Source organism: Rhodospirillaceae bacterium (assembly GCA_018662005.1).
Taxonomy (GTDB): domain Bacteria; phylum Pseudomonadota; class Alphaproteobacteria; order Rhodospirillales; family JABHCV01; genus JACNJU01.
In genome coordinates, this window is record JABJHA010000028.1 from 1 (window position 1) to 57,553 (window position 57,553).

Genomic DNA, 57,553 nt, shown 5'->3' on the forward strand with positions numbered 1-57,553 from the left:
CGACGAGGACAGTTCTTCGGCTGCCGAGGCTACCGTCTGAACGTTGGTCGAGGCTTCTTCGGAAGCCGCGGCCACCGCCGTCGCCTGGGTCGAGGTTTCTTCGGAAATTGCCGTCATCGACTGGGCCGAGGACTGCAATTCGGTTGAAGCCGACGACACCGTTTCGACAACGCCGCCAACACTGGCCTGGAAGTCGTCGGCCATTTGGTTCATCAGACGGGTTTTTTCCGCAGCAGCGCGTTTTTCCTGCTCCGCCGCCTCGGCTTCCATCTCCTTGACGCGGATGGCGTTTTCCTTAAAGACCTGAACGGCAGCCGCCATTTCGCCGATCTCGTCGGTACGGTCCTGAGCCGGGATTTCGGCGTCCAGATCGCCGCCAGCCAGAACACCCATGGAGTCCGTCATGCCGGCGATGGGGTTGGTAATGGAGCGCGAAAACAGGAAACCGATAATGCCGATGACGACAGCCACAATCAGCACCGCAATCAGCATCGCGTTGCGCATATCGATTACCGGGATATCGACTTCCTCCATATCGATATTGGCGATTACCGCCCAGGTGACACCGACAAATTCCAGTGGCGCAGCCGCCATCAGGGTCTCGTCACCGTGACGGTCTATCGTCACCAACATGCCGTCCTTTCCCGCCAGAGCGTTTTTGACGCCTTCGCTGTCGGCCTTGGTTTTAAGAATATCTGTCTCGCCTTCCTTGGTGAAGCGCGAGGTTGTACGCATAAATCCATCTTTTCCGACGAGATAGGTCTCGCCGGTTTCGCCCATGCCTGTCGACTGCTGCATTATGGTATTCAGGCGATCAACGGGCATCTGGAATATCAACGTGCCATGTTTGCCGCCTTCATGGTCGAAAATAGGCGAGGCTATGAAACTGGCCGGGGCGTCAGCGCTCGGTGCGTAGGCACGAAAATCCGTAAAGGCGACATAATCCAATTTGAAATTATCTTGAACCATACGCCAGACCGTAGCCAGATCCGTATCTTTCCACTCACCGTTTTTTAGATCCGTGGCGAAGTCCGCTTCCTTATAGACGGAATAAACGACGTTGCCGTCGTCATCGATCAGGAAAATATCGTAGTAACCTTTCGCCATTAAAAGCTCACGGAACCAGGGATGGTATTTGGCGTGAGCTTTGCTGTAGGCAGAATCATCCGGGGCCACGTCGAGCAAATGTTTGCTGCCGGCCGGGTTGGGGTTGTCATCAATGTACAGCTTTTGCAATTGACCTTTCTGATTGTTACCAAGATCAGCCCAGGCATCTTCAATCTCTTCAAGGGCATCAATCCCCATATGGTTTTCGGCAATCACCATGACATCGGCTTTGATGGCACCCAGATAATTTGTCAGTTCCGAAATACGACCATCATGGGCAGCGTCGATTTTTGCAAATGCCTCATCCTCAAGTGCGGATTCAGCCCTCGTAAAAGCGATAACGCCTGTTACAACAGCAGAGAAAATAGCCAGGACGACAACAACGATCGGCAGCTTGGCGGCAATCTTCAGGTTCAACATTTTTTTTACTCCATTTTTAATTCATTGGGGATTGCCCAAGCACGGCTTCTCTCAATTGCAGTCACTCAAACCAACACCTTTTCAACTTCTCTTCGCCCTTGATGTCACTGGACAGGCGATCCTACTTCCGACAAGACCAGTTGCGCCTTGACATGCGTCATTTAAGGAGAGGGAGGTAAAAGGACTTGAGGAGGTTAAAGGCTTGTCTTTTACAGGGCCTTAAGAAGTCTGGCTGCTTCCGGGGCCAGATAGGTCAATACGCCGTCCGCCCCGGCCCGTTTGAAGGCCATTAGGCTTTCCAGGACGATCTTGTCGTTATCAAGCCAGCCATTTTCCGTTGCCGCCTTTAGCATCGCGTATTCGCCGCTGACCTGATAGGCAAAGGTCGGCACGCCGAAGGTGTCTTTGACCCGGCTTACAATATCCAGATAGGGCATCCCCGGCTTGACCATCACCATGTCAGCACCCTCGCTGATATCGAGGGCGGTTTCCCGCAAGGCTTCGTCGGTATTTGCCGGGTCCATCTGATAGGTTTTTTTATCCCCCTTAAGGGCGCCACCAGAACCGACCGCGTCGCGGAACGGTCCATAAAAAGCCGATGCGTACTTGGCCGCGTAAGACATGATGCGAACAGACTGAAAATCATTGTCGTCAAGGGCTTTGCGGATAATACCGATGCGACCATCCATCATGTCTGACGGGGCGATGATATCGCACCCGGCTGCTGCCTGAACCAGTGACTGCTGGCACAGCACATCGACAGTTTCATCGTTAAGAATAATACCTTCCTTAACCAGGCCGTCATGACCGTCACTATTGTAGGGATCAAGGGCGACATCACAGATAACACCCATGTCAGGGTGGGCGCTCTTGATAGCCTGAACGGCGCGACAGACAAGATTATCAGGATTAACCGCTTCCCTGGCGTCCGGTGTCTTTAATGATTGATCCGTGTTGGGGAAAACGGCGACGGCGGGAATGCCAAGTGCTGCGGCCTCGCCAACGGCTTCCACCATCAAATCAACGGACAGGCGTTCGACACCGGGCATGGAAGCTACGGCCTCACGTTTGCCCGTTCCCTCAACAACAAACACCGGCCAGATCAGGTCATTGGCAGTGAGGACATTTTCAGACATCAGACGTCGTGAAAAGTCATCGCCCCGGTTCCGCCTCATGCGGGTGCCCGGAAAGGAGCCCAGTCCTATTGATCCGTGTCGTGTCACTGTTTTCTTATGCCTTTTCCAGAAGATGAAAATCCAAAGACCATAGGTTACGGCCCCGTGTCAACGTCACCGGGGCAATAAGGGCGGCTCGTCGATATTGACAAAAGTCTCGGCGATAAAGCCATTGAAGCTTGAGGTCATGGCGTTTGAATAGGCGCCGGCCTGACCGATTTCAATCCAGTCACCTTCACGGATGCAGCTGGGGAGATTGATATGACCCGGAATGAAATCCGTTGAATCGCATGTTGGTCCGAAGATGGAAAAAGGCGTCATCTCACTTGAAACCGTTTCTCCTGGGCGGATCACCCGCATCGGCAATTCAATTCCGGCGGTCAGGGTTTCTGACAAACTGTGGTAAACACCGTCATTAATATAAAGGGACTGCTCTTTTCGTAGCATGACCTGAACAACAAGGCTTGAGCCACTGGCGACAAGGCCGCGTCCGGGTTCGCACATCAGCACACAATCACCACGCAGATTGATCTCTTTTATCGTATCGGTGATGGCGGTGACGTATTCATCAAGTGGCGGTGGTTTGTCATCAACATAATGAACAGGAAAACCGCCACCGACATCAAGGTAGTGGATGTCCACATCCGATTTATCATTAACCCGGCCCATAATGCGAATAGCCTCCGCAAACGCTTCGGGACTGCGGCATTGCGAGCCAACATGAAAAGCCAAACCCGGCTGGAAGCCTTCCTCGGCAACCCGGTTTAGAAGGGCAGGGGCATCCTCGACAGTGACACCGAACTTTTGCGACAGGTTGTAGGCGACATTGGCCGCTGGCGTTATCACCCGGACCAGACAGACCTTGCCGTCACCTCCGCCAATGGCATTGACGATTTTATCGAGTTCCCTGTCATGATCGATAACGAAGTGATCGACCGAATAAACATCTTTGGCGGCAGCAATAGCGCTTGGTGATTTGACCGGATGCATGAAATAGCAGTCGCCTTGCGGGAAGTTTTCCCTGATCAGGGCGATTTCGGTTAGCGAAGCGGTATCGAAATGGCGAATGCCGGCCTCGAAAAGAGGGCCCAAAACATTAAGGTCAGGGTTACACTTGACCGCATACAGAACCCGCCCCGGAAAGGTATCAAGGAAGCGTTTGGCATTACGCTTCAACTCATCGGGGCGCAGGCAATGCACCGGGTAGCCAGGTTTAAGCTCTTCGATCATCGCATCGACAGTGGGGAAGTGTTTTAGTGGCATCTGCATCAGACTTTATATGGGGACAGGACAGTGCGATTGGTGACACTATTACAAGGCCGCTGCAAGGACGATTTTTGAACCTGATCCTTTGACCTTGGGGATGTATTATACTAAGTTGACGTTTACGTTAACGTAAACTTGATTGAGACCTCGATTTTTCAGGAGTTAAGGCCGTGCCGGATGACGCCGTCTTGCAGAAATCCCCGACAAAAAAACCGGATATGACAATCCCGCCGCGCTTTATTACCGCCGCCAGCCTGTTTGATGGCCATGACGCGGCGATTAACATCATGCGCAGGATTCTACAGGCGCAGGGTGCTGAGGTTATTCACCTGGGCCATAATCGTTCCGTCGATGAAGTTGTAACCGCCGCTGTTGAAGAAGACGCAGACGCCATTGCGGTCAGTTCTTACCAGGGCGGTCATGTTGAATACTTCAAGTATATGGTTGAACTGCTGGCCGAAAAGGGACGCCCGGACATTCATGTGTTTGGCGGTGGAGGGGGTGTCATCACGCCTGAAGAAATGGCCGAATTGAACGATTACGGGGTCAATCGGCTGTACTCTCCTGAAGATGGCCGTCGCATGGGCCTGGAAGGCATGATCGTTGATATGATCGAGCGGACCGGGCAAAAAAAGGGACCGGCCCGTTCCCCTGATCTGGATGCTTTGGCGGATGGTGATCCAGCTGCCCTGGCTTTGATTATCACCGCACTCGAAAACAGTACGCTCGATGATGCTGTGGCCCGAAAGCTTGAAAAACTGGCTGAAAACCATGCTTCTGTGCCGGTGTTGGGTATTACCGGAACCGGTGGGGCCGGGAAATCATCACTGACGGACGAAGTGATCCGCCGTTTTCGGCTTTATTCAGCAGAACCCCGCATTGCCGTTGTCGCCGTCGATCCTTCGCGCCGCAAAACCGGTGGGGCGCTTTTGGGTGACCGCATTCGTATGAACGCCATTTCCGGCGACAATATTTACATGCGCTCGCTGGCCACCCGCGGAGGCGGCAGTGAAGTACCAGAAAGTCTTCCGGCAATCGTTGGGGCCTGCAAGGCCGCCGGTTTTGACCTCGTTATCATTGAAACCCCCGGCATCGGCCAGGGTGACGCTGGCATCGTTGGCATGGCTGATTTATCACTTTATGTGATGACCCCGGAGTTCGGCGCAGCCAGCCAACTTGAAAAGATCGATATGCTCGACTTTGCCGATGTCGTCGCAGTCAATAAACTGGACCGCAAGGGTGGTCTTGACGCCATAAGGGATGTCCGCAAACAGGTGCAGCGCAATCGACAGGCCTTTAGCGAAGACGCCGATCAGATGCCGGTCTTCGGCACGATTGCTTCCCGGTTTAATGATGCCGGAATTACTGCGTTATATCAAGAGATTACCCGTCAATTCTCAAAAAATGGTTTAACGAAATTTCCCTCAACAAGCGAGCCGGTCAGTAGCCGGATATCGGAGCCCGGTGACGCCATTGTGCCGCCTGAACGTCAGCGTTATTTGGCTGAAATTGCCGAAACCGTGCGCGGTTATCACGACGATGTGGAAAAGCAGGTGATCATTGCCCGTGAGCGACAACAGTTACTGGCTTCAAAAGACATGCTGGGTGGAGACAGCGTTGATCTGGACAAATTGATCAACGCCCGTGACGACATGCTGGATCCAAGAGCCGCTAAACTTCTCGAAGAATGGCCGGCGCTCAAGCAAAATTACCGGGGCGAAGAACTGATAACGGAAGTTCGTGGCAAGGAAATCCATACCACATTAACCCGCGAAAGCCTGTCCGGCAGCCTTATCCCGCGCGTTTCCCTGCCTGATTTTGTTGATCAGGGCGAAATTTTGAAATGGCGGATGCGCGAGAATTTACCGGGTCACTTCCCCTACACAGCCGGAGTGTTCCCTTTCAAACGGGCGGGCGAAGATCCAACCCGGATGTTTGCCGGTGAAGGCGACGCCAAGCGCACCAACCAGCGCTTTAAGTATTTATCTGCTCATTCCGAAGCCAAGCGCCTATCGACAGCCTTTGATTCGGTGACTCTCTACGGTTTCAACCCGGACGAACGCCCGGATATTTATGGCAAAGTCGGCAATTCCGGCGTCTCCATCGCAACATTGGATGACATGAAGGAACTCTATGACGGGTTCGACCTTTGCCAGTCTTCGACATCCGTGTCGATGACGATTAACGGCCCGGCCCCGACCATTCTGGCGTTGTTTCTGAACACCGCCATGGACCAGCAAATTGATCGCTTCACCGCGGACAAGAGCAGGGCGCCTGATGCCTCTGAAGAAAAGGAAATCCGCGCCTGGGTCCATGAAAACGTTCGCGGTACCGTTCAGGCCGATATCCTGAAAGAGGACCAGGGTCAGAATACCTGTATTTTCTCGACTGAATTCGCCCTGAAAATGATGGCTGACATTCAAGAATACTTCGTTGAAAACCGGGTCAGGAACTTCTATTCGGTGTCCATATCCGGCTATCACATCGCCGAAGCCGGGGCCAATCCAATCTCGCAACTGGCCTTTACCCTGTCAAATGGCTTCACTTACGTGGAAACCTACCTTGCACGGGGCATGAATATTGATGATTTCGCCCCTAATTTGTCGTTTTTCTTCTCCAATGGCATGGACCCGGAATACGCCGTCATGGGCCGGGTGGCGCGCCGTATATGGGCGACGGCCATGCGTGATCGTTACGGGGCGAACGAACGCTCGCAGAAACTGAAATATCATGTTCAGACGTCCGGCCGTTCCCTGCATGCCCAGGAAATGTCCTTTAACGACATCCGCACCACCTTGCAGGCGTTGATTGGCATCTATGATAACTGCAACTCCCTGCACACAAACGCCCATGATGAAGCCTTTACGACGCCAACAGAAGACAGCGTCCGCCGGGCACTGGCAATCCAGATGATCATCAATCGGGAATGGGGTCTGGCGATGAACGAAAATCCCAATCAAGGGGCATTTGTCATCGACGAGCTCACCGACCTTGTCGAAGAGGCCGTGTTGCAGGAGTTTGAGCGCATTTCAGAGCGTGGTGGTGTTTTGGGAGCCATGGAAACCGGCTACCAGCGCGGCAAAATACAGGATGAATCCCTGTACTACGAGACCAAAAAGCACGATGGCTCGTACCCCATCGTTGGCGTCAACACCTTCACCAATCCCAACGAAGATGAAGCCGTTATCACGCCTGACCTGGCGCGCTCCACAGATGCCGAAAAGAAGAGTCAAATCAAACGCCTGCGTGGTTTCCAAAAGGCAAACGCAAAAACCTCCACTGACATGCTGGCGCGCCTGAAGTCAGCGGCCACAAACAACGAAAACGTCTTCGCGGTGCTCGTTGAGGCAGCCCGCCATTGCTCCCTTGGCGACATTACCGAGGCCCTGTTTGAAGCCGGTGGGCAATACCGTCGCAATATGTAGTTCCTCTAACGGGTGACATCTTAAATCCATTGGGTTTATATAAGCCCATGAACACTCATAAAAAACATGGCGTCGAAGTCCTGGTCGAGTTGCACTACACCGCCGGGCGTGCGGTCCGGGTCGTCGCCATCGATCCGGTTACCGGGACAGAAGTCACCATGGTCGGCGATGCAAAGCGCAGTGAAGCCGAATTAAAGCGTTTGGCGGCGAACAAGCTGATGTATGTGCTCAACAAAAAGAAAAATGCCGAAAAGCCGGAAGGCGACCTTTTCTAGCAAAACAATATGTATTTACCTGCGCTTGTGCTTGTGGTTTGTTGGCAACGGGTGCGGATATGTGGTACGTTTAAAAATCCTGGGAATAACCCATTCGTTTTTGATCTTGTCTGAGTGCAAGGGGCCTTTATGTCTTCTGAAACCATCGCCATTGCCAGCGACCATGCTGGCTTCGATTTGAAAAGTGAACTGAAACAGGTCCTGTCCGAGCTTGGTTTTGCGGCTCTTGATCTGGGAGCCGATAACAAGGACTCCGTTGATTATCCGGATTTCGGTTACGCCATGGCAGGGGCGCTGAAGCAAGGCGAGGCGACCCGCGGCATTCTGGTATGTGGAAGCGGCATCGGTATTTCCATCGCTGCAAACCGCCATCCGGTTATCCGCGCCGCCCTGATCCATGATGCACTGGGAGCAAAAATGTCCCGCCTTCACAATGATGCCAATGTCATCGTCTTCGGTGGCCGCATGATTGGCCCGGACCTGGCACAGGACTGTCTTAAAGTATTTCTGGAAACTGAATTCGAGGGCGGGCGCCATGCCCGGCGGGTCGACAAACTTTCAAATCCATAAACAATAGTTTTTTCTCAATCAGGGGGGTCGCCAATGTCTGGCGCAGACAATTCATATTCTTCTCAATATCAAGAAAACTTCTTCACTCAATCGCTGGCCGAACGTGACCTTGATCTGATGGCTTCCATCAGGGATGAACTGGGGCGTCAGCAAGACCAGATTGAGCTGATCGCTTCCGAAAACATCGTTTCGCGTGCCGTCATGGAAGCTCAGAGTTCTGTAATGACCAACAAATATGCCGAAGGTTATCCCGGCAGGCGTTACTATGGTGGCTGCGAGTATGTCGATGTCGCCGAAAACCTCGCCATCGAGCGTGCCAAGGAACTTTTCGGCTGTGACTTTGCCAACGTTCAACCGCATTCCGGCTGTCAAGCCAATGGCGCCGTGATGCTGGCCCTGTTGCAACCGGGCGACACAATATTGGGCATGTCGCTGGCGGCCGGAGGGCACTTGACCCACGGTGCGCCGCCTGCCCAGTCCGGTAAGTGGTTTAACGCCATTCAATATGGCGTCAGCCGTGATGATTCCCAGGTCGATTTCGATGAAGTTGAAAAACTGGCCAAAGAACATAATCCGAAGCTGGTTATCGTCGGCGGGTCTGCCTACCCTCGAACCCTCGACTTTGCCCGCTTCCGGGCTATTTGCGATGAAGTCGGGGCAGTGATGATGGTCGATATGGCGCATTTTGCCGGTCTGGTTGCGACGGGCCTTCACCCATCGCCCATTGGCATCGCCGACGTGGTCACCACAACCACCCATAAAACCCTGCGAGGTCCCCGCGGCGGCATGGTTCTGACGAATGATGAGGCTATTGCCAAGAAGATCAACTCGGCAGTCTTTCCGGGCCTTCAGGGTGGCCCGTTGATGCATACAATCGCCGCAAAGGCGGTTGCCTTTGGCGAAGCCCTGCAGCCGGAGTTCACAGAGTATTCGAGGGCCGTCGTCGAAAATGCCCGGGTTCTTGCCGAAACTCTGATTGAGCGGGGACTTGATATCGTCTCAGGCGGTACCGATACCCACCTGATGCTGGTTGACCTTCGACCCAAGGGATTGAACGGTCGGGACGCTGAGCACAGCCTGGACCGGGCCCGCATGACCTGTAACAAGAACGGCATTCCTTTTGATCCTGAAAAACCGATGGTGACATCCGGTATTCGTCTGGGCACACCTGCTGGCACGACCCGCGGTTTCGGTGCAGATGAATTCCGCCAGATTGGCAACCTGATCGGTGATGTCCTTGATGGCCTGGCCTCGTCCTCCAACGATAATTCATCAGTTGAAGCCGAGGCTGCCGAAAAAGTCCTGACCCTGTGCCAAAACTTCCCGATCTACCGGAATATTTAAAGGAGACCAGCGATGAGATGTCCATTTTGCGGTAGCGAAGACACCCAGGTTAAAGATTCCCGCCCGACAGAAGAAAACGCGACCATTCGTCGGCGCCGATACTGCCCGTCCTGCGGGTCGCGCTTCACGACATTTGAGCGGGTTCAATTGCGCGAACTGACTGTCGTCAAAAAGGACGGCGAAAAAGCCCCATTTGATCGTGACAAGGTCATGCGGTCCTTGAAAATCGCCCTGCGTAAGCGACCGGTCGATAACGAGAAGATTGAGCGCGTCGTCAATGGCATTCAGCGTCGCCTGGAAACTCTGGGCGAGACTGAAATTCCAACCAAGGTCGTCGGCGAGATGATCATGGATAACCTTCATGATCTCGATCAGGTGGCCTACGTGCGGTTCGCCTCTGTTTACCGGAATTTCCGCGAAACAAAAGACTTTGAAGAATTTATCGGTGAACTGGGTGACGAAAACTAGGCTGACGGGTGGTGCAGACAGGAGTCTGTGATGAACTCTCCAGATAGCGATACCCTCCACATGCAAGCGGCGCTGACCCTTGCGGCCCGGGGCCTTGGCCGGGTTGCGCCAAATCCTGCTGTTGGCTGTGTCATTGTTGGGGCTGATGGCGCTGTCGTCGGTCGCGGTTGGACCCAACCCGGCGGACGCCCCCATGCAGAAACAGAAGCGATCGGTCGTGCCGGTGATCAATGTGCTGGCGCTACAGCCTACGTCACCCTTGAGCCATGTGACCATCGTGGCAAAACTCCACCGTGCTCGGTGGCCTTGATCGATGTCGGTATCAAGCGCGTGGTTATCGCCTGTGAAGATCCCGATCCCAGGGTGGCAGGGAAGGGCGCGAAACGCCTGATAGATAACGGGGTAGAAGTTGTTCAGGGTATTTTTGAAACCGAAGCCCAGGCCCTGAATGCCGGTTTTATGACCCGCCTTTCCAAAGGGCGGCCTTTGTTTACGCTCAAATCGGCGACCACGTTGGATGGGCGTATTGCTACCCGTACCGGCCATAGCAAGTGGATAACAGGTGTGGAAGCGCGGGCTGCTGGTCACATGTTGCGCGCCCGTCATGATGCCATCATGATCGGCATCGGTACGGCTTTGGCCGATGATCCTTCCTTAAGTTGCCGTCTGCCGGGTATGGAGGCATTCTCGCCAACCCGGATCATTGCCGATAGTTCACTTCAATTGCCGACCTCAAGCACGATGGTCGAAACCGCCGCTGACATCCCGACGATCATCATCGCGGGCAAGGGGGCTGAAAAAGGCAAAATCAAAGAACTAAAGAATAAATCCGTCAAAGTGATCGAGGTTAAAGCATCCGTCTCTGGTCATCCGGCCCCGGATGCCATGGCTGAGGCATTGGCAGGGGAAGGACTGAACAGCGTTTTGATTGAGGGCGGCGGCAAGTTGGCGGGTGCATTTATGCAAGCAGGACTGGTTGACCGTCTGGCCTGGTTTCATGCTGCAAAACTAATTGGTGGTGATGGTGTTCCCTCGGTCGCCGCATTTGGTGTAGAAAACCTTCCTGACGCACCGTCTTTTACCCGCACCTCTTTGAAAACGTGCGGTGAAGATGTTTTTGAAACTTACGAACGTAGATAAAAACCATGTTTACCGGCATCATCACAGACATCGGAACTGTCCGCTCACTTGTTAAAACAGGCGACACCCGCATTGAAATCAGCACGGCCTTTAATGTCGCCTCTATTAATATCGGTGCGTCTATTTGCTGTAGCGGCGCTTGCATGACCGTCACCCAGCGCGACGAGGACTGGTTTGCTGTCGAGGCTTCGGCCGAGACTCTGTCTAAAACAGTTTTGGGTTCCTGGAAACAGGGAACCAGGATCAACCTTGAAAGGGCGCTTAAGGCCGGTGACGAAATGGGCGGCCATATCGTATCGGGTCACGTGGATGGAACAGCGACGCTTGTTGATCTCAAAAGTGAAGGCGATTCACGCCGTCTCAGTTTTCAGACAAGCGATGAATTGAAGGGCTTTATAGCCCCGAAAGGATCGGTCACCCTTGACGGTGTCTCCCTTACGGTCAATGAAGTGCAAGACGATACCTTTGGCGTCAACCTGATCGCCCATACCCAGAAAGAAACAACATTTGGCAATATTTCACCGGGCGACACCGTCAATGTGGAAATAGATATGCTGGCGCGGTATGTTGCGCGGCTTCTCGAAATCGAACAAACAAAGGACTAAGCCAAAACCGTGCCCCATTCAAAGAACCTGTCACCCGCTGAAGATTTAATTGAAGACGCCCGAAATGGCAGGATGTTCATTCTGGTTGATGACGAAGAACGCGAAAATGAAGGCGATCTTGTTATTCCGGCCCAGATGGCGACGCCAGAGGCGATCAACTTCATGGCCAAGTACGGGCGCGGTCTTATTTGCCTGACCCTGACACCTGAACGCATTGCCGAACTGAAGCTGCCGGCGATGCCCCGTCATAATGATTCACGTCATCAAACCGCCTTTACGGTTTCCATTGAGGCGCGCGAAGGAGTGACCACCGGGATTTCCGCATCCGACCGTGCCCGTACGGTTGCCGTTGCCATTGATCCGACCAAGGGTGTTAATGATATCGCCAGCCCCGGACATGTCTTCCCGCTGGAAGCCCGTGCCGGTGGTGTGCTTGTTCGCGCAGGGCATACAGAGGCCGCCGTTGATGTATCCCGGCTGGCGGGACTTAACCCGTCAGGGGTGATTTGTGAAATCATGAACGAAGACGGGACCATGGCGCGGATGCCGGACCTTGTGAAGTTCGCCCAGCATCATGAATTGAAAATCGGCACCATTGCCGATCTGATCGCCTACCGGCTTAAAAATGATCGCCTGATCGAGCGGACGCTGGAAACATCTTTCAGCAGTAATCACGGCGGCGAATTCAAAATGGCGGTCTACGTCAATAACATTGCCTATGCCGAACACATTGCCCTGATTAAAGGGGATGTTTCTGATGGTCAGCCGGTTCCGGTCCGTATGCACGCCTTGAATGTTCTTGATGATGTGCTTTCCGATACCATGTCGGGCAAGGCCGATGAATTACACCGGGCCATGGAAATGATTGCCGATGAAGGGCGGGGCGTTATCGTCCTGATCCGTGAACCACAGCCAACCAGCCTGTCTGACAGGGTTCGTCACAAGTTGGGCGAGGAAGTGAATTCAGGCAGTGAACTTCGCGATTACGGGGTCGGCGCGCAAATTTTGCTTGATCTTGGAATCAAGGATATGATTCTGCTGTCCAATACCCAACGCAACATTGTTGGCCTGGAAGGGTATGGTCTTAGCGTTATCGAGCAGCGGGCCATTCCGCACAAAGCCTAAGCGATAAGGAATTTTCTGATGTCTGAAACACCAAGCGTCCTGATCGTCGAGGGCCGCTTCTACGATGATATCGCTGATGAACTGGCCCGCGGTGCTGCCGCCGTTCTTGATGAAGCAGGCATGAACTATGAGCGACTTGCGGTGCCCGGTGCTTTTGAAGTCCCCCAGGCTATTCGCTTCGCCATCCGCTCCATGGAAATCGGATCGGCAATGAGCCGCTATGCCGGGTTTATCGGTTTCGGCTGTGTGATCAGGGGTGAGACAAGTCATTATGATTATGTCTGTCAGGAATCAACACGGGCGCTTATGGACATCGCCATGAAATACAGCGTTGCCCTGGGTTACGGTATTTTGACCGTTGAAAACCGGGATCAGGCGTGGGAGCGGGCTGACGTCAGCAAAAAGAACAAGGGTGGCGATGTCGCCAGCGCTTGCTTGAGGATGATGGACGTTAAAAAACACTTCCGTCTTGTGCCGCGATGAATGCTGCGACCGAAGAAGAAAAAACCAACCCGGAAATCGACCGTTCGTCAGCCAGACTTGTCGCCGTACAAGCCCTTTATGAAATAGATATGACGGGTATCGACGCCGACCCCGTTTTGGATGAATTCCTTCGCCAACGCTGGAAATCTGCGTTGGCTATGGCCACCGAAGGGGAAGAAGATTTGCCTGAAATGGCTGCCCCTGACGGCGTTTTGCTGGCTGAACTTGTTCGTGGGGTCACAGAAAAATGCAGTGAACTGGACGGCATCATCGGTCCATCCCTGTCAGATGATTGGAGCGTCGAGCGCCTTGAAGTGATCTTACGGGCAATCCTGCGAGCCGGAACATTCGAGTTACTTGCCATGGGCGAGGTTCCGGCGCGGGTGGTCATCAACGAATACGTCAATGTGGCGAAAGCCTTTTTTGACGATAACAAACCGGCTCTGGTAAATGGCGTACTTGATAAAATAGCCAGGGTGCTGCGGGCGATGGAATTTTAAAGTGAATGACAGGCCCGGCGAATTTGATCTGATCGGGAAGTACTTCAAACCCCTGGCAAGCGCTGAAAGCGGAGCCGGGGAATTGTCCAATGACGCCGCCGTGCTGTCGCCGAAACAAGGACATCGCCTCGTCGTTACAATGGATACGCTGGTTTCCGGTGTTCATTTTCTTGAATTCACACCACCTCATTTCATTGCCGCCAAGACCTTGCGGGTCAATCTTTCGGACCTTGCAGCAATGGGCGCAGAGCCGGCCTGGTACACATTGTCCCTGTCCTTGCCCAGTGGTGGCGATGGCATCTATGGGGACGACTGGCTCGACAGCTTCGCCCAGGCCCTGCAGGTGGAACAGGCGATCTACGGCATTACTCTGGTCGGCGGCGACACTGTAGCCACGCCGGGGCCTCTGTCCTTGAGCATCACCGCCATGGGATGGGTCAAAACCGGTCAGGACATGAAACGATCAAACGCCAAGCCGGGTGACATAATCTACGTCAGCGGCCAGATCGGCGATGCGACACTTGGACTGGCGGCTGTTCAGGGGGATTTCTCTGAATTGGAACCTTCGAGTCTTGAAATCCTCACCGAGCGTCATCACCGCCCGCAACCGAGGCTTGACCTTGGCCAGCGGTTATTCGGACTGGCCAGCGCCGCGATAGATATATCCGACGGACTGGTACAGGATTTGGGGCATATTTGCCTGTCCTCGAAAGTCACCGCCACAATTCAGGCTGCTGATATTCCCTTGTCGAGGGTCGGGCAGGGGGTAGTTGAAGATGATCCCGACTTGTTGACGGTCATGATGTCGGGTGGTGATGACTATGAATTGCTTTTTTGTGTGCCGCCAGAGCGACAAAATTCCGTCGCCAGCGTTGCCGAGGAATTGAACCTTCCCCTGACCCGGGTTGGTGTCGTCGATGAAGTCGGCGAAGGCAATACGGTCAAGGTGATGAACGCGTCAGGTCAGGAAATCAAAATGCCTGCACCTGGTTATCGGCATTTTTGATTAATTTAACGAACGCTTCCACATTTGAGGGGGACACGATAAGGTTTCACACAAGGTTTTTTGAGCGAATAATATTGTTGTTTGAGGACTGCTTGCGTTATGGACATCAAAAAAGTTGTCATTATTTTCTCCGTTTTTCTGATGCTTTCGGGCGGAACGGTCAGTGTTTTAAAATTTCTTCAAATTGGCCCGTTTGAACAGGTCAGTGAAGAAGATTTAAAAGCTGAGGAAGAGGCCATCCCCGATGTGCCGCCCGTCGTTATCGCAATGGATGATTTATATATTTCCATTTTAGCCGAAGACAGGGTCGCCGCCACGGTGATGATAAAATTGAATTTGGAAGTGATCGGTAAGGAAAACGAAGAGAAGGTCACAAAACTTCTGCCACGCCTGGGCGACTCTTTTTTCAAGGATCTTTACGTCTTTATCCCGCGCGTCATTCGTCGTCAAAATAAACTCAATACGGACATTCTGACCGAACGCCTGATGATGATTGGTGAGAAGGTGATGGGGCCCAATGTCATAAACAATGTCATTATTGAAGAAGTCAACGAACGTTGATTTTGTCAAAACACTAATATGAAGTCCCTAAAACAATCCCTAAAGTAGATGTAGCCGGCAAAATGCCCGTTAATTAAAAATATCTAATATTCAAGGCATTTCAGTCAGTTAATTGCTTTTGATTGTTTGAAATTTTAATTATTTTCCTTTCCGGGACGGCTTTACAAGTGCCCGGTTGCTTTGGAAACTCGATTCTGTCATTTTCCCCCTGAATTTTTTGTGTGTCCCCTGATTCTCTTACCCTTGAGAAGCCTGGGACTGTCCATCAAACGAGGTATGTAAAGCATGTCGAACGTCTATACTTTAATCATTGCCGGTGGCGTTATTGCGCTTCTTTACGGCGTTTATGCCATTCGTTCCGTTCTGGCCGCACCGGCTGGTACCGACCGAATGCAGGAAATTGCCAGCGCCATTCAGGAAGGCGCACGCGCCTACCTGAACCGTCAATATTCGGCCATTGCCATGGTCGGTGTCGTTATCGGCATTTTGCTGGGTCTTAAGCTGGGGCTTCTGGTCGCCGTTGGTTTCTTCATTGGCGCCATTCTTTCGGGACTGGCCGGTTATGTTGGCATGAACGTTTCGGTTCGCGCCAACGTCCGTACCGCCGAAGCCGCGCGCAGCGTTGGTCTTGCCGGTGGCTTGGACATTGCTTTCAAGTCCGGGGCCATCACCGGTATGCTGGTTGTCGGTCTGGCTCTGCTGGGCCTGGCTGGTTACTACATGGTGCTTCTAAACATGGGCCTGGGTGATACACCTGAAGGGATGCGGCATTTGCTTGAGGCCCTTGTCGCCCTTGGCTTTGGCGCTTCACTGATTTCAATCTTCGCCCGGTTGGGTGGCGGCATCTTCACCAAGGGTGCGGATGTCGGTGCTGACCTTGTCGGTAAAATTGAAGCCGGTATTCCAGAAGATGATCCGCGTAACCCGGGTGTTATTGCCGATAACGTTGGCGACAACGTTGGCGATTGCGCCGGTATGGCCGCCGACCTTTTTGAAACCTACGCTGTGACCATGGTTGGCACCATGTTGCTGGCCGCTATCTTCTTCACTGGTCAGGCTCAGCAAACGATGATGGCCTTTCCGCTGGTTATTGGTGCGGTCTGTATCCTGGGTTCGGTGATCGCCACATGGTTCGTCAAGCTTGGTGCTTCCAACAACATCATGGGGGCGCTTTACAAAGGGTTCATCGCCAGCATGGTGATTTCCGCCATCCTGATTGCCGGTATTATCAGCTGGATGTTTGGCTTTGATGCCACGTTCACTGCAGCAGGACGCTCCATCACTGGTATGGATTTGTTCCTAAGTGCTCTGACGGGCCTGGTCGTTACCGGGCTGATCGTCTGGATCACTGAATATTACACCGGCACAGAACACCGTCCGGTTAAAAGTGTTGCTGCGGCTTCTGAAACCGGGGACGCAACCAACATTATTCAGGGCCTGGCGATTTCCATGGAATCGACGGCGCTGCCGGTTATTGTTATCTGTGGCGGCATTATTTCAGCATTCCTGACAGCCGGTCTGTTTGGCCTGGCCATCGCCGCAACAACGATGCTGGCCCTGGCTGGTATGGTTGTCGCGTTGGATGCTTTCGGTCCGGTTACCGATAATGCAGGTGGCATTGCCGAAATGGCTGAACTTCCCGAGGAAGTCCGCAAGACGACTGACGCATTGGACGCCGTTGGCAATACAACCAAAGCCGTCACCAAAGGCTACGCCATTGGTTCGGCCGGTTTTGCCGCCCTGGTCCTGTTCGCCGCGTATACCGAGGACCTCAAACACTACTTCCCCGATGTCAACGTCACCTTCAACCTGCAAGACCCGTTTGTCGTTGTCGGCCTGTTCATTGGTGGCCTATTGCCATTCCTGTTCGGTTCCATGGGAATGATGGCCGTTGGTCGCGCGGGTGGCGAACTGGTGGTTGAAATCCGCCGTCAGTTCAGGGAAATTCCCGGTATTATGGAAGGCACAGGCAAGCCGGAATACGGTAAATGTGTCGACATGCTGACCAAGACCGCGATCAAGGAAATGATTGTTCCTTCATTGCTGCCGGTTCTGGCCCCGGTCGTCATCTATTTCGTCATAATGCCTATTGCTGGTCAGGGAGCCGCCTTTACGGCCCTTGGTGCGATGCTGCTGGGTTCCATCGTCACCGGGCTTTTCGTCGCTATCTCGATGACATCAGGTGGCGGTGCGTGGGATAACGCCAAGAAGTACATCGAAGATGGCAACCACGGCGGCAAGGGCTCAGACGCCCACAAGGCTGCGGTTACTGGTGATACCGTCGGTGATCCCTACAAGGATACCGCAGGTCCAGCCATTAACCCGATGATCAAGATCATCAACATTGTGGCCATTCTGATGCTGGCAATTCTGTCCTAATTCAGAAGACCATCATTACAAATTAAAGTCCCCGGAGGGTTCGCCTTCTGGGGACTTTTTATGACTTGATTTTGTGCCTTAGTTGAAGCGGCCCAGGTTTCCGAACAACTGATCTATCAGGGTGAATTCGTTGCCGGCGGTTGGCGTTTTGCGATCAATGGGCTGGATCTTTTTGCCGTTTTCCGCCGTAAGGGTTTCGATCGTCGTGACAAATCCTTCCTCGTCGAATTTCAGGATAAGGACTTTTCTCTCTTTGACCTCGGGCTCGAAGAAGGCAAGGGTTTCGGTCCGTTGGGAGATATAGAACCAGGTCTCCTGATCAAAAACGGCAATGGTGGACGGGGTTCCGAGAATTTCCTTGATTTCAGCGCGTGATTGTTCGCCCGGCACGATCTCGCTTAGGCGTTCCGGGTCAGGCAAATTGCCGCGCACGTCAATCTTCGGTGTACAGGCGCCAAGTAGCGCCATCAGGCAAAAGGAAAATAAAAGCTTTGAAGGTTTTGATATCGACATTATTACTTGGCCCCCGTTAAGGCAGAGGGTGCGTCTATACTGCATCAGATACCTATTAGTACATGATAAAACACAGCAATCGAAGTCTGTTATCAAAAGTCAGATATTAAAATGAACATCCTGAAGAATTTTTTCTCTTTTTCCCGCGAGAAAGAAACCGCCCATAAGATGTATCAAATCATCGTCGAGCAGGCGCGGTTGCCTGTCTTTTACAAAGACCTTGGCGTTGCCGACACCTTCGACGGACGTTTTGATATGATCTCCCTGCATATGATTATTGTCATCCGTCGTTTGAAATCTGACGTTGAGCAAACCCGTAAACTGTCTCAGGCCCTGTTTGATTACATGTTCGACGATATCGACCTGAACCTGCGTGAAATGGGAATAGGGGACATGGGAGTGCTCGTCAGGGTCAAGAAGATGGCCAAAGCCTTTTATGGCCGCCTTGAATCTTACGATCAGGGACTTTCACAGGACGATGATACGAATTTGGCGTCAGCCCTTGAACGCAACCTGTTTCGCGAAAATGAGACGACGCCGAAGAATCTGGCTCTTTTCGTCGCCTATATGCGCCGTGAGGCTGCCCGTCTGGATGCCTGTACAGTCGATGCCCTGATGAAAGGCGAGCTTCAATTTAGTCCGCCATCGGGATTGGAGGCATGAATAAAGCGATGGATATAAAACCGGAATTCAGCTTTTTCATCAACTGCGAGACAGTGAAGGAAGCCGAAAAAACTTATCATATCGAAGCCAGTAACGACGAACGCAAAGCGCTTGCCAAACGTCTCGATCTGTTGAGCCTGGACAGCCTGAAGGTTAACGCTGTCGTGTCCAGGCAATCATCAGATCTGGTGCACGTTTCGTGTGATTGCAGTGCAGATTATATCCAGGCTTGCGTTGTTTCTTCCAAGCCATTGAAAAATCATTATGATTTTACTTTTGAGCGCACATTTAGCGCTACAGCTAAAGCTTATTTTGGCAGTGACGTTGAACCCGATGAAGAGGAGAGGGGGCTTGATGAGGAGATTCCCGAGCCGCCGGATACAATGACCGACGGTGGTTTTGATCTTGGCGAAAGCGTCGCCGAACAGCTATTATTGGAGATTGATCCCTTTCCACGTGCCGATGATGCTGTCTTCAATGATTTATCGAGCGCCGGGGACGATGATGGTACACAGAGGGCTAATCCGTTTGCCGTCCTTGAACAGCTGAAAAAGAAATAAAATTTATCTGTGATGCAGCTTGCCCCGGGGGCATTTATTGTATAAGAAACACCGCTTCGCTCTATGTAAGCGCAACCGAGAGAACTGATTATGGCCGTCCCTAAAAAGAAAATTTCAAAATCGCGTCGCAACATGCGCCGTTCCCATGACGCGCTTAAGGGCGCGAGCTATGAGGAATGCTCTGAATGCGGCGAATTAAAGCGCCCGCATCACGTTTGCGCATCTTGTGGTCAATACAAAGGCCGTGAAGTCATGGAAGCTGGTGACGCCGCCTAATCCTGTATAGGATTAGTTCCTGGTTTTCTGGTCACTACACAAGGACTTTTCTGTGAGTACGCGTAATTTAACGCTTTCACTTGACGCCATGGGTGGTGATAACGCCCCGGGTATGGTGGTGGATGGCATCAGCCTTGCGCTTGCGCGTATGCCGCATGTTGATTTCCTGCTGTTCGGTGACGAGAAACAATTAATCCCGCTATTGGATAAAACACCATCCGTACGGGAAGTTTGTCAGGTTCGTCATACCGAAGATACCGTTTCCAACGATGAAAAGGCCGGCGTCGCCCTGCGTTCCGGTCGTAATTCAAGCATGCGTCTGGCCATTAACGCGGTCAATGATGGCGAAGCCGCAGGAATCGTATCGGCTGGCAATACCGGCGCCTTGATGGCGATGGCGAAATTTGTCCTGAAAACCCTTCCCGGTATTGATCGCCCGGCGATCGCTAAAAACTTCCCGACCATGCACGGCGACTGCATCATTTTGGACCTGGGCGCCAATGTTCAGTGCGACGCCGATAATCTTGTCCAGTTTGCCGTCATGGGTGAAGCTTACGCGCGCAAGGTGTTGGGTATAGAGCAACCGTCCATCGGTATCCTCAACATCGGTTCCGAAGATGTCAAAGGTCATGAACAACTGCAACATGCGGCGGCCATGCTTCAGGAAATCAATCTTCCCATCCGCTTCCACGGTTTTGTTGAAGGTGACGATATTACCAAGGGTACGGTTGACGTTGTCGTCACAGACGGCTTCACCGGCAATATCGCCCTGAAAACAGCGGAAGGCACTGCCCGCATGTTCAGTACCTTCCTGAAAGAAGCCATGATGGGCTCACTTTCCTCCAGGATCGGGGCCTTGCTGGCAAAAAATTCTCTATCAAAGTTCAAGGACCGGATCGATCCCCGGCGCTATAACGGCGCCATGTTTCTTGGTTTAAACGGGATTTGCATCAAGAGCCACGGCGGCACCGATGCTTTTGGATTCGCCAATGCCCTCGATGTCGCGGTCGAACTGATATCCGATGACCTCAACGATGTTATTAAGGAAGACCTCTCTCATCTGGATGAGTTACATCCTGAGGCCTTAAGCAATTCATGACGATACATTCACGGATCACTGGTACCGGTTCATACCTTCCCGAACGAATTGTCACCAATGCCGAGTTGGCGAAGAGCGTCGATACCTCCGATGAGTGGATCGTCGAACGCACCGGTATTCGCCAACGTCATATTGCCGCCGATGACGAAACAACGGCCAATATTGCTTATCAGGCAGCACTTCGCGCCCTTGATGCCGCTGCTATCAGCATTGCCGAAATCGACCTTATCGTGCTGGCTACAGCGACACCTGACAACACCTTCCCATCGACGGCGACCAAGGTTCAGTCCTTACTTGGCATGACCCATGGGGCGGCCTTTGATATTCAGGCTGTCTGTTCGGGTTTTATCTACGCCCTCGCAACCGCTGACAATTTCATCAAGGCCGGGCAGGCGGAACGGGTTTTGGTTATTGGTGCTGAAACATTTTCGCGCATTCTCGACTGGGAAGATCGTACAACCTGTGTGTTGTTTGGTGACGGCGGCGGTGCTGTCGTCCTGGAAAAATCCGAAAAAGAAGGCGTTCTTTCTACGCACCTTCATTCAGATGGCCGCTACGGCAATTTGCTTTATGTAGACGGCGGGCCCTCAACAACCCAGAGCGTTGGTCATTTACGGATGTCGGGCCGTGAGGTTTTTCGTCATGCTGTGGTCAATTTGGCCAATGTGGTCGATGAAGCCCTGGCTGCCAACGACTATCAACGTTCAGATATTGACTGGCTGGTTCCCCATCAGGCCAACCTGCGTATCCTTACGGGTACGGCTCGCAAGCTGGGCCTTGGTGAAGACAGGATTGTGATTACCGTCGACAAGCACGCCAACACTTCTGCCGCATCCATTCCGTTGGCCCTGGACGAAGCCGTCCGCGATGGCCGCGTACAGGAAGGACAACTTGTACTGATGGAAGCCATGGGTGGTGGCTTCACTTGGGGCGCCGCTCTGGTCCGCTGGTAGATAACACCAACAAAATTAGTCACTTCCCGGCATCCCTTTGATATTGACGGATTTCTTCGGGAGCGATAACCTCTCCATCTCATTTGCCAATTAGGATTGAGCAAGATGTCCGGAAAAACAATTACACGTGCACAGTTAGGTGAATCGGTCTATCAGGAAGTTGGTTTGTCTCGAAGTGAGTCAGCTGATCTTCTTGAATCAGTCCTGACCCATGTTTCTGATGCGCTGGCTCGTGGCGAGACCGTTAAAATATCGTCCTTTGGCAGTTTTTCCGTTCGTCAAAAAGGGCAACGTATCGGCCGCAATCCGAAAACCGGAGAGGAAGTTCCGATCCTGCCGCGTAAAGTTCTCGTCTTCCGTCCTTCCCAGGTTTTAAAGAACCGGATCAATAACAAAGGTCCTTAAAACTTCTTAAGTAAAGAACGCTTCCATGGCAAAATCGAGTTCCGCCTTCAGAACCATCAGTGAAGTCGCTGAGGAACTTGACCTTCCCCAGCACGTTCTTCGATTTTGGGAATCCAAATTTAACGCGATTAAGCCCATGAAGCGCGGTGGTGGCCGTCGTTATTACCGTCCCCAGGACATTGATATTCTGCGCCGTATTCGGGATCTTCTTTATGATGACGGATACACCATCAAGGGGGTGCAGAAACTGTTCAGGGAAGGTGGCAAGGACAGCGTCAAAGAGAGCAAATCAAAAAGCTCTGAAAGCGCGCCAGGCAAAGACACCAAAGTCCAGAAGGAACTAAAATCAATCCTTGGCGAGCTTGAAGACATTCGTTCTCTTGTGGGTGCGTAAACAACTCCATTTGCCCCGTTGCACCCTATCGCCAGCACCCTTATAGTGCGGCCTCTGCCGATTGGCGAGAACCAGAATTATCGGAGCGTGGCGCAGTCTGGTAGCGCACTACACTGGGGGTGTAGGGGTCGTAGGTTCAAATCCTATCGCTCCGACCAAATGACGAAAGGATCAGCCTTAATGGGCTGGTCCTTTTTTCATATTTAAAAAAGGCTGGGGATTTATCGAAGATAAATATTTACTGGGAACGGATACCGGTTATCATTATTTTACTCTCTTGAATTGAACCGTATTGGACAGGTCCCGTAACCAATGACGTCAGCCGAAGACCAGTTAAAGACCTTATTACAAGTCGCCGAAGGTAAATTTGATGGCCTGACCCAGGAAAATTTGGGCCTTCAGCTTGAATTGGATGCCCTGAGGAAAGAAAATCAGGATCTTTCCCAGTCTTTCTTTGATTTGATGGACGCACAAAAGCTTGAGTCCGAACAGATGGTTCAGTTGACCGAACAAATCTGGGCATTGGAGGAAGCGCTCGCGCTTTCCCGTGAAAAGGCCATGGAGCAAATGGATATTATGAAAACCAAGTTCAACTCCATGAACGATTACATGAAAGACACGCTGGAAGCGGCTTCTCAAAACGCTTCGCGCATTGAATTGGCGGCGCGCGTTTATGAAATGAGCCAGAAAACCCAACTCGACGATATTGACCAACAAGTTGCTGATTTTAATGATCAGCTTAAATCGGGAAAACTGTAACAACCCGAAGAGAAAATTCTCTAACGGGCAAGGAGAAGCCTCATGTCATGGCAAGGTAAAGTTTTGCGCGTCAATTTGACCGCAGGCACCTGTGAAGGTGAAGAATTGAATATGGATTGGGCCTTCGGTTTTCTTGGTCAACGCGGTCTTGGGACCAAATATATGATGGCCGAAAGTGATCCTGCGGCCGACCCGCTTTCCCCGGGAAACAACCTTATTTTCGCCACCGGACCACTGACTGGAACACCGGCCTCAACGGGTGGGCGTTATTCGGTCATTACCAAAGGGGCGCTTGGCGGGGTCATCGCGTGTTCTAATTCAGGTGGCCACTTTGGCGCCGAGTTAAAAAACGCCGGCTGGGATATGGTTATTTTCGAGGGCCGTTCTGAAAAACCCGTCTACCTTTTCATCGATGATGACGAAGCCCAGCTCCTTGATGCATCTGAAATTTGGGGGAAGTCTGTTTGGGAAACTGAACCGGCGATCAAATCCATGCATCAGGACCCGGAAATCAAAATCGCCTCCATCGGCGTCGCCGGTGAGAAGATGGTGCGTTTCGCCTGTGTCGTTAATGACCTTGACCGGGCCGCCGGGCGCTCTGGCGTGGGTGCGGTGATGGGCTCCAAGCAGCTGAAAGCTATTGCTGTGAAGGGAAACAAGGGGATCGGGGTCAAGGATATGGCAGCGTTTCTTGCCGCTGCGGCTGTCTCAAACAAACGCATCGCCGATGATGACGAGGCCAAGGGTTTGACCGAAGACGGTACCATGTCGATGATGAATGTCACCAATTCCTATGGTTCTTTACCAACCCGCAATAATCGCGAATTGCAATTTGACGGTATTGATACGGTCAACCTTCAGGCCATGAAAGCACCCAGAAAAAGCGATGGAAAAACCAATCTGAAAACCAACAAGGCCTGCTTTGCCTGCACAATCGGTTGCGGACGGGTCGCGCAAATGGACCCGGATCATTTTTCTCTTTCCGAACGCAAGAATTTCCCGACCGTGTCGGGCGGCCTTGAATACGAATCCGGCTACTCACTTGGGCCTATGGTCGGCGTCGATGATATTGAGGCTGCGACCTACGCCAATTACGTTTGTAACGAACAGGGCATGGACCCGATTTCATTTGGGGCGACCCTGTCTGCCGCTATGGAACTGTTTGAAACCGGCGCGATTACCCAAAAGGAAACCGGTGGTATCAATCTTAAATTCGGTTCAGCCGAAGCTTTGGTGAAGATGGTTGAACTAACCGGCCGCGGCGAAGGATTTGGCGAAGAACTGGGGATGGGTTCGACCCGCCTGTGTGAAAAATACGGCCATCCGGAATTCTCCATGGCCGTTAAGGGTCAGGAAATTCCCGGTTACGACGGACGCGCTATGCAGGGAATGGGCCTGGCCTACGCCACGTCCAACCGTGGTGCATGCCATCTTAGGGCAAGCACCTACGGCGATGATTTTGAGCACATTCGCCCAGAGGGAAAAGCCAAGGTCGTCGTGGATACCCAAAATGATGCCAGTACAACGGATTCCGCCGGAATTTGTCAGTTTCCAGGTTATAGCATGGAGGAAATATCGGCCTTGCTGTCGGCTGCCTGCGAGGGCGATTGGTCAGAAGAAAACCTTGCTGTCGTTGGCGAGCGCATCTGGAATCTTGAAAAACAGTTCAACCTTGCTGCCGGATTAACCATGGCCGACGACACCTTGCCGGAACGTATGCTCAAGGAACCAGCCCCAAGCGGTGCTGCAAAGGGCCGGGTTTGTGAGTTGGACAAAATGCTGCCCGAATATTACGAATTGCGTGGCTGGGATAAAAAAGGCGAACCGACAAAGAAAACCCTGACCCGGCTATCACTGGACTAAAGCAAGTCCGGAAATGAAAATTCATCTTCATTTCATCGCCCTGCGGATGCCCGAACTGCCAACTGAAGGCAAGGACGAACTTGAACTCAAGGAGGGCGCGAGCCTTTCCGATGCTCTTGATATGCTGGGGGTTAGCGATATCAATTCCTATATGACGCTGGTCAATGAGACGTCAATTCCCGCAACCGAGCGCGCAACAACCGTTCTCGTTGAAGGTGATACCCTGACCCTGTTTTCCCCGATCAAGGGCGGATAGGCAGTGAATTCCCAGAGCGACGGCGAGCGAGCCGTCCTGACCGGCATCCTGCTGATCGTGCTGTCCATGTCGATTGTCCCCCTCATGGATGGTTTGGCCAAGGTGTTGAGTGCCCGCTACCCGGTCGTTGAGATCGTCTGGGCGCGATATTTCTTTCACCTGTTATATCTTCTGCCCATTGTCGTCGTTCGCTTTGGTGCCTCGGCATTAATTCCGCGTCACCCGTTATTGCAAATATTCCGCGGCGGATTGTTGCTGATCTCGACATTTTTATTTTTTGCCGCCATCGCCCAAATGCCAATTGCCGACGCCCTTGCACTGGTTTTTATTTCCCCCCTCATCGTAACGGCCTTGTCGCCGGTGCTCCTGGGTGAACAGGTTGGGTCCAGGCGTTGGGCTGCTGTATGGACGGGTTTTATTGGCGCCCTGATCATCATTCGGCCCGGATTTATATCTATCGATACAGGCACTGTTTTGGCTCTTGCCGCAGGGATTATCTATGCCTTTTATATGATTGCGACCCGAAAACTTTCCGGAACCTCACCACCCCTTGTCACCCTTACTTATACGGCCCTTCTCGGGGCCGTGGTAACAAGTGCCATCGTCCCATTTCAATGGATTATGCCCGGGGCGTTTGATTTTTTGTTGATGGCGGCAATGGGACTTTGCGCGGCGGCTGGTCACTTCCTGCTGATTAAAGCCTTCGAGTATGCGCCGGCATCGGTGTTGGCACCCTTTGGCTATTCGGAAATTGTCATGGCGACCATCATTGGATTTGTCATCTTTGGGGACTTTCCCGATACGTGGACCTGGTTTGGTATTGCCGTCATTATCAGCAGTGGTATTTATGTTTCAATTCGTGAGCGACGCTTCAATAAGTCCACCGCATCTGTTCCCGCCCAGGGACCGTTCCCGGATATAGCAAAAAAGGCCGCCGCCGATGCTGATCAATGAATTGAGAGTTGGCCGCAGAATTCATGGAATTTATATAGGGTCAAAATTTATTCAAACAATTCATTGCACGCTTGTAAGCCACCCTGAAATAGGGAATGCTCTGAAATAACAAAGATTTAAAGATAATAAAGAGGGCTGTTTTATGTCTGAGAATGACGACTATAAAGATCTGTTAAAGCAAAAACATTTCCTTGGCGAGGTTGAGCAAGCCATTCGTTTCGCCAATACCGAGTTGATCCACAAACAGATTCCAATTCTGAACAAGGACACGATCCTTGCTTTCGCCGTTCAGGTTGGAAAATTGCGGGCTAACTATCTGGAAGCAGCCTTCAAGGTTGGCCTCAACGAAAGCGGCAGTGCGCCGGAGGCCGACGTTATCGACGACATTAAAAGAAAGCGTGAATTGTTTGAAGTCGCACGCGATGCTTTTGAAGCCTTGCGTGACGCCATCGAGAAGGGCTACGTCGATATTGATATTGTAGATTAACGCTTAAGAGCGGCTTCAAGAGTCTCTTCTATATCAAAAACCGTTTCCAACCGGGCCAGATTAAAGACCCGCATCACCGAGGGATTGATTGAGGCAATGGTGAAATCCTTGCCTTTTTTACGGGCATTCTGAAACGCTTCGAGCAGACTGGCGATACCGGAACTGTCAATCAGTTCAACCCCCGACAGATCGACGACGATGGAACGACCCTGCGGTGCGCTTTCCATCAATATGGTCCTGACATCTCCCGAAAATTCCAAATCAATATCGCCGCTAAAGGAAATGATGACAGTGTCACTTTCGGTCCAGACTTTATGTTTCATCTTGTTACCTTGATCGGTTCACTATCGAAACAGACAACTGCAAATGCAGTCGAAGCAGGCGTTAATTAACAAGGGCACGACCAGCATCGGTTAATTTACAAATCAGCCAGTCTGGCTTCAAGGGATTGGCAAACCATGGCTCAGCCCAGCCATGTTCAATACAACTTTTGACGGTACGTTCACTGACCTTGCGGCCATTGTTATCAAAAAGCGGGAGTTTTCCAGCGGGTTGATCGCAACCACGCCGAAGCCAGCGTAATTGCTGCTCGGTTGCCTTGCTGTTGGTTGCCTTTGGCTTTTTGGCCATTATTATGCCCCCTGATCATTATCAGACATTATGCTACGGCACTTCTACACAATCAGGCAAGGCAGGGGGTTTTCACGGTGGCTACCGCCTGTGCGGCAATACCTTCCTTACGGCCGGTAAATCCCAGTTGTTCTGTCGTCGTCGCCTTGATGGAAATGCGCTGTTGTTGAATGCCGAGCACAGTGGCGGTGGCTTCGCGCATGGCCTTCCGATGGGGGCCGATTTTCGGGTCTTCGCAAATAATGGTGATATCCACATTGACGATTTCGCCACCACCCATGTTGATCAAATCATGGGCATGGGCAAGAAATAAATCCGAAGATGCATCCTTCCACCGGGTATCGCCGGGTGGGAAATGACTGCCGATATCTTCTGCGCCAATGGCCCCAAGCAGGGCATCGGTCAGGGCATGAAAGGCGACATCGGCATCGGAATGCCCGTCCAGGGCGAAGCTGTGGGGGATGTTGACACCGCACAAAGTGACCTGATCACCTTTACAAAAACGGTGGACATCGAAGCCTGTGCCCGTTCGATATTCCATATCCGTCAGATTTTGCTCAGCCAATTTCAAGTCATCCATTGTTGTTATTTTAACGTTTTCTGCGTTGCCCAAAACAAGTTCGACAGCCAGGCCGGCATTTTCGGCAACCGCTGCGTCGTCGGTCATTGAATCCGGTTCGCAATTTTTGTGGGCTTCAAAAATATCGACAAAATGAAAACCTTGTGGTGTCTGGGCTCGCCAAAGACCTGCTCTGTCGAGGGTTGTTTTAACAAACCCGTCATCGCTGCTTTTTAGCGTGTCATGGACGGGCAGGGCAGCGATGGCTCCTTTTGAGTTCCCTAATGCGTCAATCACCCGATCGATAATGTCGCTGGAGACAAATGGCCTGGCCGCATCGTGAATGAGCACAAGCTCGGGGGCCATGGCTGTTAAACTTTCCAGTCCAAGACAAACCGATTGCTGGCGGCTAGGTCCGCCAAATACTGGCTCCAGCAAATCGGGTAAATCCCCGCAGGCAAGGGCGGCGTCATATAAATCCCTGTCATCCGGGTGAATGACAGCGCGCACAGCCGTAATTTGCGGATGCCCGGTAAAGGCGTTCAGGGTGCGCCAGATCACCGGATATCCGCCAACAGAGCTATATTGTTTGGGCACTTCACTGCCGAAACGATGGCCGCGACCCGCACCAACCACAAGGGCGATACAACCGCTCATATCAATCCCGCAACAAATAGCATAAAATTTCTGTCCAAAGGGGTCACCGAAGTGCTCTAATTTGCACACGTGTTACTACATTATAAAGGTAAAATTCCAGCCATGATGGAAGAATTTCTGTTTAGCCTGTCCGCCTTTGCGGCCCTGTTGCCTTCCGCCTTTGTCGCCCTGAAGCGACGTCAGGCCGGGCGTGGTGATGAGGGCAGGGACGCTACCTTCTGGCTGACACTGGCCGTCGCCGTTGCAGGGCCCCTTGTTTGGGTCATCGTCAAGATGTCCGGTGCCTGGCAAACCGGCTTGTCGACGACATTATGGGTAACCATTGCCGCCTCGATGATGATCTTTGCCGTCCTTACCGTCCTCAATGACAAGGCCTGGCGACTGACGCCACTGCTTATCCCGTATATGGCTGTGCTGGCTGTTTTCGCTATTGTCTGGCAGCAGGCGCCTGTCGCCCGACCGCTGATGGACAAGCCGGGTGGCTGGATTGAAGCGCATATCCTGGTTTCCGTCGCCACTTACGCCCTGGTCACCATTGCTGCGGTCGCTGCATTGGCCGCCTTTCTTCAGGAGCGCGCACTGAAAACCAAACATCCAACACCCCTGACCCGCATGTTGCCATCCGTCGCCGAAAGTGAAAGCCTTTTGGTGCGTTTGTTGATTGTCGGCGAAGTGGTGCTGGGGCTGGGACTGGTCACCGGAATGGCGACCCAGTATCAGGAAACCGGTCACTTTTTAACCTGGGACCACAAAGCGATCCTGTCGTTGACGTCTTTCGCTGTTATCGGCGTTTTGCTTGCTGCTCATTTCATCAGTGGAGTCCGGGGACGTCGGGTGACCCGTATCGTGCTGCTTGCTTACCTTCTACTGACGTTGGGGTATCCGGGTGTCAAATTTGTCACCGATGTATTGATCGGCTGATTTTTTTCCCTTCAAACCCTATTTTCGTTGCTTTTTTGCCACATATGCACAATAAACAGGCATCTTATTTGGGTGTTTGGCCACTGTGCCATTAAAAGAGTAAAAAGTCCGCAAAATGAGCATCTCTATCGGTAACGTCATCATCGATGATCCGGTTATTCTGGCCCCTATGTCCGGGGTCAGTGATTTGCCGTTTCGCCGCCAGGTCAAACGTTGTGGCGCCGGGTTGGTGGTGTCAGAAATGATTGCCAGCAAGGCGATGGTTCGAGCCGCCAGAAAAACCCTTAAAATGTCGACCTCATGCAGTGATGAATTGCCGATGGCTGTTCAGTTGGCAGGTTGTGAGCCCGAGATTGTCGCCGAGGCGGCGAAACTGAATCAGGACCGGGGCGCCGCTATCATCGATATCAACATGGGCTGCCCGGTCAAGAAGGTGGTTAAGGGAGAAGCCGGTTCGGCATTAATGCGTGACGAGGTTCTGGCCGGGAAAATTCTCGAGACCGTGGTCAAAGCGGTCGATATTCCAGTCACCCTGAAGATGCGAACCGGCTGGGACACAGACAGTCGAAACGCACCGAAACTGGCAAAAATCGCCGAAGACTGCGGTATCAAGGCGGTCACCGTCCATGGACGCACCCGCAACCAGTTTTACAAGGGTAAAGCCGATTGGCCGTTTATCGCCAAGGTTAAGGAAGCCGTATCAATCCCTGTTATCGGTAATGGCGACGTCACCACCCTGAACGATGCCAAAACCCTGTTAGAGCAGTCAGGCGCTGATGGCGTCATGATTGGCCGGGGCACTTATGGTCGGCCGTGGTTTCCGGGGCAGGTTATTCATTTCCTGAAAACCGGCGAGGAACTTGCCGACCCCTGTCTTGAGAACCAACTTGCCATCCTGCTGGATCATTACACCGAAATCCTCTCCCATTACGGCAGTTATGCGGGCATTCGCATCGCCCGCAAGCATATTGGCTGGTATTCAAAAGGCTTGCCGGGATCGGCAGATTTCCGCGCTCTGGTCATGGCGGGAACAGATGAAAACCGGGTGATTGATATGATCAAACAGTTTTACCTGCCATTGATTGATTTGAAGGCGGCGTAAAATGGGCAAAACGGCTTCACTGGTGGCTGCATCTGGTGAACCCGGCCAGCCCGATTTTGAAACCATCCTTAATGCCCTGGCATCAAGCATCGCCATCATCGACATCGATAACACGATCAGCTACGTCAACAATGCCAGTGAGCAGTTCTTTCAAGGCAGCGCGTCACATCTGGTGGGGCTGCCTATTGACACCCTGATCCCCGCAGACAGCCCAATTCTCAGCCTTTTGCAACAGGTCAGAAGCAGTGGCACAGCGGTTTCCGAATACGGGTTGCCCCTTGAAACGCCACGCATTGGCAAACGCTTGGTTAACATTCACGCCAGTTTAATGCCGGAAAACACGACATCGGTTGTTCTGGCCATACAGGAACGCTCCATAGCGGATACCATTGATCGCCATCTTACCCATCGGGGGGCCGCCCGTTCGGTATCTGCAATGGCGGCGATGTTGGCTCACGAGGTTAAAAATCCGCTTTCGGGCATCCGGGGTGCAGCACAGTTGCTGGAATCAAATGTCATGGAAGCTGACAAGGAACTTGCCCGCCTGATACGCGACGAAGCTGATCGGATCGTCGCCCTGGTTGATCGCATGGATATCTTCACAGATGGCGTTCCCCTTGATTATCAAGCAGTGAATATTCATCAGGTTCTCGATCGGGTACGAAAACTGGGCGAAAGCGGTTTTGCACAACATGTCCGCTTTGTTGAAAACTACGACCCGTCACTGCCAGCGGTTTTAGGCAACAGGGATCAATTGGTGCAGGTCTTCCTGAATTTAATCAAGAACGCAGCGGAAGCGACAACTCAGAACGGTGGCGAAATTGTCCTGACAACGGCCTACCAGCATGGTTTCCGGTTTGCCGTACCGGGCAGCAATTCCAGGGTCCATCTTCCGCTGATGGTCAGCGTTCAGGATAACGGTGAGGGAATACCGGAAGAAAATCGCAGATATCTGTTCGATCCCTTTGTCACCACCAAACCCAAGGGTTCCGGGCTTGGCTTGGCGCTGGTTGCTAAAATTATCGACGATCACGGCGGTATTGTTGAACTCGACAGCCATCCTTCGCGAACGGTTTTCAGGGTGATGCTGCCGACCGATACGTCGCAAACAGGTGAAGGTTAAGATGACAGGCCAAACGATCCTTGTCGCAGATGATGATGCGGCAATCCGCACGGTTCTGATCCAGGCCTTTGGCCGGGCCGGGTATGAAGTGCGGGCGGCTGGAAATGCTGCAACTTTATGGCGCTGGGTTAGTGATGGCGATGGTGATCTTGTTATCACTGATGTCGTCATGCCTGATGAGAATGGCCTCGATCTCATCCCGCGCATTCGTAAAATTCGCCCGGAACTTAAAATCATCGTCATGAGCGCCCAAAACACCATGTTGACGGCCCTAAAAGCGACCGAACGCGGTGCCTTTGAATATCTTCCAAAACCATTTGATTTGAATGTGTTGCTGTCGGTTGTTAAGCAAGCACTTGAAGAACCAAAAGAACGTCTCGATGAATTCCCCAGCGAAGCTAAAGCTGATTCCCCGGGTGAGAGTGATGGCGAAAGCATTCCCCTGATTGGCCGCTCGCCGGCCATGCAGGAAATATATCGCACGCTGGCACGACTGATGGGGACAGACTTGTCCGTATTGATTACAGGTGAATCAGGTACCGGCAAGGAATTGGTTGCCCGTGCTTTGCATGACTACGGCAAGAGGCGGCTCAGCCCCTTTGTCGCCATTAACATGGCGGCGATCCCGCGTGACCTTATTGAGAGTGAACTTTTCGGTCATGAAAAGGGCGCTTTTACCGGTGCTGTCCAACGGGGAAGCGGCCGTTTTGAACAGGCCGAAGGGGGAACCTTGTTTCTGGACGAGATTGGTGACATGCCGCCCGAAGCACAAACACGTTTGCTCCGGGTTTTGCAAGAAGGTGAATACACCACCGTTGGCGGACGCACCCCCATTCGCACCAACGTGCGTATTATCGCCGCCACCCACCATGATCTTAAACTGTTGATAAGACAGGGTTTATTTCGAGAGGATTTGTACTTCCGTTTAAATGTCGTCCCGATCAGACTGCCGGCATTGCGGGCCCGTACAGAAGATATAGCTGAGCTGGTCCAGCACTTTTTAAACCTGACAGCGGCGGAAGGATTGCCCCGTAAAGTTATCGATCCTCAAGCCATGGAACGGCTTAAATCTTATCGCTGGCCGGGAAATGTGCGGGAGCTGGAAAATATGGTCCAGCGTCTGGGCGCCTTGTATTCCCAGGAAGTCATCGGCATTGATGTGATCGAGGCCGAACTGGCCGATACATCGTCGCTGACTTCTGACTACACAGAAGGGACCGATGGCCTGTCGGGTACCGTCGAGCAACAATTGAATACCTATTTTTCAGCCCATGGCAGCAGTCTGCCTGCTGCAGGACTCTATGACCGGGTGCTCAGGGAAGTTGAACGCCCCTTGATTACCCTTACCTTGCAAGCAACCCGTGGTAATCAGGTGAAGGCCGCTGATGTCCTTGGTTTGAACCGGAATACATTACGAAAGAAGATCCGTGAACTCGATATAGCGGTCGTCAGAGGGGCCAAATGACGAGCCAGACAAAATCCAGTGACAGCTTGATCATAAAAACCAGATTGCTGTGGCGACGTCTGGGAATGAGCCGCAAGCTGGCTATTGCCCTGGTCGCAATGGCGGTCGCTTCGGGGTTGGCAACCGTCGCCACCATGACTGGTTGGCAGGACACCCCCGACCCTGATCCGCAAATTGTTCTGGCGCTGCTCTATACCGACGCTGTCTTGTTGCTGTTGTTGGGTGTTGTTGTCGCCCGGCGGTTGGTGTCGATCTGGGCTGAACGGCGGCGCGGGCAGGCAGGATCCGGTTTGCACACGCGGCTGGTGTTGATGTTTGGCCTGGTTGCTGCGGCCCCGGCCATCCTGGTTGCCATTTTTTCAGTGGTGTTTCTGAATTTTGGTATTCAGACATGGTTCAGCGACAAGATTAAAACCGCCCTTGAGGCATCCCATGCGGTTGGTATTTCGTATCTGCATGAACATCAGCAAAACATTCGCGCCGATGTCTTGGCGACCGCCAATGATTTGAACAACGAAGCGGCTGCGCTGATGCGTAACCGACGCCAGTTCAACAATTACCTGACCCGTCAGGCAGAAATTCGTGGTTTTCAGGAGGCCCTGGTGATTGACGGAAATGGCCGCATTCTCGCAAGGTCCATGTTTAGTCAATCGCTGGAGTTTGACCTGATGCCCAAGGAGGCCATGAACCAGGCCTCCAGGGGGCGCATCGTCGTTCTTAATATCAAGGAAGACAGGGTTCGCGCCATCGTCAAACTAGACGGCTTCGTCGATGCATATTTTCTGGCAGGACGTTTTGTTGACCCGCAAGTTCTCGAATATATTGAAAACACCGCTGGCGCCGTCGATAAATACAAAAGCCTGGAAAAAAATCAGGAAGGCATTCAAATCACCTTCGTGATGATTTTCGGCGTCGTTGCGTTGTTGTTGCTGATGGTCGCCGTCTGGGTTGGCTTAACCCTTGCCGGAAAGATGTCGCGGCCTATTTCCCGCCTTATTTCTGCCTCCGAGCGGGTCTCGGACGGTGAATTGGGGGCCCGCGTCGAGGAAACTGCCGGTACCGATGAAATCAGTTCGCTGGGTCGGGCATTCAATAAAATGACATCGCAGTTGCAGACACAGCAGCGAGGCCTGATTGAAGCCAACCGCCAGCTTGATGAAAGAATGCGCTTCACCGAAACTGTTCTCAGTGGCGTATCTGCCGGGGTTATTGGCCTGGATAATGAAGGACGTATTCATCTGCCTAACCGAATTGCATCGGAATTGCTGGGATACAAACTTGAAAATGTTATCGGGCAGCCTTTGGCGACTGTTATTCCGGAATTTAACGAGCTTTTGGAAAAAAGCATCAAGCGTCCCGACAGGCTTTTCTCTGATGAAATCAAAATTGAAAGGGAAGGGCACGTCATCACCCTGCTGGTCAATATCGCGGGTGAAAAGCTGGGTGACGAAACCCTTGGCTACGTCGTTACTTTCGATGATGTGACGGAATTGTTATCGGCCCAACGCAAGGCTGCCTGGGCAGATGTCGCAAGGCGCATCGCCCACGAAATCAAGAACCCGCTCACGCCAATCCAGCTTTCGGCTGAACGCTTGCAGCGCAAATACCTGAAGCAAATTGATACAGACCCGGAAACTTTTTCCAGCTGTACCGAAACAATCATTCGCCAGGTTGAGGAAATTGGTCGCATGGTTGATGAGTTTTCTTCCTTTGCCCGAATGCCCCAAGCGACCTTGAGGGAGGAAAATTTATCCGATATTTGCCGTCAGGCCGTCTCGTTGGAGCGCCACCGTCATCCGGAAATTGATTACCAACTGGAAGTCCCCGAAGGCCCGGTAAGTTTACGCTGCGACAGCAGTCAAATCGGTCAGGCCCTGACCAATTTGTTAAAGAACGCAGCAGAGTCCGTGTCCTCTCGCTTTAATTGCGATACCCGGGACGGGGAAATACGCTGCTCCATAGCCGAAATAACCCACAACAAGGATGATGAAACCCTTGCCGTCATCATTAATGATAACGGGATGGGATTGCCCAAATCCGAACGTCAAAAACTGACTGAACCATATGTTACAAGTCGTGAAGGCGGAACCGGACTTGGTCTTGCCATTGTAAAAAAGATTATGGAAGACCACAGCGGGGAAATTCTGCTTGCTGATAGCAAGGATGGCGGGGCGATGATTACATTGTTATTCCATCAGTCCGAAGAGGCCGAAGATGAAAATGATGTTGATCCAATGAAGAGTGCAACCGGGGTTATGACCAATGTCTCTTGAAATCATGATCGTTGATGACGAAGCGGATATTCGGGAATTAACCGCCGGTATTCTGGAAGATGAGGGCTACCTGACCCGAAAGGCCGCCAGCAGTGACGAAGCGCTTGCCGCCATCGCCACCCGCAGGCCAAGCCTGGTGCTTCTGGATATCTGGCTGCAGGGCAGTGCCCTCGATGGCATTGAAATTCTTTCCCACATCCAAGCTGAATATCCGGGCCTGCCGGTGGTTATGATGAGCGGTCACGGCAATATCGAAACGGCGGTTACGGCGATCAATCTTGGGGCTTATGACTTCATCGAAAAACCGTTTAATTCTGACAGACTCCTGTTGATTACGGCGCGCGCCCTTGAAGCATCACGCCTGCGTCGGGAAAACGAGGAACTGCGACAAAGGGCAGGGACCGAAAACGAACTGATTGGCAAATCCACTGCCATAAACCAGGTCCGCCAGGCCCTCGACAGAGTAGCCCCGGCCAATTCAAGAGTTTTGATTTCCGGGCCAGCGGGCTCGGGCAAAGAAGTCGCGGCCCGTCTGCTTCATAAAATGTCCGGTCGTTCGGGTGGACCCTTTGTCGTCCTCAATTGCGCCTCCATGGCCCCGGAAAAGGTTGAAATGGAATTATTCGGGCTTGAGGCGTCAGATGACGATACGGCCGCCCGCAAGACAGGTACGTTTGAAGCCGCCCACAACGGAACCTTGTTGCTCGATGAAGTCGGCGATATGCCCCTTGAAACGCAAGGCAAAATCGTGCGTGTCCTGCAGGAACAAATTTTTGAACGCATCGGCGGCACGACAAAGGTAGAGGTGGATGTCCGTGTCGTCGCCTCGACAAGCCGTGACCTGAGTGAGGAAATGGCAAGCGGCAACTTCCGTGAAGACCTGTTTTATCGATTGAGTGTCGTTCCCATTGAACTGCCACCCTTGAGCGCCCGCATAGACGATATAGCCCCGCTGGCAGAACACTTTATTGCCCGTGCAGCAGGGAATTCAGGACGTTCACCCAGAACTCTGGCCCTGGACGCCATCGCCGCCTTGCAGGCCTATTCGTGGCCCGGAAATGTCAGGGAACTTAAGAATATTATCGAGCGACTGCTGATCATGGCCCCCGAAAATGATGAAGAAGCCATGGGAATGGATATTCTTCCGCCAGAAATCAGTGGCAGGAATTCTGAAATCACTAGTGAAACCGTTGAAAGTATCAATGGAATCATGGGCCTACCTTTGCGAAAGGCGCGTGAGGCTTTTGAAAGAGAATACCTGAATTCACAAGTCAGCCGTTTTGGCGGCAATATTTCGCGGACAGCCACTTTTGTCGGAATGGAGCGCTCGGCCTTGCATCGAAAATTAAAAACACTAGGTATTGATACCGCTGGCAGAACCGGTCAGGCTTCTGATGGATAGCCGGGAAGGGAATCTTATACGATGAAAGTCATAGTTTGCGGCGCGGGCCAGGTTGGTTCCAGTATCGCTCGCCAGTTATCTATGGAAAACAACGATGTCACCATCGTTGATCAATCCTCAAAGCTGGTTTCGCAAATTACCGATACCCTTGATGTTCAGGGTGTTGTTGGGCATGCCTCGCGCCCGGATGTTCTGGAAAGCGCCGGCGCGGAAGATGCCGACATGATCATCGCCGTCACCTACGCCGATGAAGTCAATATGGTTGCCTGTCAGGTTGCCCATTCCCTGTTTGATGTACCAACCAAGATCGCCCGGGTACGCCACCAAAGTTACCTGATGCCGATTTGGGCCAATCTGTTTTCCCGTGATCACATGCCCATCGACGTCATCATTTCACCGGAAATTGAAGTCGCCCACGCCGTCACCCGCCGTTTGCAGGTTCCTGGCGCTTTTGAAATGATCCCCATGTGCGACGATAAGGTACGGCTGCTTGGTGTTCGCTGTAACGATGATTGCCCGCTTGTTCATACGCCGCTTCGCCAATTGACCCAGCTATTCCCCGACCTGAATATCGTCATTGTCGGCCTGATGCGTGAAAACGCACCCATTGTGCCAACCGGTGATGACCAGATGCTGCCCGGTGACGAGGTCTATTTTGTCGTCGATACGGAACATTTGCCACGCGCCATGGCCGCCTTTGGCCATGAAGAATCAGAAGCCCGTCGATTACTGATTTTCGGGGCCGGAAACATAGGCCTGTTTCTTGCCCAGCAACTGGAAAGGGAATTCCCCTGGGTCAGGGCGAAATTGATTGAGAGCGACCTGAGCAGAGCTGAAGCCGTTGCAGGACAGTTGGAAAAGACTGTCGTTCTGCACGGTGATGTGCTGGACCCTGAAATCCTTGAAGAAGCCAACGCCGGAGCCGCCGAAACGGTGGTTTCGGTCACCAACGATGATGAAACCAATATTCTGGCCTCTCTGCTGGCCAAGCGTCACGGTGCCAAACGCGCCATCACCTTGATCAATAAAATTTCCTATGAACCCCTGGTAGCGCCATTAGGTATTGATGTGGTGGTCAGCCCGCGCAACATTACGGTCTCGACGATCCTGCAACAGGTCAGGCGCGGGCGCATTCATTCCGTTCATACTCTGCGCGAGGGTTTCGGTGAGTTAATTGAGGCCGAAGCACTGGAAACATCGCCCCTGGTCAATACGGCCCTTAAGGATGTCAATCTTCCGGCCGGAGTTCTGCTCGGTGCTATTGTTCGTGATACGGAAATCATAACGCCGCGTGGCAATACGGTTGTTCAGGTCGGCGACCGTGTGGTTTTGTTTGCGGCACCTGATCAGGTTCGCAATGTTGAAAAAATGTTTTCTGTCCAACTTGAATTTTTCTAAAGGTAGCAAATCCATGTCACGCATCGCTTACGTTAACGGACAGTACGTCCCGCACCTTTCCGCCGCTGTCCATATCGAGGATCGTGGCTATCAGTTTTCCGACGGTGTCTACGAAGTCATTGCCATCCATCATGGCAAACTAATTGATATGGACGGCCATATGGAACGCTTGACCCGGTCTTTAAGCGAGCTTGAAATCGCCTGGCCGGTTGGTCCGCGCTCCCTTGATATGATTATCCGTCAGGTCATCAGGCGAAACCGCATTCGTGACGGCATTGTCTATTTGCAAATTACCCGCGGCGTCGCCCCGCGCAATCACGCTTATCCGGCCCACCATGACAGCGCCCTTGTTGTTACGGCCAAGCGCTTTCCGCCCTTTGATTTTGACGCCGCCAACAAAGGGGTTGATGTCATCACGACACCTGAAATTCGCTGGCAGCGCCGCGATATCAAAACCGTATCCCTGCTTGGCAATTGCATGGCCAAGGAGAAAGCGGCCCGCGCCGGTGCCTATGAAGCCTGGTTTGTCGAGGACGACGGCATGGTCACCGAAGGAACAGCTTCCAATGCCTGGATCGTCACAGCGGAAGGTAAATTGGTCACCCGAAACACCAGCAATTCGATCCTTAACGGTATCACCCGCCTGTCGGTCCTGAAAATCGCGGGGGAGTATGGCGTTGAATTTGTTGAACGTGCTTTCTCGCTTGAAGAAGCCAAGTCAGCGAAGGAAGCCTTTGTCAGTTCGACCACCTCATTCGTTAAACCGGTCCTTCACATTGATGGCGACCCGGTTGGTGATGGAAAAGTCGGCGCGCTTTCGGCAAAACTGCTGGCCTATTACGGTGAGCACATGAAGGCGCAGGCAGCGTGAGCCCAGTCGTCGTAAGCGCTTTACAAAAACCCGAAGCCATCCTTTTTGACTGGGACAACACCCTGGTCGATAGCTGGGCGATTATTTTCGATGCCCTGAACTTCACCTTGAATGCTTTCGATAAAGAACCCTGGACCATGTCCCAGGTCCGCGAACGGGTTCGTAAATCCTTGCGTGACAGCTTCCCGACCTTGTTCGGTGATGATTGGGAAAAAGCCGCGGACGTCTTCTACGCCCGCTTTGATGATATTCACCTGACGATGATCAGTCCTTTTGACGGGGCGGCCGAGATGCTTGCTGACTTGTCGGGACGTGGCATTTACCTAGGCGTTGTCAGCAACAAGCGCGGCGCATACCTGCGTAAAGAAGCCAGTCATTTGGGCTGGGACAGGCATTTTGCTAAATTGGTCGGGGCCACAGATGCCAGCAATGACAAACCGGCAACGGACCCGGTCGAACTGGCTTTGTCGGGCACACCCCACAAACGTGGTGGCCAGGTATGGTTTGTCGGCGACGCGGACATTGACATGGAATGCGCCTTCAATGCTGAACTGGCGCCGGTTTTATTACGCCGGGAAGCTCCCGAGCCTCAGGAATTTAACGATTTTCAACCGCTCTGCCACCTTGAGAACTGTCTGGCACTTTCCAAATTGGTCGAAAATATGTAATATTATGATGCATCCGGGGCTGGTTAGCACTGGAGGCGTTGACAAGCAGGGAATACAAAACATTCCGCCCAAGTAAAGGCGGATAAAATAATAAGAAAAAAGGGGTTACGATCATGTCACCCGAAAAGACCCAAAACGTCCAAGATGTTTTTCTGAACCACATAAGAAAAAACAAAACACCCGTCACAGTCTTTCTTGTTAATGGCGTGAAACTGCAGGGCATTGTCACCTGGTTTGACAATTTCTCGGTTCTTTTGCGTCGCGACGGGCATACGCAACTCGTCTACAAGCATGCCATTTCAACAGTCATGCCTTCCGAGCCCGTACAGTTGTTCGAGCCGGAAAAAGACGAAGAATAAGTAAACGACGCACTTGACCAATTCGACCAAGGATCCGGCGTCCTTAAGGGGCACTGAAAAAGTCAGGACAGAGCGTTGTCTTGTCATCCACCCGCTTATTAAAGGCCCCGGAACGAATACCCGCGACCCGGCCGCACGATTGGAAGAAATCGTCGGACTGGCGTTGGCTATTGACGTCAGCGTTGTTCACGCCGATATCGTCACCCTGAACCGCATTAAACCTTCAACGCTGATGGGAAAAGGCACGCTGGCCAGTATTGCGACCATTATATCCGGGCACGTACCAGGAAACCGCGATCCGGGTACGGGCGCCATTGATATTGCCGTTTTTGATATAGCCTTAAGCCCGATCCAGCAACGCAACCTTGAGCGCGAGCTGAATTGCAAGGTGATCGACCGAACCGGGCTTATCCTTGAAATTTTCGGTGATCGGGCTCGTACCCGGGAAGGCCGCCTGCAAGTTGAGCTTGCCGCCCTGACTTATCAACGCTCGCGCCTTGTCAGAAGCTGGACTCACCTTGAAAGGCAACGCGGTGGCGCCGGTTTCATGGGCGGGCCGGGTGAAACCCAGATTGAAACGGATCGCCGGCAAATCGACAAACGCCTGACCCGTTTGCGTCGCGATCTTAAAGAAGTCAAACGAACCCGCGACCTGCACCGCAAAGCCCGGCGGCGAACGCCTTATCCCATCGTTGCCCTTGTCGGCTATACAAACGCCGGTAAATCGACTTTGTTCAACCGCCTGACCGATGCCAATGTCGATGCCCAGGACCAGTTGTTTGCGACCCTGGACCCGACCATGCGCGGGATTGATCTTAGGTCAGGGCGGTCCCTTATTTTATCGGACACGGTTGGTTTCATTTCCGACTTGCCACACGAACTGGTTACCGCCTTCCACGCGACCCTGGAAGAAGTGACCGAAGCGGATATTGTCATCCATGTTCGTGACGCCGCCCATCCGGATACGGGTGCGCAAAAGAAGGATGTCCTGAAAGTCCTGGCAACGCTTGGCTTAAATGATAATGGGGATAAAACCGACAAGAAATTTATCGAAGTTCTCAACAAGATAGATGCCGTCGAAACTGATGATCTGGTCATTCTAAAAACCAAGGCAGAAAGGGCAGGCGGCCCGGTTGTTAACGTATCAGCGTTAACCGGTGAGGGGTGTTCGGCACTGCTACATACAATCGATGAATTGCTGGCGCTTTCCACATCGACCCATGCCATTGATGTTCAATCGGCTGATGGCGCAACTCTTTCCTGGCTCTATGATCATGGTGAGGTTATTGAACGCATGGACGATGATGACGGTGTGCATGTGAAAGTCAGGCTCGATGAAGCCAACTGGGCCCGCTTCGAGCGTCGTTAACCGGGGGTTGTTGGGTAATGCTTCCAAATACTGAAATCGTATCCCAGATTATTACCGAGACGGCGAAAGCCCTGATAACACCACGTTTTCAACAACTCAATGAATCTGACGTGCGTGAAAAATCTCCCGGCGATCTGGTTACCATTGCTGATGTGGAGGCGGAAAAACGTCTTGAAGCAGAATTAACGGCGCTTGTCCCGGGATCCCTGGTTGTCGGCGAGGAAGAGGCCGAGGATTTCCCCAGCGTCCTTGACCGCATAAACCAGGACGCGCCAGTTTGGGTACTTGACCCGCTGGATGGCACCCGCAATTTCGCCCACGGGCGCGAACCCTTCGCTGTCATCGTCGCGTACTGCCAGGGTGGCGAGACCCTGATGGGCTGGATACACGATCCCATGACAGGTGAAACCGTGTGGGCAGCAAAGGGGCAGGGGTGTTGGAGTGGAAGCAACCGCTTGACCATAGCTAATGCGGAACCGGTTGATGAAATGAAAGGCTCACTCAGTCCCAACGTCGCCAAGCGCCTGAAATCTGTCAACGGTGCACCAACACAAATAAACCGGGTCGGCTGTGTTGGCCGCGACTACATGGACTTGGCACTGGGGCGATTGGACTTCGCCCGCTACGCATACCGGCTGAAACCTTGGGATCATGCCGCCGGGGTGTTGATCCACGCAGAAGCAGGGGGCGTCAATCGTTTGCTCAAGGCCGGACGGGATTATCACCCTGACTTGAACCCGATGGATGCCCAAAGCACGGGTGAAACGCTGATAATGGCTCCAAATTTGATGACCCTTGAATGTCTCCGCGAGTTGCTAGACGAATAGAAACGTTTCACCATGCGGAAAACCAGTCCGTAAAAGTTGATCGGACTTTGCCAGTGGCTTAAACAAAGGCAACTGAATTTTATAAAGGAACAGGATTATGGCGTCGAAAAAATTAGCTTTCATCGGTCTTGGTGTTATGGGCTATCCGATGGCAGGTCATTTGGCCAAAGCCGGACACGATGTCACCGTTTACAATCGCACCACCGCCAAGGCTGAAGCCTGGAGCAAGGAATTCGGTGGCTCTTTCGCCGAAACCCCGGTCCAGGCTGCCGAAGGTTGCGAAATTGTTTTCGCCTGCGTCGGCAATGATGATGATCTGCGCAGCGTCACCTTTGGTGAAGACGGAATCCTTGCCGGCATGGACGAAGGCTCTATTTTTGTCGACCACACCACGGCTTCGGCTGATGTGGCGCGGGAAGTCTACGCCGCCGCAAAAGAAATGAACAAACGCTTCCTTGATGGCCCGGTTTCAGGTGGCCAGGCGGGAGCCGAAAACGGACAGCTGACAATCATGCTGGGTGGTGATGAAGATGCTTTTGATGCGACCAGTGACATTATGGAAGCCTACGGCAAAGCCGTCACCCTTATGGGAGATGCAGGGGCAGGCCAACTAACCAAGATGGTCAATCAGATCTGTATCGCAGGACTTGTTCAGGGGCTTTCCGAAGGCTTGAACTTTGCCAGCGAAGCGGGGCTTGATGTCAAGCGGGTGGTCGATGTCATTTCCAAGGGCGCTGCCCAGTCATGGCAAATGGAAAATCGGGCCTATACAATGGCTGACGATGAATTCGATTTCGGCTTCGCTGTCGACTGGATGCGCAAAGACTTGGGCATCTGCATGAACGAAGCCGGTAATAATGGCGCCAAACTACCCGTGACAAAGATCGTTGCCGGTTATTATGAGCAGATAGCCGAACGCGGCGGTAACCGTTGGGACACCTCGAGTTTGATCCGCCTGTTGAAGGATTAAGCGGGCTTCGTCATCACCAGTTCGATTGTGTGGGCGTCAAAGCCGCCAGCGATTTCACGGGTTTTCTCGCTGTTGCTGCCTGAAAAATAATCGAAGGACCTGATTTCCGTGATGTCGGTAAATCCGGCTGCGGCAAACAGGGCGATATATTGATCCTTCAATGACGCGCCAACCACGCATTCCGCCCACAGTTCCGGGTCGGATTTGCATTGTTCTGAAATCGCCTTGTCGACGACAATATCGGCCAGTTGAACCTTGCCGCCTGGCTTCAGTACGCGAAAGATTTCGGCAAAACTCTTGGCCTTGTCAGGAATCAGGTTGAGAACACCGTTCGAGGTCACCACATCGACGCTTTCATCGGGCAGCGGGATGTCTTCCGCCTCGCCAGCCAACGTCGATACGTTTTTAGCGCCTGAGCTATCAATATTGTCTTGTAGTTTGTTAAGCATTGCCGGGGTCATATCCAGGCCATGCACGTGACCTTCTTCGCCAACGGCAAGACCGGCAATCAGGCTGTCTGTACCAGCCCCGGAGCCAATGTCGAGAACGATGTCTCCATGTTTGATCACCTCTGCCGCATGGGGATAGCCGACACCGGCAAAACTTTCCATTGCCGTTGTTGAAATTTGATCCAGCAATGGGTCGGGATAACCAACAAACCGGCAGGCGTCGCGCCCGGTCGGGAAGTGGAATTCCTTGTCAGGATTGCGCGCTACATCGGTATACATCACCTTAACGGCGGCGATGATGAATTCTCGTTTATCGGATAGTACGGCGACCATTATTATCTCCCCCCGGAGAAAATTATTCAGCCAATATTAAAAATCTTTAAGCAAGCCATCAATTTTGTTTTTCAGGCTATCAGGAACTGCTTCGCTGTTGGCGTTCTTAATGCGTTTTTTCAACACACGTTCAAAATCGGCCCGCGAATAACAGCCCCGACAAGTTTGCAAGTGGGCATCAATCTGAGCCTGTTTCTCGGCGTTGACCTCGCCATTAAGAAACTCAATCAAATGCGCAAGGACATCCTCGCAGCTGATCTTGTCTGAATGATCATGTTTATCAGTCATGGCTTATACCTTCCTGATTGGATTGAGGACGAATTCCGGCGTCCATGGCTTCTTGCCATAGTGCTTTTTGCAGCTTCGATCTAGCCCGTTTAAGGCGGGAACGAATGGTGCCGATTGGCACATCCATGATTTCGGCTGTTTCTTCGTAAGAAAACCCCTGAACCTCAATGAGCATGACGACGGTTTTGAATTCGTCTGACAGGGCGTTAATGGCATTATCGATTTCTTCGCGCAGCAGGTTGTTGACGAAGGTTTGCTCCGGGTTATCCCACCACAACAGAAAAGGCTGGTGAAGGGATTCAAAGAGTGAGAACTGCTCGTCATCATCTTCGCCGGGTTCTTCCACGTACGGGACTGTTTCGCCTTCAGTCTTTTGCTTGCGGTACGAGGATATAAAGGTGTTTGTGAGGATACGGAAAATCCAGGCGCGAAAACGATCCCGCTGCTCAAGCTTGGCGAACGCGGCCCAGGCCTTGCTGACGGTTTCGGCGACCAAGTCTTCGGCGGTGTCGGGATTACGAGACAAACGCAGCGCGGTATTGTAGAGCGACTCCATGTGTTTGGTAATTTCACGCGAGAAAAACTCCCGATCTGTCAGGTTGTCAGCCAGTGTTAATACTCCCCATATACAAGGAGCCAACGATAAGAAAACCGACTCCTCTTATAGATTGACGCAAAACGCAAAAAATAGTTCCCAAAAAAGATGATTTTTTCGGAACTATTTTTATTTATTAAAGAAAACAAGAGAGTAGAGGGTATCTACTCCCTTGTTTTTGATCAATCAGGATGGTTTTACAGCCAACAGAGAGATCGCTTTGACGCCCCATTTATCGGCAGCGCCGGTGGCGTTGTCGGAAATGAATTCATAAGGCATCGGCTCTACGGTAACCACATGCAGTCCGCTAAGCTTGATGGCCTTGCAATAATCGTCTTCCTGCATGGCCCCGCCAATGCAAGCGGCCCACAAGTCGGCATTACAGGAAACACCTTCGGGCAATGGTTTTTCGCTGACGATATCGGAAATGGCAAGGCGTCCGCCGGGCTTGAGAATACGGGCGATTTCCGAGAAAACTTCGGCCTTGTCCGGCGAGAGATTGAAAACACCGTTACTGATAACGGCGTCGTAGCTGGCGTCGGCCGCCGGCAAATCCTCTATATAGGATTTAACGTAGTCGATATTTGTGAAACCGGCTTCATCACGCAAGGCTGCTGCCTTGGCGCGTTGGGCGTCTGTCATGTCGATACCGGTGACGGAACCTGTATCGCCAACGTGCAGAGAAGCGATGAAGGTATCGGTGCCTGATCCACTACCCAAATCAATGACGCTTTCGCCCTGCTTCAGTTTCGCCAGGTGAAAATAGTAACCGACACCGGCAAATGATTTAATGGCGTCGGCCGGAATTTTGTCCAGGTCGGCAGGCTTGTAACCCAGGCGTTCGCATAACGCCCGGCCCATTTCAAAGTGAAACTCTCCATCAGGGTTTTCGGCGACACGCTGGTACATGTCTTTAACCTGATTTTCCAGAGATTCCCGATCAACGTTCTGATCGATAAAATTATGTGCTGTGGCGTTTTGCATAACTGTCTTCCTTAATACTTGGGGGTGAGCAACCGGGCTTACCAGTTGCTCACCATGTGTGTACGGATTTAGATAAGAATCTGTGCGCCTTCGCTAACGAAACCGATGGTGCGGGCTGCACCGGCGATTTCAGCACCAGATACCAGATCATCTTCGCTAATGCCGCGAGATTTGGCGCATACCGGGCATACCCAGATCTGACCGCCATTTTCCTGATAAGCGCCCAGCAGTTCGCTAAGCGGCGGATAACCTTCGGCCTGTTTGTCGGTGGCGCCATCTTTTGTCACAAGATCGACCGATGATGCGGTCAGGAACATTGCGGTTTCGTTATCCATGGCGGCAGAGGCGCTGCCAACGATAAAGGCGACGGATGCACGTTCCAGATCTTCATTGCCGTAGGTGCAGTTGACGAGATATTTGTTGCTCATGATAGTTAGCTTCCTGTGTTGTCTGTTCGGAGGTCCCGCCGTTATTCGGCGTCCCCAACCATTCAGACGGTTGCTGAGCAAAAAAGTTCCCGGACCGGGAAAACTTTTTTAATTTTATTGAAAATAATGGGAGGAGGGGGCTTTCAAACTAGCGTAAATTGAACGACAGCTTGGGCGAGGGGTCAAATGGTGACGTGATAACCCATATGTAAGTTTTCTTGCGACCTTCGCCGTCTTTCACCTTGTTGGCGTTGTGAGAGATGACCTTGGCATCGGTAATCACTTTCAAGGAACCCTGAAAGCCAAGACCTAAATCGATCATGCGCTGGGCATTGAGTTTGGATATGGGTGTTCCCCGAATGGAGACAATTTGTTTGCTTTTGACATAACTGATCGACAGCAAGTTTTCATTGCGGCGCAGGAAGCTGACCATCTTAGATTTTAAAATATCACCCTGTTTTTCCCATTTGATCCGGAAATGACCTTTTTTGAAATATTCAAACAGCTTGGTGGAACTGTCGCGCATCAGATCATTTTTAAGGCGCTCAACCCGCTCCGCTTCCTCTTTCGGGCTGATGTGATCCTTGACCACTTTATTAAACAGGTTCATTTCGGCCATATAACCTTCAAAGGTGATTTTGTAAAAACCGGCGCGACCAACCTCGATTTCAGCGTCAAAGCTGGCCGGAATGTAACAACCGCTTATAGGCACGATGAGGAGGGCGGTAAAAAGTAATATTTTTAGTCTTTTCAAAAAGTTAGACCTCATTTTCCACCTTCGCCCGGTCCCAAAGTGCGTCCATTTCCTCCAGATTAGAGGTTTCCGGCGTTTTGCCTTCGGCTGCCAGCATAACCTCTATGGCCTTGAAACGGCGCTCAAACTTGGCATTTCCGTGGCGCAAGGCCGTTTCCGGATCAATATCAAGTTTGCGGGCCAGATTGACGCAGGTAAACAACAAATCACCCAATTCATCCTGCAAGCGGTCTTTACCCGCACCCGCTGCCATTTCAATGGCCATTTCCCGGGATTCTTCATCAAACTTGGCAAGCACGTCAGATGCCTGATGCCAGTCAAAACCGATTCGGGCGGCGCGTTTTTGCAGTTTCAGGGCGCGGGTGAGGGCGGGCAATCCGGGTGTCACACCTTCAAGGGCACTATGAAGCGCTGTCTTGTTACTCTTTTCCTTACGTTCATCCGCCTTCAGACTCTCCCATGAACGGGTTTGTGCTTCTGTTGTTTTGATGTCCGCATCACCAAAAACATGCGGGTGGCGACGCACCAGTTTGTTACAGATGGCATCGGCGACGTCATCAAAGGAGAAGAGGGCGTCTTCTTCGGCCATACGCGCATGAAAAACGACTTGCAGTAACAAATCACCCAATTCATCGACCAGGGCAGGCATGTCGTTTTGTTCGATGGCCTCGGCGACTTCGTAGGCTTCTTCGATTGTGTGTGGCGCAATACTGGCGAATGTCTGTTCAACATCCCACGGACAGCCTTTTTCAGGATCGCGCAACAAGGCCATGATGCTGATCAGCCGCTTGATCGGTTCTTCTGGTGTTGAACTCATCTTCGATCCTTCAAATTCAAACACACCTTAGCCGTCGCTTTTAAAGACGGGAAGGGATCATTCCCCAGGCCCCATATTTGATCTTTTCGGCCCCCTTTAGCAATCCGATGACAACATTCTAAATCGCATAATGTATATTATGGCAAATTTGATGTTATGATTTATTTTCAATTACTTATGTGGTGCTTAAGAATCATATACTTGATTTTGAAAGTCGTGCAACAGCACCACTGAGATCATTATGGGCGGCGCTGTTCGAGGACTGGCCAACCTGCCCTCACAGTTCAATTGGTGGGAAGAAAAATCAGGCTTCGAGAATCATTCCGTCGAAGGCGGGTTCGACATGATCTGGAAGTCTTTTGTTCAATGTGTCGTAATCGAACCCGTAACCCAAATGGGAAAGCACCCCTCGTCTTGGGTCGATCCGATCAATCCAACCCAGCGCCTTGTCCACATGGGCGTGGGTTGGATGCGGATGATCGATTAAGGTTCCGATGATCCACGTATCGACTCCCTTTAAAATTTCAAAGGCACGATCCGGCAATTCAACCACGTCGGTGGTATAGGCAATCGGTCCAAAGCGAAATCCCAGGGTGTCACAAAATCCATGATCCTGTGTAAAGACCTGAATGTCGATGTCGCCAATGCCCAACGCGTCGCCATCATTCAATTCATGCGGAACGAGCGTTGGCTTGTAATACATGTCGGCATTTTCCGCCAAAGGCTCCAAAACATAGCCAAAACGCTCATCAATGACGCGCAAAGTATCCGCATCGGCGTAAACATCAATGGCAGCATTCATTTCCCGGTTGATTTGGCGTAAATCATCGATTCCATGCAGATGATCGGCGTGATAATGGGTAAAAAGCACAGAATCCAGTCGCTTTACGTCCGCATTCAGTAATTGTTGGCGTAAATCGGGCGAGGTATCGACGAGAAGGCAGGTATCACCGTTTTCCACCAGTATGGACGGCCTGAGGCGACTATTTTTCGGGTTGTTCGGATCACATTTCCCCCAGCCGCGGCCAACAGCGGGGGTGCCGCTGGAACCGCCACACCCCAGAATGGTCACCTTCATGTTGAAGGGGCCTTGTTGGCTTTTGAAAACAGGGAGAAAAAGTTGTCGGTTGTGACTTTTGCCACTTCATCAAGGCTTAAGCCTTTGATTTCAGCTATTTTTTCGGCTGTATGGCGAGTAAAGGCCGGTTCGTTGCGCTTGCCGCGCCGGGGCACCGGCGCCAGATACGGGGCGTCGGTCTCAACCAGCAAGCGCTCCAGCGGCACGTCCCTGACAATTGCCCGTAGCTCATCGGCAGTTTTAAAAGTGACAATTCCGGAAATGGAAAGATACAGGCCCAGCTCCAAAGCCGTATCGGCCAGCTTGCGGGAACTGGAAAAGCAGTGAAGAAGGCCGGTGAACGCCCCCTTCCCCATCTCTTCGACAAGAATTTCAGCCATCTCATCATCGGCGTCTCGTGTATGGACGACCAAGGGTAAACCGATCTCGCGGGACGCCTCGATATGGGCCCGGAACTGGCGTTTTTGAATATCGCGGGGACTTTTGTCGTAATAGAAATCAAGCCCGGTCTCGCCGAATCCGATGACCTTGTCATCAACTGCCATCCTGATCAGGTGCTCAGCCGTTATTTCGGGTTCCTTATCTGCATTGTGGGGGTGGATGCCGACCGTGCAGTAAATATTTTCGTAGCGTTTGGCGACTGCCAGCACCTGTTCAAACTTTGTCACATATGTACAAATGGAAAGCATGTGATTGACGCCTACGTCAGCAGCGCGCTCAACAATATTTTCCATATCGTCGGCAAATTCGGGGAAATCCAAATGACAGTGGCTGTCTACGAGCATGTTCTAAGGCCAAGCTTGAAAATTATAAGATATTGTTTTTAAAGCCAATTTTTATAACTGTCATCACTATAGTTCAGCTTTGCGGGCAAAAAAGCGGCACCGCCAGACATGGGGGGAATTGGCGGCGCCAAAGGGCGAAACGAATTCGTCAGTTTTTAAGAAGCGGGCGTCGTCGGAATAACTCCTGCGGCGTATGCTATTAAGACCAATATCACCATCAGACCAACGACACCGACCGTCCACAAATAAGTCTTCTTATCGTCTTGGGTCATCGTCACCTCCACTAACAATCAAAGCCGCGCGGCAAGATATAAAGGAGGCGCCTCAATGGTTAAACCATAGCACAAAAGTCGGATTTTTGGAATGGCGCAGATAATGGGGCTTAATTCTCGCCGAATTCAGCCCTCATCCTCGACAAACCTGGGGAAGACACCTTCGGGTTTCGGCAACACGGTGCCGGGGACCAGACTGTTGCCTTCAGCAAGAAAGGAAAACGAACGTTTCTCATGATCAATCACCAACTGATCAAGCATTCGGGCCATGGCATCTGGCATAAAGGGCTGTAATACTAGAGCGATCCGGCGGATACATTCGCTCAGCACATAAAGAACCGTGGCCATGCGTTCCGGGTCTTCATTTTTTAACTTCCACGGCGCCTGGCTGTCCACATAACCATTGGCGGCGCGAATGACCACCCACACGGTTTCCAGTGCTTCATGAAAAGATTGCCGGTCGATGGCGTCACGAAGTTGTTCAAGCAACTGGCCCGCAGCGTCCAGTAAACGGTCATCGTCATCGGTAAAATCACCATGATCAGGGACCACCCCATTACAATTCTTGGCGACCATGGACAGGACCCGCTGGGCCAGATTGCCTAGATCATTGGCCAATTCGCCATTCATACGGTTGATCATGGCCTGGTGCGAGAAATCGCCGTCATTTCCAAAGGGAACTTCCCTGAGCAGGAAGTAACGGACCTGATCGAGGCCGTATCTGGCGACAAGATCATGAGGGTCGATCACATTGCCCAACGACTTCGATATCTTCTGGCCTTCATTTGTCCACCAGCCGTGGGCGTAAACCCGTTTTGGCGCTTCAAGTCCTGCGGCGAGCAGAAAAGCCGGCCAATAAACGGCGTGAAACCGCAGAATGTCCTTGCCGACCATGTGCAGATCGCAGGGCCAGTAGGTGGCGTACTCACCGCTTTCTGTTTCCGGATAACCGACACCGGTGATGTAGTTGGTCAAGGCGTCCAGCCACACGTACATAATGTGTTTATCGTCACCGGGCACCGGGATGCCCCAATTAAAGGTGGTTCGTGATACGGAAAGATCCCGAAGCCCACCTTTGACAAAACTGAGAACCTCATTGCGTCGTGTTTGGGGGGCTATGAAATCAGGGTTGGCGTCATAAAATTCCAGCAGCTTATCGCCCCACTGGGAAAGCCTGAAGAAGTAACTTGGTTCTTCGACCCATTCGACTTCGGCTCCCGAAGGGGCAATTTTCTTGCCATCAGGGTCGTCAGTCAGTTCCCCTTCCCCGTAAAAGGCTTCATCGCGAACCGCGTACCAGCCTGAATAGCTGTCCAGATATATCTCGTCATTTTCCATCAACCTTTGCCACAAGTCCTGAACGGAATGTTTATGGCGGGCTTCGGTGGTGCGGATAAAATCATCGTGGGTGAAGTTCATCAAATCGGCAAGTTCGCGGAAGTTTTGCGAGACCTTGTCGGTAAACGCCTTGGGGTCGATACCTGCGGCAAGGGCTGATTTTTCCACCTTTTGGCCGTGCTCGTCGGTGCCGGTCAAAAACTTGACGTCAAAACCGTCCAGTCGCTTGAAGCGAGCGAGCACATCACAGGCCAGTGTCGTATAGGCATGGCCGATGTGCGGGGCATCGTTGACATAATAAATCGGCGTCGTCACGTAATAGGGCTTAATTGAACTCACTCCACAGAAAATCTAGCCTTGCGCTGCTTTTTCAAGGGCCAGGAAGATCGTAATGATCATTTGTCGCCGGTCCATGTTGATGGCGTCGGTTCGGGCCAGCAGATGGTTGATCTTGTCCCATACCTCCAGCCAGCTTGCAAGGGAACTGGCCGCAGCAAGCCGGTTATTTAGAACCGCCTCGACGCTGCTCATACCCTGATCACCACGCGAAACAGACAGGATCATCCGTCCTAGCCATCCCAAAAGGAGGTCGGCAAAGGTTTGAAACGCCGTATCGGCACCGGCGCGGCCCAGTTTTCCTGCTAGTGCGTGAAGAACTGCTACATCAAGATGTGGAAGCGTTTCAAGTAGGGCTATCAGGTCTTTATATAGTTCCAGCCCGCCTTCTTCTTCAAGATCAAGGGCGCGCCCAATACTGCCTTCGGCCAGGCGCGCCAACGCCACAGCATCATCAGGGGATATGCCCGGATGATGTTCGCTCAACATACCGGTGACGACGGCTTCATCCAAAGCGGACAGTGTCAGTTTGCGACAACGCGAGCGGATCGTGGGCAGCAAGCGGCCAGGGTTATGACTGACGAGTAGGAGAATTGCCTTTGCCGGCGGTTCTTCAAGAACTTTCAGGACAGCATTGGCGGCGTTGCGGTTCATTTCCTCGGCACTGTCGATAACCACCACGCGCCACCCCTCTTCGGCGGCCGACAGGGACATAAACGAGCCTATGGAACGCACATCATCAACAACGATTTCGGTTTTGTACTTGCCTTTCTTTTCGTCAAATTGCCGCTCGATTGCCTTCAGGTCCGCGTGAGCACCGGCGGCGACGCGGTTGTAAACAGGATCATCGATGGAAACATCTAAACTGCTCAAGTCATCTTTGGGAAGTTCACCGCCAAACAATCCATTGTCGGCACTTGCGCCGCCACCCTTGGCAAGCAGGAACCGGGCGAAGCGATAAGCCAGCGTTGCCTTGCCGATCCCCTTGGGTCCGCACAGGAGCCAGGCATGGGCGAGGCGTCCGGAATTAAAGGCATCAAGCAGAACTTTTTCTGCCTGATCATGGCCACGAAGATCGCTGTTTTTTCGCGGGTGCGGAACCCCCTCTTCTTCATCGGCCAAGACTTGAGCATTCATGACAAAGGCACCGACAAGCGTTCACTTACAATGGCGCGGATTGCCGCCGCAATCTGCTCAATGGGGGCAGAGGCATCAATAACGACACAGCGCTCTGGCTCGTCATTGGCTATTTGCAAAAATCCCTGACGCAGTCGATCATGAAAATCATGGCCCATACGCTCATAACGGTCTTCGCCCTGTCCCCTTGCACCGGCGCGCTCAAGCCCAACCTCGAGATCCAGATCAAAGATAATCGTCAGGTCAGGTTTAAAATCACCCAGTACGGCAGAGCCCAGCTTATTGATAGCCCCGCGCTTAACGCCATGACCAAAGCCCTGATAGGCCATTGTCGAGTCGGCGAAGCGATCCGAAATCACCCACTGCCCTTTCTCAAGGGCGGGATACACGGTTTTATCCAAATGTTCGGCGCGGGCAGCGTAGTTGAGCAAGGCCTCGCTCATTGGGGTCCAGCGATTGGTCGCGCCGTTAACAAGAAGGTTGCGGATTTCTTCGGCGCCGGGCGCACCGCCGGGCTCGCGGGTGCTGATAACATCAACCCCGGCGTCTGCCAAAGCAGTGGCCAGCAAAGCGACCTGGGTCGATTTACCGGTGCCTTCGCCGCCTTCAAATGTAATGAACCTGCCCTTGGACACCCCTTGCAAACTCCCCGTTCAATCTGAACCGCCAAACAGAATGTAGTTGAAAGCCGCCATCAGACGGCCGATCAATCCCAGTTGTTCAACATCGGCTGCGGCGACCAGGGGAACCTCCACCGTCTTCTCGCCAGGGGCCGTGACGCTCAGGGTTGCAAGCATATCACCTTTTTTGACCGGTGCCGGTATCGGTCCCTGATAATTAATTTTTACTTTCATTTCCCGACGCGCTTTCTTGTGCAGCGTCAGCTTCAGTTCGTTTTCAATCATCAAGGAAACGGAGGGTTCCGTTCCAAGCCAGACAGCGGCTTCCTCGACGATTTCACCGGCCCCTAAAAGGGCATAATTGCCAAATTCACGAAACCCCCACTCGAGCAGTCTTTCGGGTTCGCGGGAACGTTCCTTCTTTGATGTCAGCCCGTTTACCACCAGTACCAGACGACGATCACCTCTAACCGCCGAAGCGGTCAGTCCATAGCCAGAGTCCTGGGTATGGCCCGTCTTCAATCCATCCGCGCCCATGTCCTTGTAGATCAAAGGGTTGCGGTTGTTTTGTTTAATGCCGTTGTAGACGAAGCTCTTTTCGGAATAGTAGTGATAATATTCTGGGAACTGCTCAATCATCAATTTCGCCAGGATCGCCAAATCCTTAGGCGACATCATGTGTTCCGGGTGCGGCCAACCGGTTGAGTTTTTGAAAATGCTGGCGCTTAAGCCGATTTCGCGGGCATGGGCTGTCATTTCCTCTGCGAAGGCTTCTTCGGAGCCCGAAATTCCTTCGGCTATGACGATGCAGGCGTCATTGCCAGACTGAACAATAATGCCACGGACAAGGTCTTCGATGCGGACCCGCTTGCCCGGCACCAGAAACATGGTTGAACTGCCGCTCTTGGCGCCACCTTTACGCCAGGCGTTTTCGCTGACTGAAAATTTATCCTCAAGTGACAAGCGACCATCACGAAGCCTCTCAAAGACCATGTACAGTGTCATCAACTTGCTCATGGAGGCAGGCGCCATCGGAACGTTGGCGTCCTTTTCAAACAGCACAGCCCCGGTTTCCGCGTCCATCAGAACGACTTGTTTAGCAAGTGTTTCAACGGCCTGGGCCGAGGAAATGCAAAGAAAAGTCAGGGCGGCAATGGCAGCAGCGCGGAGATGAGAGGACAACATTGTCAGGTAAATTCCGTTAAAAAGTACAGCAGAGCATCAATCAACGATGGTTCTGGCATCGGTATAACCCGACGCGATGACTTGCTCAAGCATATGATCTGCGTCAGCAATCGATTTGATCGGTCCGACCCTGACCCGAAACAGGTCACGGCCATTTACCAACACCGGTGAGACCTTGACTGATCCCAGACTGGATAAAATAGCCCGCACCCTGTTGGCATTGTCAAAGTTGGCGAACGCCCCGGCTTGTATAAAAATGTTGGTTTGCACCGGCACCGGCTCAAGCGTTACCTTTTCGCTTACCGCAGATGCCACCACTTGTTCGGGTTCGACAACCGGTGCTGGTTCGGGAGTGGATACCGGGGTCGGGCTGATTTGCTCATTGCTGCCAATCACAGGCAAAGTCTGACTGCTGACTTTAGGCTTGGGCAAACTGTCGACGGTAATGGGGGTGCCGATTTCCGCCAATTCGGCATCACCTTTAAGGCGGCGGGCCAATGCCCGGCTTTCGTCTGCCAGTATACGTACCCGAATGCTCGCTGTTCCCTGTTTTTGGAACCCAAGCAATTGCGCGGCGCGACGCGAAAGATCAAGAATCCTGCCATGGGCGTAGGGGCCACGGTCATTAATGCGGACATTCAGGGTGCGGCCATTTCCCAAATTGGTGACCCGTACAATACTGGGTAAAGGTAAAGTCCGGTGGGCCGCGGAAATTCCATTCATATCGTAAATTTCACCGTTGGCCGTTTTGCGGCCATGAAATTTTGTCCCGTACCAGGAACCGATACCGGTTTCATCGTATTCAAAATTTTCCTTCGGATAATACCAAACGCCCTTGATTTGATAGGGATTGCCAATCTTGTACTTGCCAAAGATGGTTCTTTTCTCGGCGTCGCTTTTCTTCGATACCTGCTTAACCGTCTGGGCGATGAACTGGGTTTCTGCACAAGCCCCAAGCAATGTTGAAGCGGCAATGACAATCGCCAAACCAGGCATAAATCGATTAAAAAAAGCCCGGTGCGGGATCATGGCAGACCGCCCTCATTATGGGGTGAATAAATGCAAACCACACGATATGGTGTGGGAGTAAACTTAGTATTAAAAGATTTGGCTTTCTAACTGCCGCCAATCCGGTCGGCAAGAGTGCCAACCGCAACGGCGAAATAGGTCGATCTGTTCCATTTCAGGATCGTTCGGTAATTGTTGTAGATCATGTATGCGGCACTTCCAGGACCTTCGGTATAAACAATAGACGCCTTCAAGTCTCGGGCAGGAAGAGCGCTACCGTCGGCTCTCAGAACACCCAGCGCACCCCATTCAGCGATGGGTTTGATAATTTTGAGACCCACCATCTCAGGATTGAACCCGGCCGGTAAGGTCACCGCCCTGCCCCACGTCTGATCGCCTTTCCAGCCGGAACGGGACAGGTAATTCGCAGCCGAGCCAAAGACATCGGCTTTTGTGCTCCATATATCCTTGCGACCATCACCGTTGTAATCTATGGCGAAGTTAAGGAAGGACGAGGGCATAAACTGGCACTGGCCCATGGCCCCGGCCCACGATCCAACCATATCTTTGGCTTTGATGTGGTCACCGTTAAGAATTTTCAGGGCGTTCATGAGCTCCTTACGGAAGTATTTGCTGCGCCGACCGTCATGGGCAAGGGTCGCCAGAGCTGGTATCAGTTTGAAACCGCCTGTAACACGACCAAAATCCGTCTCGATACCCCAGAAAGCGACGATAAAGCGCGGCTGAACACCAAATTTCTTGCCGACTTCCTCAAGCAAGGCTTTGTTTTCAGCCAGTTTTTTACGACCTTTCTGGACCCGGGAATTAGGCACGACGCGGGTCATGTACTGGGCAAACGTCAGCGAGAATTCCGGTTGCTTGCGATCAAGCTCGATAACCCGGGGGATTTGTTTGACGCCATCCAGGGCAGAAGCCAGGATTTCCTCACGAATACCATTGCCGGAAGCCTCGGCGCGAAGCTCCACCAGCCATTTTTTAAAGGCAACGGGATCGACAGGGGCTTTAGATGGGTCATCTGCGGTTTCATGAGCGAAAGCATGGCCAACAGCCGTCAGATAAAAAAGCGCAGCCGCCAATACACCAGCCGCACTTTTTAACGTTTTAAAATTCATGATGGCCTACCCTAGTTTGCACGAATCGCATCAACAAACTATGGCAATCCTTATGCATCAGGGCAATGGCGAAAAGCTTCTATGAATCGGGGCCGGGAAACAGGGAATCCGTTTTATCTGTCAGCCTGTAAAAAATAAGACCCAACCATTCATGAATGGCCTGTGACAGAAGTCCGTAACCGCCGATCAGATTGAAAGTCAGCGTAAAAAGAAACTCGTTTGTGAATTGGAAGTCGACAGGATAGGGCAACGCCTTCCATCCAACCTGTCTGAAGATACCAACCGTACGCGGCATATGGAAAGCCGATGTGATCAATATCCATGTCTCGGCAGGGTCAGGATTGACCAGTTGTTTGGACATCACGGCATTTTCGTAAGTGTTGCGGGA

The 57,553-nt window shown here is 52.2% G+C and carries 61 protein-coding genes and 1 tRNA gene (1 of these 62 cut by a window edge); 39 read left to right on the plus strand and 23 right to left on the minus strand.

Features of this window, described 5'->3' with window-relative positions; genetic code table 11:
* From HOL66_12170 to HOL66_12180, 3 genes are all read right to left on the minus strand, one after another.
* Positions 1–1,527, minus strand: a 1,527-nt coding sequence (locus HOL66_12170; GenBank protein ID MBT5244987.1) for a methyl-accepting chemotaxis protein, incomplete at its 3' end; no start/stop codon positions are given.
* A gap of 209 nt (positions 1,528–1,736) precedes the next feature.
* Positions 1,737–2,702, minus strand: a complete 966-nt coding sequence (gene hemB, locus HOL66_12175; GenBank protein ID MBT5244988.1) for a porphobilinogen synthase — start codon at positions 2,700–2,702, stop codon at positions 1,737–1,739.
* A 114-nt stretch (positions 2,703–2,816) separates the two neighbouring features.
* Positions 2,817–3,965 carry a type III PLP-dependent enzyme gene (locus HOL66_12180; protein ID MBT5244989.1) on the minus strand — a complete coding sequence of 383 codons (1,149 nt, stop codon included), beginning with the start codon at positions 3,963–3,965 and terminating at the stop codon, positions 2,817–2,819.
* 221 nt (positions 3,966–4,186) lie between these two features.
* Here HOL66_12180 and HOL66_12185 point away from each other — a divergent pair, with 221 nt between their 5' ends.
* The 13 genes from HOL66_12185 (at position 4,187) to HOL66_12245 (ending at position 17,849) form a co-directional block, all read left to right on the plus strand.
* Positions 4,187–7,393, plus strand: a complete 3,207-nt coding sequence (locus tag HOL66_12185) for a methylmalonyl-CoA mutase family protein (protein ID MBT5244990.1) — start codon at positions 4,187–4,189, stop codon at positions 7,391–7,393.
* 80 nt (positions 7,394–7,473) lie between these two features.
* A complete protein-coding gene (locus HOL66_12190) occupies positions 7,474–7,668 on the plus strand; it encodes a hypothetical protein (protein MBT5244991.1) in 195 nt (64 codons plus the stop codon).
* Positions 7,669–7,797: 129 nt separating this feature from the next.
* Positions 7,798–8,238 (plus strand): ribose 5-phosphate isomerase B, encoded by a 441-nt coding sequence (gene rpiB, locus HOL66_12195; protein MBT5244992.1) that lies wholly within the window; start codon positions 7,798–7,800, stop codon positions 8,236–8,238.
* A gap of 33 nt (positions 8,239–8,271) precedes the next feature.
* Positions 8,272–9,582 carry a serine hydroxymethyltransferase gene (locus HOL66_12200; GenBank protein MBT5244993.1) on the plus strand — a complete coding sequence of 437 codons (1,311 nt, stop codon included), beginning with the start codon at positions 8,272–8,274 and terminating at the stop codon, positions 9,580–9,582.
* A 12-nt stretch (positions 9,583–9,594) separates the two neighbouring features.
* Positions 9,595–10,050 (plus strand): transcriptional repressor NrdR, encoded by a 456-nt coding sequence (gene nrdR / locus HOL66_12205; GenBank protein ID MBT5244994.1) that lies wholly within the window; start codon positions 9,595–9,597, stop codon positions 10,048–10,050.
* Between the two features lie 60 nt (positions 10,051–10,110).
* Positions 10,111–11,190 (plus strand): bifunctional diaminohydroxyphosphoribosylaminopyrimidine deaminase/5-amino-6-(5-phosphoribosylamino)uracil reductase RibD, encoded by a 1,080-nt coding sequence (gene ribD / locus HOL66_12210; protein ID MBT5244995.1) that lies wholly within the window; start codon positions 10,111–10,113, stop codon positions 11,188–11,190.
* Between the two features lie 5 nt (positions 11,191–11,195).
* Positions 11,196–11,795, plus strand: a complete 600-nt coding sequence (locus tag HOL66_12215; protein MBT5244996.1) for a riboflavin synthase — start codon at positions 11,196–11,198, stop codon at positions 11,793–11,795.
* Positions 11,796–11,804: 9 nt separating this feature from the next.
* The gene (ribB, locus tag HOL66_12220) at positions 11,805–12,920 is read left to right on the plus strand and encodes a 3,4-dihydroxy-2-butanone-4-phosphate synthase (protein MBT5244997.1); all 1,116 of its coding nucleotides are present in this window, start codon (positions 11,805–11,807) and stop codon (positions 12,918–12,920) included.
* Between the two features lie 18 nt (positions 12,921–12,938).
* A complete protein-coding gene (locus HOL66_12225) occupies positions 12,939–13,403 on the plus strand; it encodes a 6,7-dimethyl-8-ribityllumazine synthase (protein ID MBT5244998.1) in 465 nt (154 codons plus the stop codon).
* Positions 13,400–13,903 (plus strand): transcription antitermination factor NusB, encoded by a 504-nt coding sequence (gene nusB / locus HOL66_12230; GenBank protein MBT5244999.1) that lies wholly within the window; start codon positions 13,400–13,402, stop codon positions 13,901–13,903. The genes HOL66_12225 and nusB overlap by 4 nt, the downstream gene beginning before the upstream one ends.
* Position 13,904: 1 nt before the next feature.
* Entirely contained in the window at positions 13,905–14,909 is a 1,005-nt protein-coding gene (thiL, locus tag HOL66_12235) for a thiamine-phosphate kinase (GenBank protein ID MBT5245000.1), read from the plus strand.
* 99 nt (positions 14,910–15,008) lie between these two features.
* Positions 15,009–15,470: a hypothetical protein gene (locus tag HOL66_12240; GenBank protein MBT5245001.1), complete on the plus strand. Its 462-nt coding sequence runs from the start codon at positions 15,009–15,011 to the stop codon at positions 15,468–15,470.
* Between the two features lie 285 nt (positions 15,471–15,755).
* Positions 15,756–17,849 (plus strand): sodium-translocating pyrophosphatase, encoded by a 2,094-nt coding sequence (locus HOL66_12245; protein MBT5245002.1) that lies wholly within the window; start codon positions 15,756–15,758, stop codon positions 17,847–17,849.
* A 78-nt stretch (positions 17,850–17,927) separates the two neighbouring features.
* Here HOL66_12245 and HOL66_12250 read toward each other — a convergent pair whose 3' ends face one another.
* Positions 17,928–18,362 (minus strand): outer membrane protein assembly factor BamE, encoded by a 435-nt coding sequence (locus HOL66_12250; protein MBT5245003.1) that lies wholly within the window; start codon positions 18,360–18,362, stop codon positions 17,928–17,930.
* A 111-nt stretch (positions 18,363–18,473) separates the two neighbouring features.
* On the opposite strand from HOL66_12250, the gene HOL66_12255 reads away from it, so the two are divergent.
* The 13 genes from HOL66_12255 to HOL66_12315 all read left to right on the plus strand — a co-directional run bounded on the left by HOL66_12255 (position 18,474) and on the right by HOL66_12315 (position 27,031).
* Complete coding sequence (locus HOL66_12255) at positions 18,474–19,025, plus strand: ubiquinol-cytochrome C chaperone (protein MBT5245004.1); 552 nt, start codon at positions 18,474–18,476, stop codon at positions 19,023–19,025.
* Positions 19,022–19,585 (plus strand): DUF177 domain-containing protein, encoded by a 564-nt coding sequence (locus HOL66_12260; GenBank protein MBT5245005.1) that lies wholly within the window; start codon positions 19,022–19,024, stop codon positions 19,583–19,585. Before HOL66_12255 ends, HOL66_12260 begins: the two co-directional genes overlap by 4 nt.
* A 90-nt stretch (positions 19,586–19,675) precedes the next feature.
* Positions 19,676–19,861 carry a 50S ribosomal protein L32 gene (gene rpmF / locus HOL66_12265; GenBank protein ID MBT5245006.1) on the plus strand — a complete coding sequence of 62 codons (186 nt, stop codon included), beginning with the start codon at positions 19,676–19,678 and terminating at the stop codon, positions 19,859–19,861.
* An 88-nt stretch (positions 19,862–19,949) separates the two neighbouring features.
* On the plus strand, positions 19,950–20,960 hold the full coding sequence (gene plsX, locus HOL66_12270; GenBank protein ID MBT5245007.1) for a phosphate acyltransferase PlsX: 1,011 nt from the start codon (positions 19,950–19,952) through the stop codon (positions 20,958–20,960).
* Positions 20,957–21,913 carry a ketoacyl-ACP synthase III gene (locus HOL66_12275; GenBank protein ID MBT5245008.1) on the plus strand — a complete coding sequence of 319 codons (957 nt, stop codon included), beginning with the start codon at positions 20,957–20,959 and terminating at the stop codon, positions 21,911–21,913. The genes plsX and HOL66_12275 overlap by 4 nt, the downstream gene beginning before the upstream one ends.
* A 105-nt stretch (positions 21,914–22,018) precedes the next feature.
* Positions 22,019–22,318: an integration host factor subunit alpha gene (locus tag HOL66_12280; GenBank protein MBT5245009.1), complete on the plus strand. Its 300-nt coding sequence runs from the start codon at positions 22,019–22,021 to the stop codon at positions 22,316–22,318.
* 25 nt (positions 22,319–22,343) lie between these two features.
* Entirely contained in the window at positions 22,344–22,712 is a 369-nt protein-coding gene (locus HOL66_12285) for a MerR family transcriptional regulator (protein ID MBT5245010.1), read from the plus strand.
* An 81-nt stretch (positions 22,713–22,793) separates the two neighbouring features.
* A tRNA-Pro gene (locus HOL66_12290) sits at positions 22,794–22,870 on the plus strand.
* A gap of 154 nt (positions 22,871–23,024) precedes the next feature.
* Positions 23,025–23,471: a hypothetical protein gene (locus HOL66_12295; GenBank protein MBT5245011.1), complete on the plus strand. Its 447-nt coding sequence runs from the start codon at positions 23,025–23,027 to the stop codon at positions 23,469–23,471.
* Between the two features lie 42 nt (positions 23,472–23,513).
* On the plus strand, positions 23,514–25,334 hold the full coding sequence (locus HOL66_12300; protein MBT5245012.1) for an aldehyde ferredoxin oxidoreductase family protein: 1,821 nt from the start codon (positions 23,514–23,516) through the stop codon (positions 25,332–25,334).
* Between the two features lie 13 nt (positions 25,335–25,347).
* Positions 25,348–25,590 carry a MoaD/ThiS family protein gene (locus HOL66_12305; GenBank protein MBT5245013.1) on the plus strand — a complete coding sequence of 81 codons (243 nt, stop codon included), beginning with the start codon at positions 25,348–25,350 and terminating at the stop codon, positions 25,588–25,590.
* Between the two features lie 36 nt (positions 25,591–25,626).
* Positions 25,627–26,544, plus strand: coding sequence for a DMT family transporter (locus HOL66_12310; protein ID MBT5245014.1), 918 nt, complete (start codon positions 25,627–25,629; stop codon positions 26,542–26,544).
* Positions 26,545–26,686: 142 nt separating this feature from the next.
* Positions 26,687–27,031, plus strand: coding sequence for a hypothetical protein (locus tag HOL66_12315; GenBank protein ID MBT5245015.1), 345 nt, complete (start codon positions 26,687–26,689; stop codon positions 27,029–27,031).
* On the opposite strand, the gene HOL66_12320 is transcribed toward HOL66_12315, so the two are convergent.
* The 3 genes from HOL66_12320 to HOL66_12330 all read right to left on the minus strand — a co-directional run bounded on the left by HOL66_12320 (position 27,028) and on the right by HOL66_12330 (position 28,877).
* A complete protein-coding gene (locus tag HOL66_12320; protein ID MBT5245016.1) occupies positions 27,028–27,354 on the minus strand; it encodes an STAS domain-containing protein in 327 nt (108 codons plus the stop codon). The genes HOL66_12315 and HOL66_12320 overlap by 4 nt on opposite strands.
* Before the next feature lie 61 nt (positions 27,355–27,415).
* Positions 27,416–27,661, minus strand: coding sequence for a hypothetical protein (locus HOL66_12325; protein ID MBT5245017.1), 246 nt, complete (start codon positions 27,659–27,661; stop codon positions 27,416–27,418).
* A 52-nt stretch (positions 27,662–27,713) separates the two neighbouring features.
* Positions 27,714–28,877 (minus strand): bifunctional 2-C-methyl-D-erythritol 4-phosphate cytidylyltransferase/2-C-methyl-D-erythritol 2,4-cyclodiphosphate synthase, encoded by a 1,164-nt coding sequence (locus HOL66_12330; GenBank protein MBT5245018.1) that lies wholly within the window; start codon positions 28,875–28,877, stop codon positions 27,714–27,716.
* 102 nt (positions 28,878–28,979) lie between these two features.
* On the opposite strand from HOL66_12330, the gene ccsA reads away from it, so the two are divergent.
* From ccsA to HOL66_12395, 13 genes are all read left to right on the plus strand, one after another.
* Entirely contained in the window at positions 28,980–29,798 is an 819-nt protein-coding gene (ccsA, locus tag HOL66_12335) for a cytochrome c biogenesis protein CcsA (GenBank protein MBT5245019.1), read from the plus strand.
* Positions 29,799–29,913: 115 nt separating this feature from the next.
* A complete protein-coding gene (gene dusB, locus HOL66_12340) occupies positions 29,914–30,900 on the plus strand; it encodes a tRNA dihydrouridine synthase DusB (protein ID MBT5245020.1) in 987 nt (328 codons plus the stop codon).
* A gap of 1 nt (position 30,901) precedes the next feature.
* On the plus strand, positions 30,902–32,023 hold the full coding sequence (locus HOL66_12345) for a PAS domain-containing protein (GenBank protein ID MBT5245021.1): 1,122 nt from the start codon (positions 30,902–30,904) through the stop codon (positions 32,021–32,023).
* 1 nt (position 32,024) lies between these two features.
* The gene (gene ntrC / locus HOL66_12350; GenBank protein MBT5245022.1) at positions 32,025–33,488 is read left to right on the plus strand and encodes a nitrogen regulation protein NR(I); all 1,464 of its coding nucleotides are present in this window, start codon (positions 32,025–32,027) and stop codon (positions 33,486–33,488) included.
* Positions 33,485–35,761 (plus strand): PAS domain-containing sensor histidine kinase, encoded by a 2,277-nt coding sequence (locus HOL66_12355; protein MBT5245023.1) that lies wholly within the window; start codon positions 33,485–33,487, stop codon positions 35,759–35,761. Before ntrC ends, HOL66_12355 begins: the two co-directional genes overlap by 4 nt.
* A complete protein-coding gene (locus HOL66_12360; protein ID MBT5245024.1) occupies positions 35,751–37,163 on the plus strand; it encodes a sigma-54-dependent Fis family transcriptional regulator in 1,413 nt (470 codons plus the stop codon). The genes HOL66_12355 and HOL66_12360 overlap by 11 nt, the downstream gene beginning before the upstream one ends.
* A 21-nt stretch (positions 37,164–37,184) precedes the next feature.
* A complete protein-coding gene (gene trkA, locus HOL66_12365) occupies positions 37,185–38,561 on the plus strand; it encodes a Trk system potassium transporter TrkA (protein ID MBT5245025.1) in 1,377 nt (458 codons plus the stop codon).
* Between the two features lie 13 nt (positions 38,562–38,574).
* On the plus strand, positions 38,575–39,432 hold the full coding sequence (locus tag HOL66_12370; protein ID MBT5245026.1) for a D-amino-acid transaminase: 858 nt from the start codon (positions 38,575–38,577) through the stop codon (positions 39,430–39,432).
* On the plus strand, positions 39,429–40,100 hold the full coding sequence (locus tag HOL66_12375) for an HAD hydrolase-like protein (GenBank protein MBT5245027.1): 672 nt from the start codon (positions 39,429–39,431) through the stop codon (positions 40,098–40,100). The genes HOL66_12370 and HOL66_12375 overlap by 4 nt, the downstream gene beginning before the upstream one ends.
* Positions 40,101–40,213: 113 nt before the next feature.
* On the plus strand, positions 40,214–40,459 hold the full coding sequence (hfq, locus tag HOL66_12380; GenBank protein ID MBT5245028.1) for an RNA chaperone Hfq: 246 nt from the start codon (positions 40,214–40,216) through the stop codon (positions 40,457–40,459).
* Positions 40,460–40,472: 13 nt separating this feature from the next.
* Positions 40,473–41,828, plus strand: a complete 1,356-nt coding sequence (hflX, locus tag HOL66_12385; protein MBT5245029.1) for a GTPase HflX — start codon at positions 40,473–40,475, stop codon at positions 41,826–41,828.
* A gap of 17 nt (positions 41,829–41,845) precedes the next feature.
* Positions 41,846–42,655, plus strand: coding sequence for an inositol monophosphatase (locus HOL66_12390; protein ID MBT5245030.1), 810 nt, complete (start codon positions 41,846–41,848; stop codon positions 42,653–42,655).
* 97 nt (positions 42,656–42,752) lie between these two features.
* Positions 42,753–43,625: an NAD(P)-dependent oxidoreductase gene (locus HOL66_12395; GenBank protein ID MBT5245031.1), complete on the plus strand. Its 873-nt coding sequence runs from the start codon at positions 42,753–42,755 to the stop codon at positions 43,623–43,625.
* Here HOL66_12395 and HOL66_12400 read toward each other — a convergent pair.
* The 16 genes from HOL66_12400 to HOL66_12475 form a co-directional block, all read right to left on the minus strand.
* A complete protein-coding gene (locus HOL66_12400; GenBank protein ID MBT5245032.1) occupies positions 43,622–44,407 on the minus strand; it encodes a methyltransferase domain-containing protein in 786 nt (261 codons plus the stop codon). The genes HOL66_12395 and HOL66_12400 overlap by 4 nt on opposite strands.
* A 36-nt stretch (positions 44,408–44,443) precedes the next feature.
* Positions 44,444–44,695: a mycothiol system anti-sigma-R factor gene (locus HOL66_12405; GenBank protein ID MBT5245033.1), complete on the minus strand. Its 252-nt coding sequence runs from the start codon at positions 44,693–44,695 to the stop codon at positions 44,444–44,446.
* Positions 44,688–45,251, minus strand: a complete 564-nt coding sequence (locus tag HOL66_12410; protein ID MBT5245034.1) for a sigma-70 family RNA polymerase sigma factor — start codon at positions 45,249–45,251, stop codon at positions 44,688–44,690. Before HOL66_12410 ends, HOL66_12405 begins: the two co-directional genes overlap by 8 nt.
* 225 nt (positions 45,252–45,476) lie before the next feature.
* A complete protein-coding gene (locus tag HOL66_12415) occupies positions 45,477–46,247 on the minus strand; it encodes a methyltransferase domain-containing protein (GenBank protein ID MBT5245035.1) in 771 nt (256 codons plus the stop codon).
* Positions 46,248–46,342: 95 nt separating this feature from the next.
* A complete protein-coding gene (locus HOL66_12420) occupies positions 46,343–46,702 on the minus strand; it encodes a sulfur reduction protein DsrE (protein ID MBT5245036.1) in 360 nt (119 codons plus the stop codon).
* Positions 46,703–46,850: 148 nt separating this feature from the next.
* On the minus strand, positions 46,851–47,471 hold the full coding sequence (locus HOL66_12425; GenBank protein MBT5245037.1) for a hypothetical protein: 621 nt from the start codon (positions 47,469–47,471) through the stop codon (positions 46,851–46,853).
* Positions 47,461–48,273 (minus strand): nucleoside triphosphate pyrophosphohydrolase, encoded by an 813-nt coding sequence (gene mazG, locus HOL66_12430; GenBank protein ID MBT5245038.1) that lies wholly within the window; start codon positions 48,271–48,273, stop codon positions 47,461–47,463. Before mazG ends, HOL66_12425 begins: the two co-directional genes overlap by 11 nt.
* A 304-nt stretch (positions 48,274–48,577) precedes the next feature.
* Entirely contained in the window at positions 48,578–49,351 is a 774-nt protein-coding gene (locus HOL66_12435; protein ID MBT5245039.1) for an MBL fold metallo-hydrolase, read from the minus strand.
* Complete coding sequence (locus tag HOL66_12440; GenBank protein ID MBT5245040.1) at positions 49,348–50,136, minus strand: TatD family hydrolase; 789 nt, start codon at positions 50,134–50,136, stop codon at positions 49,348–49,350. The genes HOL66_12435 and HOL66_12440 overlap by 4 nt, the downstream gene beginning before the upstream one ends.
* A gap of 398 nt (positions 50,137–50,534) precedes the next feature.
* A complete protein-coding gene (locus tag HOL66_12445; protein ID MBT5245041.1) occupies positions 50,535–52,085 on the minus strand; it encodes a methionine--tRNA ligase in 1,551 nt (516 codons plus the stop codon).
* Between the two features lie 12 nt (positions 52,086–52,097).
* Complete coding sequence (locus HOL66_12450) at positions 52,098–53,219, minus strand: DNA polymerase III subunit delta' (GenBank protein MBT5245042.1); 1,122 nt, start codon at positions 53,217–53,219, stop codon at positions 52,098–52,100.
* Complete coding sequence (locus HOL66_12455) at positions 53,216–53,854, minus strand: dTMP kinase (GenBank protein ID MBT5245043.1); 639 nt, start codon at positions 53,852–53,854, stop codon at positions 53,216–53,218. The genes HOL66_12450 and HOL66_12455 overlap by 4 nt, the downstream gene beginning before the upstream one ends.
* 18 nt (positions 53,855–53,872) lie before the next feature.
* Positions 53,873–55,024, minus strand: coding sequence for a D-alanyl-D-alanine carboxypeptidase (locus HOL66_12460; GenBank protein ID MBT5245044.1), 1,152 nt, complete (start codon positions 55,022–55,024; stop codon positions 53,873–53,875).
* Positions 55,025–55,060: 36 nt separating this feature from the next.
* Positions 55,061–56,053 carry a septal ring lytic transglycosylase RlpA family protein gene (locus tag HOL66_12465; protein ID MBT5245045.1) on the minus strand — a complete coding sequence of 331 codons (993 nt, stop codon included), beginning with the start codon at positions 56,051–56,053 and terminating at the stop codon, positions 55,061–55,063.
* An 86-nt stretch (positions 56,054–56,139) separates the two neighbouring features.
* Positions 56,140–57,165, minus strand: a complete 1,026-nt coding sequence (locus HOL66_12470) for a lytic murein transglycosylase (protein ID MBT5245046.1) — start codon at positions 57,163–57,165, stop codon at positions 56,140–56,142.
* 79 nt (positions 57,166–57,244) lie between these two features.
* A protein-coding gene (locus tag HOL66_12475) for a YdcF family protein (protein ID MBT5245047.1) crosses the window boundary here: on the minus strand, positions 57,245–57,553 show its end. 489 nt of this gene lie beyond the right edge of the window; only the last 309 of its 798 coding nucleotides appear in the window; its start codon lies off the right edge, out of view; it ends in the stop codon at positions 57,245–57,247.

Excerpts from the sequence above, each read along its gene's own strand:
- HOL66_12180 (MBT5244989.1), bottom strand. The coding sequence starts at position 3,965 with ATGCCACTAAAACACTTCCCCACTGTCGATGCGATGATCGAAGAGCTT.
- HOL66_12370 (MBT5245026.1), top strand. The coding sequence starts at position 38,575 with ATGTCACGCATCGCTTACGTTAACGGACAGTACGTCCCGCACCTTTCC.
- mazG (MBT5245038.1), bottom strand. The coding sequence starts at position 48,273 with ATGAGTTCAACACCAGAAGAACCGATCAAGCGGCTGATCAGCATCATG.
- HOL66_12470 (MBT5245046.1), bottom strand. The coding sequence starts at position 57,165 with ATGAATTTTAAAACGTTAAAAAGTGCGGCTGGTGTATTGGCGGCTGCG.
- HOL66_12285 (MBT5245010.1), top strand. The coding sequence starts at position 22,344 with ATGGCAAAATCGAGTTCCGCCTTCAGAACCATCAGTGAAGTCGCTGAG.
- HOL66_12275 (MBT5245008.1), top strand. The coding sequence starts at position 20,957 with ATGACGATACATTCACGGATCACTGGTACCGGTTCATACCTTCCCGAA.
- HOL66_12305 (MBT5245013.1), top strand. The coding sequence starts at position 25,348 with ATGAAAATTCATCTTCATTTCATCGCCCTGCGGATGCCCGAACTGCCA.
- dusB (MBT5245020.1), top strand. The coding sequence starts at position 29,914 with ATGAGCATCTCTATCGGTAACGTCATCATCGATGATCCGGTTATTCTG.
- hemB (MBT5244988.1), bottom strand. The coding sequence starts at position 2,702 with ATGAGGCGGAACCGGGGCGATGACTTTTCACGACGTCTGATGTCTGAA.
- HOL66_12395 (MBT5245031.1), top strand. The coding sequence starts at position 42,753 with ATGGCGTCGAAAAAATTAGCTTTCATCGGTCTTGGTGTTATGGGCTAT.
- HOL66_12360 (MBT5245024.1), top strand. The coding sequence starts at position 35,751 with ATGTCTCTTGAAATCATGATCGTTGATGACGAAGCGGATATTCGGGAA.
- HOL66_12460 (MBT5245044.1), bottom strand. The coding sequence starts at position 55,024 with ATGTTGTCCTCTCATCTCCGCGCTGCTGCCATTGCCGCCCTGACTTTT.
- HOL66_12320 (MBT5245016.1), bottom strand. The coding sequence starts at position 27,354 with ATGAAACATAAAGTCTGGACCGAAAGTGACACTGTCATCATTTCCTTT.
- HOL66_12435 (MBT5245039.1), bottom strand. The coding sequence starts at position 49,351 with ATGAAGGTGACCATTCTGGGGTGTGGCGGTTCCAGCGGCACCCCCGCT.
- ntrC (MBT5245022.1), top strand. The coding sequence starts at position 32,025 with ATGACAGGCCAAACGATCCTTGTCGCAGATGATGATGCGGCAATCCGC.
- trkA (MBT5245025.1), top strand. The coding sequence starts at position 37,185 with ATGAAAGTCATAGTTTGCGGCGCGGGCCAGGTTGGTTCCAGTATCGCT.
- HOL66_12280 (MBT5245009.1), top strand. The coding sequence starts at position 22,019 with ATGTCCGGAAAAACAATTACACGTGCACAGTTAGGTGAATCGGTCTAT.
- HOL66_12355 (MBT5245023.1), top strand. The coding sequence starts at position 33,485 with ATGACGAGCCAGACAAAATCCAGTGACAGCTTGATCATAAAAACCAGA.
- HOL66_12185 (MBT5244990.1), top strand. The coding sequence starts at position 4,187 with ATGACAATCCCGCCGCGCTTTATTACCGCCGCCAGCCTGTTTGATGGC.
- HOL66_12390 (MBT5245030.1), top strand. The coding sequence starts at position 41,846 with ATGCTTCCAAATACTGAAATCGTATCCCAGATTATTACCGAGACGGCG.
- HOL66_12400 (MBT5245032.1), bottom strand. The coding sequence starts at position 44,407 with ATGGTCGCCGTACTATCCGATAAACGAGAATTCATCATCGCCGCCGTT.
- HOL66_12245 (MBT5245002.1), top strand. The coding sequence starts at position 15,756 with ATGTCGAACGTCTATACTTTAATCATTGCCGGTGGCGTTATTGCGCTT.
- HOL66_12325 (MBT5245017.1), bottom strand. The coding sequence starts at position 27,661 with ATGGCCAAAAAGCCAAAGGCAACCAACAGCAAGGCAACCGAGCAGCAA.
- HOL66_12315 (MBT5245015.1), top strand. The coding sequence starts at position 26,687 with ATGTCTGAGAATGACGACTATAAAGATCTGTTAAAGCAAAAACATTTC.
- HOL66_12450 (MBT5245042.1), bottom strand. The coding sequence starts at position 53,219 with ATGAATGCTCAAGTCTTGGCCGATGAAGAAGAGGGGGTTCCGCACCCG.
- HOL66_12405 (MBT5245033.1), bottom strand. The coding sequence starts at position 44,695 with ATGACTGATAAACATGATCATTCAGACAAGATCAGCTGCGAGGATGTC.
- hfq (MBT5245028.1), top strand. The coding sequence starts at position 40,214 with ATGTCACCCGAAAAGACCCAAAACGTCCAAGATGTTTTTCTGAACCAC.
- rpmF (MBT5245006.1), top strand. The coding sequence starts at position 19,676 with ATGGCCGTCCCTAAAAAGAAAATTTCAAAATCGCGTCGCAACATGCGC.
- HOL66_12260 (MBT5245005.1), top strand. The coding sequence starts at position 19,022 with ATGAATAAAGCGATGGATATAAAACCGGAATTCAGCTTTTTCATCAAC.
- HOL66_12200 (MBT5244993.1), top strand. The coding sequence starts at position 8,272 with ATGTCTGGCGCAGACAATTCATATTCTTCTCAATATCAAGAAAACTTC.
- nrdR (MBT5244994.1), top strand. The coding sequence starts at position 9,595 with ATGAGATGTCCATTTTGCGGTAGCGAAGACACCCAGGTTAAAGATTCC.
- HOL66_12420 (MBT5245036.1), bottom strand. The coding sequence starts at position 46,702 with ATGAGCAACAAATATCTCGTCAACTGCACCTACGGCAATGAAGATCTG.
- HOL66_12240 (MBT5245001.1), top strand. The coding sequence starts at position 15,009 with ATGGACATCAAAAAAGTTGTCATTATTTTCTCCGTTTTTCTGATGCTT.
- ccsA (MBT5245019.1), top strand. The coding sequence starts at position 28,980 with ATGATGGAAGAATTTCTGTTTAGCCTGTCCGCCTTTGCGGCCCTGTTG.
- rpiB (MBT5244992.1), top strand. The coding sequence starts at position 7,798 with ATGTCTTCTGAAACCATCGCCATTGCCAGCGACCATGCTGGCTTCGAT.
- ribD (MBT5244995.1), top strand. The coding sequence starts at position 10,111 with ATGCAAGCGGCGCTGACCCTTGCGGCCCGGGGCCTTGGCCGGGTTGCG.
- HOL66_12425 (MBT5245037.1), bottom strand. The coding sequence starts at position 47,471 with ATGAGGTCTAACTTTTTGAAAAGACTAAAAATATTACTTTTTACCGCC.
- plsX (MBT5245007.1), top strand. The coding sequence starts at position 19,950 with ATGGGTGGTGATAACGCCCCGGGTATGGTGGTGGATGGCATCAGCCTT.
- HOL66_12410 (MBT5245034.1), bottom strand. The coding sequence starts at position 45,251 with ATGGAGTCGCTCTACAATACCGCGCTGCGTTTGTCTCGTAATCCCGAC.
- HOL66_12440 (MBT5245040.1), bottom strand. The coding sequence starts at position 50,136 with ATGCTCGTAGACAGCCACTGTCATTTGGATTTCCCCGAATTTGCCGAC.
- HOL66_12250 (MBT5245003.1), bottom strand. The coding sequence starts at position 18,362 with ATGTCGATATCAAAACCTTCAAAGCTTTTATTTTCCTTTTGCCTGATG.
- HOL66_12300 (MBT5245012.1), top strand. The coding sequence starts at position 23,514 with ATGTCATGGCAAGGTAAAGTTTTGCGCGTCAATTTGACCGCAGGCACC.
- HOL66_12255 (MBT5245004.1), top strand. The coding sequence starts at position 18,474 with ATGAACATCCTGAAGAATTTTTTCTCTTTTTCCCGCGAGAAAGAAACC.
- HOL66_12345 (MBT5245021.1), top strand. The coding sequence starts at position 30,902 with ATGGGCAAAACGGCTTCACTGGTGGCTGCATCTGGTGAACCCGGCCAG.
- nusB (MBT5244999.1), top strand. The coding sequence starts at position 13,400 with ATGAATGCTGCGACCGAAGAAGAAAAAACCAACCCGGAAATCGACCGT.
- HOL66_12225 (MBT5244998.1), top strand. The coding sequence starts at position 12,939 with ATGTCTGAAACACCAAGCGTCCTGATCGTCGAGGGCCGCTTCTACGAT.
- HOL66_12465 (MBT5245045.1), bottom strand. The coding sequence starts at position 56,053 with ATGATCCCGCACCGGGCTTTTTTTAATCGATTTATGCCTGGTTTGGCG.
- HOL66_12295 (MBT5245011.1), top strand. The coding sequence starts at position 23,025 with ATGACGTCAGCCGAAGACCAGTTAAAGACCTTATTACAAGTCGCCGAA.
- HOL66_12215 (MBT5244996.1), top strand. The coding sequence starts at position 11,196 with ATGTTTACCGGCATCATCACAGACATCGGAACTGTCCGCTCACTTGTT.
- HOL66_12330 (MBT5245018.1), bottom strand. The coding sequence starts at position 28,877 with ATGAGCGGTTGTATCGCCCTTGTGGTTGGTGCGGGTCGCGGCCATCGT.